The sequence below is a fragment of the Fibrella aquatica genome (assembly GCF_041321135.1).
Taxonomy (GTDB): domain Bacteria; phylum Bacteroidota; class Bacteroidia; order Cytophagales; family Spirosomataceae; genus Fibrella; species Fibrella aquatica.
Genome location: NZ_JBGGWF010000009.1, coordinates 57,672 through 115,342 on the forward strand (window position 1 = coordinate 57,672; position 57,671 = coordinate 115,342).

46 protein-coding genes (2 of these 46 cut by a window edge) are annotated in these 57,671 nt (G+C 51.8%); 21 read left to right on the plus strand and 25 right to left on the minus strand.

Annotation, left to right across the window (positions count from 1 at the left end; genetic code table 11):
- Window positions 1–867, plus strand: the end of a protein-coding gene (locus ACAW87_RS18795) for a hypothetical protein (protein ID WP_370725182.1). Its footprint begins 936 nt before the window's first position; only the last 867 of its 1,803 coding nucleotides appear in the window; its start codon lies off the left edge, out of view; the stop codon is at window positions 865–867.
- A 20-nt stretch (window positions 868–887) separates the two neighbouring features.
- Here ACAW87_RS18795 and ACAW87_RS18800 read toward each other — a convergent pair whose 3' ends face one another.
- A complete protein-coding gene (locus ACAW87_RS18800) occupies window positions 888–3,155 on the minus strand; it encodes a TonB-dependent receptor (RefSeq protein ID WP_370725183.1) in 2,268 nt (755 codons plus the stop codon).
- A gap of 230 nt (window positions 3,156–3,385) precedes the next feature.
- Between ACAW87_RS18800 and ACAW87_RS18805 the strand changes: the two genes are divergently transcribed.
- Window positions 3,386–5,956 carry a TonB-dependent receptor gene (locus ACAW87_RS18805; RefSeq protein ID WP_370725184.1) on the plus strand — a complete coding sequence of 857 codons (2,571 nt, stop codon included), beginning with the start codon at window positions 3,386–3,388 and terminating at the stop codon, window positions 5,954–5,956.
- A gap of 86 nt (window positions 5,957–6,042) precedes the next feature.
- Here ACAW87_RS18805 and ACAW87_RS18810 read toward each other — a convergent pair whose 3' ends face one another.
- Together ACAW87_RS18810 and ACAW87_RS18815 are read right to left on the minus strand one after the other, a co-directional pair.
- Complete coding sequence (locus tag ACAW87_RS18810) at window positions 6,043–6,504, minus strand: Lrp/AsnC family transcriptional regulator (RefSeq protein ID WP_370725185.1); 462 nt, start codon at window positions 6,502–6,504, stop codon at window positions 6,043–6,045.
- Window positions 6,505–6,681: 177 nt separating this feature from the next.
- Window positions 6,682–6,981, minus strand: coding sequence for a TIGR03643 family protein (locus ACAW87_RS18815; protein WP_370725186.1), 300 nt, complete (start codon window positions 6,979–6,981; stop codon window positions 6,682–6,684).
- 80 nt (window positions 6,982–7,061) lie between these two features.
- Between ACAW87_RS18815 and ACAW87_RS18820 the strand changes: the two genes are divergently transcribed.
- From ACAW87_RS18820 to ACAW87_RS18835, 4 genes are all read left to right on the plus strand, one after another.
- Window positions 7,062–7,901 (plus strand): enoyl-CoA hydratase-related protein, encoded by an 840-nt coding sequence (locus tag ACAW87_RS18820; RefSeq protein ID WP_370725187.1) that lies wholly within the window; start codon window positions 7,062–7,064, stop codon window positions 7,899–7,901.
- Between the two features lie 42 nt (window positions 7,902–7,943).
- Window positions 7,944–10,058, plus strand: coding sequence for a DNA mismatch repair endonuclease MutL (gene mutL / locus ACAW87_RS18825; RefSeq protein ID WP_370725188.1), 2,115 nt, complete (start codon window positions 7,944–7,946; stop codon window positions 10,056–10,058).
- Window positions 10,059–10,082: 24 nt separating this feature from the next.
- Window positions 10,083–10,871: a rhomboid family intramembrane serine protease gene (locus ACAW87_RS18830; RefSeq protein ID WP_370725189.1), complete on the plus strand. Its 789-nt coding sequence runs from the start codon at window positions 10,083–10,085 to the stop codon at window positions 10,869–10,871.
- Between the two features lie 89 nt (window positions 10,872–10,960).
- Window positions 10,961–11,881: a rhomboid family intramembrane serine protease gene (locus tag ACAW87_RS18835; protein ID WP_370725190.1), complete on the plus strand. Its 921-nt coding sequence runs from the start codon at window positions 10,961–10,963 to the stop codon at window positions 11,879–11,881.
- 106 nt (window positions 11,882–11,987) lie between these two features.
- Here the strand turns inward: ACAW87_RS18835 and arfB are convergent, their stop codons facing one another.
- From arfB to ACAW87_RS18850, 3 genes are all read right to left on the minus strand, one after another.
- The gene (gene arfB / locus ACAW87_RS18840) at window positions 11,988–12,389 is read right to left on the minus strand and encodes an alternative ribosome rescue aminoacyl-tRNA hydrolase ArfB (protein ID WP_370725191.1); all 402 of its coding nucleotides are present in this window, start codon (window positions 12,387–12,389) and stop codon (window positions 11,988–11,990) included.
- 8 nt (window positions 12,390–12,397) lie between these two features.
- Complete coding sequence (locus ACAW87_RS18845; protein WP_370725192.1) at window positions 12,398–13,462, minus strand: App1 family protein phosphatidate phosphatase; 1,065 nt, start codon at window positions 13,460–13,462, stop codon at window positions 12,398–12,400.
- A 387-nt stretch (window positions 13,463–13,849) separates the two neighbouring features.
- Entirely contained in the window at window positions 13,850–15,331 is a 1,482-nt protein-coding gene (locus ACAW87_RS18850) for a M28 family peptidase (RefSeq protein WP_370725193.1), read from the minus strand.
- A 217-nt stretch (window positions 15,332–15,548) separates the two neighbouring features.
- Between ACAW87_RS18850 and ACAW87_RS18855 the strand changes: the two genes are divergently transcribed.
- Entirely contained in the window at window positions 15,549–16,781 is a 1,233-nt protein-coding gene (locus tag ACAW87_RS18855; protein WP_370725194.1) for a 4-hydroxy-3-methylbut-2-enyl diphosphate reductase, read from the plus strand.
- Window positions 16,782–16,889: 108 nt separating this feature from the next.
- Here the strand turns inward: ACAW87_RS18855 and ACAW87_RS18860 are convergent, their stop codons facing one another.
- Window positions 16,890–18,587 carry a glycoside hydrolase family 10-like protein gene (locus ACAW87_RS18860; RefSeq protein ID WP_370725195.1) on the minus strand — a complete coding sequence of 566 codons (1,698 nt, stop codon included), beginning with the start codon at window positions 18,585–18,587 and terminating at the stop codon, window positions 16,890–16,892.
- Window positions 18,588–18,806: 219 nt separating this feature from the next.
- Here ACAW87_RS18860 and ACAW87_RS18865 point away from each other — a divergent pair, with 219 nt between their 5' ends.
- Window positions 18,807–21,677: a TonB-dependent receptor gene (locus tag ACAW87_RS18865; RefSeq protein WP_370725196.1), complete on the plus strand. Its 2,871-nt coding sequence runs from the start codon at window positions 18,807–18,809 to the stop codon at window positions 21,675–21,677.
- 59 nt (window positions 21,678–21,736) lie between these two features.
- Complete coding sequence (locus ACAW87_RS18870; RefSeq protein WP_370725197.1) at window positions 21,737–23,443, plus strand: IPT/TIG domain-containing protein; 1,707 nt, start codon at window positions 21,737–21,739, stop codon at window positions 23,441–23,443.
- Window positions 23,444–23,586: 143 nt separating this feature from the next.
- Here ACAW87_RS18870 and ACAW87_RS18875 read toward each other — a convergent pair whose 3' ends face one another.
- On the minus strand, window positions 23,587–23,748 hold the full coding sequence (locus tag ACAW87_RS18875; RefSeq protein WP_441656230.1) for a DUF2256 domain-containing protein: 162 nt from the start codon (window positions 23,746–23,748) through the stop codon (window positions 23,587–23,589).
- 81 nt (window positions 23,749–23,829) lie between these two features.
- On the opposite strand from ACAW87_RS18875, the gene mog reads away from it, so the two are divergent.
- Window positions 23,830–24,369, plus strand: a complete 540-nt coding sequence (mog, locus tag ACAW87_RS18880; RefSeq protein ID WP_370725198.1) for a molybdopterin adenylyltransferase — start codon at window positions 23,830–23,832, stop codon at window positions 24,367–24,369.
- A gap of 308 nt (window positions 24,370–24,677) precedes the next feature.
- Here the strand turns inward: mog and ACAW87_RS18885 are convergent, their stop codons facing one another.
- The 3 genes from ACAW87_RS18885 to ACAW87_RS18895 form a co-directional block, all read right to left on the minus strand.
- Entirely contained in the window at window positions 24,678–25,211 is a 534-nt protein-coding gene (locus ACAW87_RS18885) for a hypothetical protein (protein ID WP_370725199.1), read from the minus strand.
- Window positions 25,212–25,364: 153 nt separating this feature from the next.
- Window positions 25,365–28,403, minus strand: a complete 3,039-nt coding sequence (locus ACAW87_RS18890; protein ID WP_370725200.1) for an FAD-binding and (Fe-S)-binding domain-containing protein — start codon at window positions 28,401–28,403, stop codon at window positions 25,365–25,367.
- A gap of 172 nt (window positions 28,404–28,575) precedes the next feature.
- A complete protein-coding gene (locus ACAW87_RS18895) occupies window positions 28,576–29,019 on the minus strand; it encodes a YybH family protein (protein ID WP_370725201.1) in 444 nt (147 codons plus the stop codon).
- Between the two features lie 138 nt (window positions 29,020–29,157).
- On the opposite strand from ACAW87_RS18895, the gene ACAW87_RS18900 reads away from it, so the two are divergent.
- Both ACAW87_RS18900 and ACAW87_RS18905 read left to right on the plus strand, forming a co-directional pair.
- Entirely contained in the window at window positions 29,158–30,036 is an 879-nt protein-coding gene (locus ACAW87_RS18900; protein WP_370725202.1) for a diacylglycerol/lipid kinase family protein, read from the plus strand.
- A gap of 61 nt (window positions 30,037–30,097) precedes the next feature.
- Window positions 30,098–30,433 carry a translation initiation factor gene (locus ACAW87_RS18905; protein ID WP_370725203.1) on the plus strand — a complete coding sequence of 112 codons (336 nt, stop codon included), beginning with the start codon at window positions 30,098–30,100 and terminating at the stop codon, window positions 30,431–30,433.
- Window positions 30,434–30,494: 61 nt separating this feature from the next.
- Here ACAW87_RS18905 and ACAW87_RS18910 read toward each other — a convergent pair whose 3' ends face one another.
- The 4 genes from ACAW87_RS18910 to ACAW87_RS18925 form a co-directional block, all read right to left on the minus strand.
- A complete protein-coding gene (locus tag ACAW87_RS18910) occupies window positions 30,495–31,328 on the minus strand; it encodes a transglutaminase family protein (RefSeq protein WP_370725204.1) in 834 nt (277 codons plus the stop codon).
- A 75-nt stretch (window positions 31,329–31,403) separates the two neighbouring features.
- Window positions 31,404–32,150 carry a proteasome-type protease gene (locus ACAW87_RS18915; protein ID WP_370725205.1) on the minus strand — a complete coding sequence of 249 codons (747 nt, stop codon included), beginning with the start codon at window positions 32,148–32,150 and terminating at the stop codon, window positions 31,404–31,406.
- A gap of 108 nt (window positions 32,151–32,258) precedes the next feature.
- Window positions 32,259–34,832: a DUF11 domain-containing protein gene (locus ACAW87_RS18920; protein ID WP_370725206.1), complete on the minus strand. Its 2,574-nt coding sequence runs from the start codon at window positions 34,830–34,832 to the stop codon at window positions 32,259–32,261.
- A gap of 198 nt (window positions 34,833–35,030) precedes the next feature.
- On the minus strand, window positions 35,031–35,492 hold the full coding sequence (locus ACAW87_RS18925; RefSeq protein ID WP_370725207.1) for a DUF2721 domain-containing protein: 462 nt from the start codon (window positions 35,490–35,492) through the stop codon (window positions 35,031–35,033).
- Window positions 35,493–35,576: 84 nt separating this feature from the next.
- Here ACAW87_RS18925 and ACAW87_RS18930 point away from each other — a divergent pair, with 84 nt between their 5' ends.
- On the plus strand, window positions 35,577–36,827 hold the full coding sequence (locus ACAW87_RS18930) for a TCR/Tet family MFS transporter (protein WP_370725208.1): 1,251 nt from the start codon (window positions 35,577–35,579) through the stop codon (window positions 36,825–36,827).
- Between the two features lie 40 nt (window positions 36,828–36,867).
- Here ACAW87_RS18930 and ACAW87_RS18935 read toward each other — a convergent pair whose 3' ends face one another.
- From ACAW87_RS18935 to fmt, 3 genes are all read right to left on the minus strand, one after another.
- On the minus strand, window positions 36,868–37,743 hold the full coding sequence (locus ACAW87_RS18935; protein WP_370725209.1) for an SDR family NAD(P)-dependent oxidoreductase: 876 nt from the start codon (window positions 37,741–37,743) through the stop codon (window positions 36,868–36,870).
- Complete coding sequence (locus ACAW87_RS18940) at window positions 37,727–38,719, minus strand: NAD-dependent epimerase/dehydratase family protein (RefSeq protein ID WP_370725210.1); 993 nt, start codon at window positions 38,717–38,719, stop codon at window positions 37,727–37,729. The genes ACAW87_RS18935 and ACAW87_RS18940 overlap by 17 nt, the downstream gene beginning before the upstream one ends.
- 174 nt (window positions 38,720–38,893) lie before the next feature.
- Window positions 38,894–39,847, minus strand: a complete 954-nt coding sequence (fmt, locus tag ACAW87_RS18945) for a methionyl-tRNA formyltransferase (RefSeq protein ID WP_370725211.1) — start codon at window positions 39,845–39,847, stop codon at window positions 38,894–38,896.
- A gap of 360 nt (window positions 39,848–40,207) precedes the next feature.
- Here fmt and greA point away from each other — a divergent pair, with 360 nt between their 5' ends.
- The gene (gene greA, locus ACAW87_RS18950; protein ID WP_370725212.1) at window positions 40,208–40,681 is read left to right on the plus strand and encodes a transcription elongation factor GreA; all 474 of its coding nucleotides are present in this window, start codon (window positions 40,208–40,210) and stop codon (window positions 40,679–40,681) included.
- Window positions 40,682–40,772: 91 nt separating this feature from the next.
- Here the strand turns inward: greA and ACAW87_RS18955 are convergent, their stop codons facing one another.
- Window positions 40,773–41,291, minus strand: a complete 519-nt coding sequence (locus ACAW87_RS18955) for a dihydrofolate reductase (protein ID WP_370725213.1) — start codon at window positions 41,289–41,291, stop codon at window positions 40,773–40,775.
- Between the two features lie 239 nt (window positions 41,292–41,530).
- Between ACAW87_RS18955 and ACAW87_RS18960 the strand changes: the two genes are divergently transcribed.
- The 3 genes from ACAW87_RS18960 (at window position 41,531) to ACAW87_RS18970 (ending at window position 44,502) form a co-directional block, all read left to right on the plus strand.
- Window positions 41,531–42,166, plus strand: a complete 636-nt coding sequence (locus ACAW87_RS18960; RefSeq protein WP_370725214.1) for a gluconate 2-dehydrogenase subunit 3 family protein — start codon at window positions 41,531–41,533, stop codon at window positions 42,164–42,166.
- 120 nt (window positions 42,167–42,286) lie between these two features.
- Window positions 42,287–44,005 carry a GMC oxidoreductase gene (locus tag ACAW87_RS18965; protein WP_370725215.1) on the plus strand — a complete coding sequence of 573 codons (1,719 nt, stop codon included), beginning with the start codon at window positions 42,287–42,289 and terminating at the stop codon, window positions 44,003–44,005.
- Between the two features lie 314 nt (window positions 44,006–44,319).
- Window positions 44,320–44,502: a hypothetical protein gene (locus ACAW87_RS18970; RefSeq protein ID WP_370725216.1), complete on the plus strand. Its 183-nt coding sequence runs from the start codon at window positions 44,320–44,322 to the stop codon at window positions 44,500–44,502.
- A gap of 84 nt (window positions 44,503–44,586) precedes the next feature.
- Here the strand turns inward: ACAW87_RS18970 and ACAW87_RS18975 are convergent, their stop codons facing one another.
- The 5 genes from ACAW87_RS18975 to ACAW87_RS18995 form a co-directional block, all read right to left on the minus strand.
- The gene (locus ACAW87_RS18975; protein WP_370725217.1) at window positions 44,587–45,318 is read right to left on the minus strand and encodes an RluA family pseudouridine synthase; all 732 of its coding nucleotides are present in this window, start codon (window positions 45,316–45,318) and stop codon (window positions 44,587–44,589) included.
- 205 nt (window positions 45,319–45,523) lie between these two features.
- Complete coding sequence (gene panB / locus ACAW87_RS18980) at window positions 45,524–46,342, minus strand: 3-methyl-2-oxobutanoate hydroxymethyltransferase (RefSeq protein ID WP_370725218.1); 819 nt, start codon at window positions 46,340–46,342, stop codon at window positions 45,524–45,526.
- A gap of 98 nt (window positions 46,343–46,440) precedes the next feature.
- A complete protein-coding gene (locus ACAW87_RS18985; protein ID WP_370725219.1) occupies window positions 46,441–47,835 on the minus strand; it encodes a murein hydrolase activator EnvC family protein in 1,395 nt (464 codons plus the stop codon).
- Window positions 47,836–47,957: 122 nt separating this feature from the next.
- Window positions 47,958–48,854, minus strand: a complete 897-nt coding sequence (lolB1, locus tag ACAW87_RS18990; protein ID WP_370725220.1) for a lipoprotein insertase outer membrane protein LolB1 — start codon at window positions 48,852–48,854, stop codon at window positions 47,958–47,960.
- Entirely contained in the window at window positions 48,847–50,691 is a 1,845-nt protein-coding gene (locus ACAW87_RS18995; RefSeq protein ID WP_370725221.1) for a tetratricopeptide repeat protein, read from the minus strand. The genes lolB1 and ACAW87_RS18995 overlap by 8 nt, the downstream gene beginning before the upstream one ends.
- 211 nt (window positions 50,692–50,902) lie before the next feature.
- Between ACAW87_RS18995 and ACAW87_RS19000 the strand changes: the two genes are divergently transcribed.
- Window positions 50,903–52,528 carry a CotH kinase family protein gene (locus ACAW87_RS19000; protein ID WP_370725222.1) on the plus strand — a complete coding sequence of 542 codons (1,626 nt, stop codon included), beginning with the start codon at window positions 50,903–50,905 and terminating at the stop codon, window positions 52,526–52,528.
- Between the two features lie 27 nt (window positions 52,529–52,555).
- On the opposite strand, the gene ACAW87_RS19005 is transcribed toward ACAW87_RS19000, so the two are convergent.
- The gene (locus tag ACAW87_RS19005; RefSeq protein WP_370725223.1) at window positions 52,556–55,048 is read right to left on the minus strand and encodes an HRDC domain-containing protein; all 2,493 of its coding nucleotides are present in this window, start codon (window positions 55,046–55,048) and stop codon (window positions 52,556–52,558) included.
- A gap of 480 nt (window positions 55,049–55,528) precedes the next feature.
- Between ACAW87_RS19005 and ACAW87_RS19010 the strand changes: the two genes are divergently transcribed.
- The 3 genes in view from ACAW87_RS19010 to ACAW87_RS19020 are tightly spaced (at most 8 nt apart) and all read left to right on the plus strand, a layout consistent with a single transcriptional unit that may run on beyond the window.
- Window positions 55,529–55,972, plus strand: a complete 444-nt coding sequence (locus tag ACAW87_RS19010; RefSeq protein ID WP_370725224.1) for a response regulator — start codon at window positions 55,529–55,531, stop codon at window positions 55,970–55,972.
- Window positions 55,969–56,721, plus strand: coding sequence for a polysaccharide biosynthesis/export family protein (locus ACAW87_RS19015; protein WP_370725225.1), 753 nt, complete (start codon window positions 55,969–55,971; stop codon window positions 56,719–56,721). The genes ACAW87_RS19010 and ACAW87_RS19015 overlap by 4 nt, the downstream gene beginning before the upstream one ends.
- Before the next feature lie 8 nt (window positions 56,722–56,729).
- Window positions 56,730–57,671: the 5' portion of a GNVR domain-containing protein gene (locus ACAW87_RS19020; protein ID WP_370725226.1), read on the plus strand. 1,254 nt of this gene lie beyond the right edge of the window; 942 of the gene's 2,196 nt are visible here — the first part of the coding sequence; the start codon lies at window positions 56,730–56,732; its stop codon lies beyond the right edge, outside the window.

Below are 57,671 nucleotides of genomic sequence, written 5' to 3' on the forward strand. Positions count from 1 at the left end.
GGTATTGGTACGCATACGGAAGACAATTTTTTGCGTCGCCATTATAACGCGGTAAGCACTGGTTGGGGAACGCCTTTTCTGCTGGTGCCGGAAGCCACCACCGTTGATGCCGATACGCTGGGCAAGTTGCAGAAAGCCGGTCAGCGTGATGTGGTGTTGAGCAAAGCCTCGCCGCTGGGCGTGCGGTTTTATTACCTGAAAGGCACCACGGCTGAAAGAGAAAAGCTGGACCGAATTACCAGAGGGGTAGCGGGTAGCCCGTGCACCGAAAAGCACCTGGTAACGAATACGGAATTTACCACCGAGCCCATCTGTACGGCCTCGCACCAATACCAGAAGCTAAAACTGGCGCAGCTTAAAGCCCTGAATTTGCCCGTTGCCGATTACACGAAGCAGGAATCGGAGGTGCTGGAAAAAGAGTGTTTATGCGTGGGCCTGAGCAACGCGGTATCGCTTGTATACGGGGTGCCGTTTCTGAAAAAACTGCACGCTGTCACCATCTGCCCCGGCCCCAACATCGCCTATTTCTCTCAAATCGCATCGTTGCAACAAATGATCGACCACATCTACGGGCGTACCGATTTGCTGAGTGGGCAGAAACGCCCGCATGTGTTTTTGAACGAACTGACGCAGTACCTGAATTACCTGACCGAACAACTCGCTGATCTGGATTTTACCGATCGGAAACGGGTGAATGCCATGACTACCTTCTGCCGAAATCTGGACGAAGGTATTTCTTATTACCGTGAGTTGGCACCTGAGTTGGGCGAGACATCAGCCGCCCAAAACGACTTTCTGACGGGTCTGTCTGAGGCCCACCAACAGTTACAGGAACTCGCGCAAGCCTTTGTTGCCGTGGCTGCCTGACAAGTTGTAAGTGCCGGTTGCTACCAGAAATAAGTCCAGCTCAGACGGGCGAAAAATGGGGTGCCTGGGGTAAAGTGAATTTCGTTGATCGGAGTTGCTTCGCCCTGTAGGCGGCTTTCGGTGGCAAACTGCGTTTCTTTCCAGCGAACATCGAACAGATTTTGCACCGATAGGCCCAGCGTGTAGTTCTTTTTGCCGTAGTTGAGTTGCAGGTCGTTGACAAAATAGCCCGCCGCTACAATAGAATTGTCTTCGTTGGCAGGTCGGTCGGCTATGTACCGGTAACGTAGCGAGCCGCTCAGCCCCGAATTGGTTTGTAGCGATAAGCCGCCGGTCGACGTGAATACGGGGGCTAGTGGCAGGTAGTTCTGGCCTGCTTCCAGACCAATAGCGCGGGGTTTGGCCGTGTTCAAATCCAGGTCGGCGTAGAGGTGCCGGGTAAGTTGATACCGCGCTGACAGGTCGATGCCCATCCGGCGCGAGCGGCCGCTGGGTTCAACCACACCTTCGTCGCCCACATAGACGAACTCCTGTTCCAGCCACAAATACCAGGCGGCGGCATTGATCAGCAATTTGGGAAATGGCTTCATAATGACGCCTAGATCAGAGCCGTAGGCGGCAGGTAAAATTTCGCCGGTACGCCGGAGCGGTCCCTGTTGGGCCACCACCACCCGCGCATCATTCGAGTGGAAACCCCGGCCCGTGTTCAGATAGATTTGCCAGGAAGGGTTCACCGTGTAATAGACGTTTAGTTTAGGTGAAAAAATACCCTGTGTGGCGTGACCTGTTGTTGCTGTCAGCAAGTCGGCGTACTGACTTCGGAAAAAATCGTAACGTACCCCGGCATTGACCGTGACCCGGTCCGACAGCTGAATCAGTTCATCGGCGTAGAGGGCGGCGTTCAGTTCATTGATATTCCCGTACTGAAGCCGATTGAGTGTTTCGACCCGGTTTCGGGTGCGCGACAGTTCGGTTTCCTTCGTCATATCCTGCCGGTACTGCGCACCCAGCGTAGTAGTCCACTGGCTTTTACCCACTGTTGTTTGCGTAGAATAACTGCCGTTGTAGCCAAACAGATTACGCCGCTCTTTCTGCCGAATCTGATCGCCGTTCACCGTGTCTTCCTTGAAAAATGTAAAGTTGGAATACAGTTCAAACTTGTAGTTGCTGTAGAACAACTGCTGTTTGATGACGTGATTGCGGGGCGTAACGGTCACCAGTTGCACATTGGCGTTAGTACGGCTTGTTTCGCCGCCTTCGGTAGGGTCAACGGATCCAAAGAAGCCGGTCAGCCCCGATTCAACAGCCCGATCAGGAATCTGGCCCGAGTGGTTCCATTTGCTCCAGAATGTTGACCCTGTTACGGTTAGCTCGGTATTGGGCGACAGATGGCCGTGGTATTTTCCCAGAACGTTGAGCCGGTTGAACCGTTGTGGATTATCGAAGTACGAATCTGAATACGAATATTCTGAACCGATGTAAGCCGATTGGTTTTTGGCTCTGGCTTGTTTGCCCAGCAGGTCAACGCCCGCCACGGCCCGGTAGGTGCCGTACTGCCCCACTTCGAGTTTAGCAAATGACCGGTCGAGAACGGTGCGCGTACGAAAGTCGACCCAGCCTGCTGTGGCCAGATTTCCTTTATCGGCCTGATAGGTGCCTTTTTTGAAATCAACACCCTCAACCAGTTCGGGAATTACGAAGTGGAGATCGGCGTAGCCTTGTCCATGGGCGTGCGACACCATGTTTACCGGCATACCATCTACCGTCAGGCGAATATCGGTGCCGTGATCGAGATCGAAACCGCGCAGAAAAATCTGTTCAGCTTTTCCTCCACCCGCATGTTGCCCAATGAAGAGGCCCGGTACGAGGCGCAAAATTTCCTGCGAGTTGGTAATGGGCCGAACCTTGATATCCAGGCTGCTGATCAACTGCTGATCGTGTGCCCGCGCTGCCGATACCGTTATTTCGCCAAGCTGAACAGTGGCGGGTTGCATCTTGATTTGTATGGCTGTAACGCGGTCGTGGTCAACAGTGGCCTTCACGCTAATAGGTGCATAGCCCAGGTACGTTAATTCGATCCGGTATGGCGCGGCGGGTAGATTGGTGAAGCGATACTGGCCCAATTCGTTGGTGACGGTTGCCCTGCCTATACCCCACAGTTGAACGTTTACGCCCCGGATAGGTAGTCCGGTAGCCTCATCAGTAACGGTCCCAACTAAACTTCCCTGATGAGCGAGTGCCAGGTGGACATCAACAAATAACCAGAATAAAAGAAAGAGGTAGCGCACAGTCTGTCTGATGAGTAATGGATGAGTTTGCAAAGAACGCTATCAGAACGCTTTGCCAAAATACGTACCTGCCTGTAAGAAAAACGTATTTGTCAGTTGTAGCTACATGACGTTGGAGGCAATACGACACCTGAGGTAGCGCATCCCGTTCCCTACTATTTCCAGATAAATGAAGCGTTATTTTCGTCTGGATAGAACGAGTCGTTATATTTGGTCAGAGATAACGCTTTATGAAACGACTTTTTATCCTCTTTTTGTTAACGCGGTCACTTGCATTGGCGCAAACGCCAACCAGCAAGACAACGTCATCTGGGGATACACTTCGCAACATTCAACTGAATAGCGTAGTAGTTTCTGCTTCCCGCTTGCCGGAAAGCCTGTTGAAATCGCCGGTGAGTATTGAATTGCTGGATGCCCGGCAGATTAGATTATCGACGCAACCGTCTTATTTTGAAGCGATTGAAAACCTGAAAGGTGTACAGTCGCTCACATCGAGCCTGGGTTTTAAGGTGTACAATACACGCGGGTTTGCCAATCCAACCAATGTTCGGTTTGTGCAACTGGTCGACGGAATGGATAATCAGGCACCGCACATTGGCGCACCCATTGCCAACGCCCTAGCTCCGTCTGATCTGGATATTCAGCGGGTCGAGGTAGTGCCGGGGGCATCGTCGGCCTTGTATGGGTTAAACGCGCTGAACGGACTGGTTCAACTGATCACAAAAGATCCGTTCACATCGCAGGGCCTGAGCTTTAGCCAGAAAACAGGCGTCAACCACGTTAGTCACGCGCAGGTCCCGGCAAAAGCGTACAGTGAAACGGCGCTGCGGTATGCGCATGTCTTCGGTACGCAGATTGCCGTGAAAGTGAACCTGACCTACCAGCGCGGCTACGACTGGATTGCCAGCGATAACAGTGATCTGAACGCCAACGCTAATCGTTCTCTGGGGCTAACCGGTACCGATAATCCCGGCCGTGATCTGGTGAACACGTACGGTGACGAATCGGCCAACCGGCGCACGCTGACGCTGGCGGGTAGACGCTATGTGGTGGCACGCACGGGGTACGAGGAAGCCGAAACAACCGATCTTTCGCTGAATAACTTGCGGGGCGATGCGGCGATTATCTGGCGACCGAAACCCAATCTTACCATGTCGTACAACTATAAAGCCGCCACCCTCGACAACGTTTACCAGCGCACCAACCGCTTCCGCCTCGACAATTACCGCCTCGATCAGCACGGTTTGTCGCTCAAATCGCCGTCGGTCAATATTCGCGCCTACCGAACCCACGAAAACACCGGCGATTCGTATAACATCCGGTCTATGGCCGAGAATATTGACCGGTCGTTTAAGTCAGATAACCAATGGTTCGCTGATTTCAGCAATCAATTTCTGACCAGTATACAAGCTGGTCAACCAACTGCCCCGGCATTGCAGGTAGCCCGTGCTGCCGCTGATCAGGGTCGACCGCAGCCCGGATCAGAAACGTTTGGTGATCAGATAGATAAACTGCGCGATATTAATAACTGGGATATAGGAGCGGCCCTTCGGGTGCAATCGTGGATGTATCATGCCGAGGGACAGATCGAACCCACGCAATCGTTCTGGTCGGGCTTTCGGCAGAAAACGGGTATCAATATCCTGGCTGGGCTCGATTACCGGCAATATGTCGTTTTTCCGGATGGTAACTACTTCATAAACCCCGACGGATCTGATCGCAACTTGATTTACGACAAAACCGGTGCCTTCGTGCAAGCTTCACGCTCGTTTATCGACGAGAAACTCAAACTGACCGGCTCACTTCGGGTCGACAAAAATCGGTATTTTGATGCTCGACTGAATCCACGCATTTCGGCGGTGTATTCGCCTGTTGATCAGCACAATTTCCGGGCATCATACCAGACCGGATACCGATTTCCGTCGTTGTTTGAGGCATTTTCCAACGTGAATTCGGGTGGGGTCAAGCGGGTGGGTGGATTGAGAGTGATGTCGCAGGGAATTTTCGAGAGTTCGTACCTGCGTACTTCGATCGATGCATTCCAGGCAGCTATTACCAATGACGTGAATATCAATAGGCTGACGACCAATCAGGCAATTGAGAAGAACAAAAGGTTGCTAAAACCTAACACGTATACGTACCTGAAGCCCGAGCAGGTGAATAGTATTGAGCTGGGTTATAAGGGGTTGCTCTTCGCTGATCGGCTCTTTATCGATGTTGATTTCTATTACAACGTCTATAAAAACTTCATGGCGCAGGTCGAAGCCAACGTACCCAGAAGCACCATCGCCGATTCGATTCCTTACTATCTCGCCGACCGTACTAAACAGGATCGTTACCGTCTCTGGACCAACTCGAAAACGCGGGTGTACAACTACGGATCCAGCATCGGCGCGCGTTATTCGGCGGGGCGTAACTGGGTGTTATCGGGTAACGCCTCGCTGGCCCGCCTCGACCGTACCGATCAGGGCGACGGGCTGGAAGAAGCCTTCAATACGCCTATGTGGATCACTAACGTGGGCATTGGCAACCCGGCGGTGTGGCGCAGTTTAGGGTTCTCGGTCAACTACAAGTACCAACGTACGTTTCTGTGGCAATCGGCACTGGCAACGGGTATGGTTCCGGCTATTAACACGTTTGATGCGCAGGTTAGCTACGTGCTGCCCAAACCGAGTCTGTCAGTCAAGCTTGGCGGCACCAACCTGTTGAATCGCCCCTATACCACATTCACGGCTGGCCCGTCGGTCGGTGGCTTTTACTACGCCACGGTGACTCTGTTGGAGTTAAGAGTTAAGAATTAAGAGTGAAGAATTAAGAATGGCTCTGCTGAGGCACCGGATGGTGATCAGGCAGAGCCATTCTTAATTCTTCACTCTTAATTCTTAACTCACGGAATCGGCATCACTTTGCTTTCCTTGAAGGTCGACAGGATGACCATGGATTGCGTACTGGCTACTTCTTCAATTTCGTTGATGATCTCGAGCATCAGTTTCTGGTACGAGGCAATGTCATGCGAAATCACTTTCAACAGAAAATCGCCCGAACCGGTGATGTGATGGCACTCGATGATCTCAGGAATTTCGTCTACCCGCGCCACAAACGAGTCGGTAACCATTTTTTTGTGCCCTACCAGGTTGACCATCACGAAGGTGGTAACCCCGAGGCCCACTTTCTCGCGGTCAAGCTGAGCATGGTAACTCTGAATGATACCTGAGGTTTCTAATTTTTTAACGCGTTCGAGCGTGGGTGCGGGGGAGAGACCAATCTCTTTGGAGAGTTGTGCGTTGGTGATCTTAGCGTTAGATTGAAGAATATCTAGAACCTTGCGGTCGATCTGGTCAAGTTTCATCTGCGACAGGGTTTGTCTTTAAAGAACGTTTCGTTTTTGGTCGTACAAAGCTACGTACCTAAACGTATTTATTCTAAAATCATGCCGCTTTTATGCGATATCATAAAATAAAAATTTGGTTAATGGCAAATTAACCGCATAATATTGGGAATAGATTCGTCTAATTTTTTCTCCGAATTATCGCTTCGAGATTTTGTTGTGTGTGATAATCCGCTGGCTTTTCGACCGGAAACGAGGATCTTCCCCTTCTTCGACTAGGGGTGACTTTGCCGTATGCTTGGTTTTACGACCCTGTACCCGCGCCCGCCACATTCTGAATGAAGAGGCTTTCATTTCTAGACGCATGACGTCTATTACCTGTTTTTCCGTCAGGCCAAACTGAGCCTCGATGGCATCAAAAGGGGTACGGTCTTCCCATGCCATTTCAACGACACGGTCGAGATCAGCTTGCGAAAGGGGTTGCTGCGTTGTGTTCATACCTGATAAACCAAGATTACCACCGTTGAGTTGTGAATAAACACCCTATCAAGACTCACGACTAAGTACTGACGACTTCTATGCACTACACTCGCGCCCAGACTGCCGATTTACTCACCCGCCCCTTGCGCTACCTGCTCGTTGACCAGACGGATCACGTATTGACGGTGACGCTGAATCGGCCTGAAAAGAAAAATGCCCTGCATCCGCCCTTACTGGCCGAACTGGCGTTTACGTTGGCGTATGCACAAGATACCCCGGCGGTGTGGGTTGTTGTGCTGGCAGCAGCTGGCAACGTGTTTTGCGCGGGTATGGATCTAAAAGCACTGACGGCGGGAGATACTGAAGCGCTGAACCCCGCCACGGTAGGGCAGGCTGTACCTGAACCTGATGGGCCAATCCGGGTGGGAGAGTTGATGGCGGCTCTGCACAAACCCTGTATCGTGCGTATTCAGGGGCCGGTATACGCGGGTGGGTTATTACTGGTCGGTGGGGCTACTTATGCCGTGGCGGCAGAAACCGCTACGTTTTCGTTGCCCGAAGTAAAACGCGGTTTGTTTCCGTTTCAGGTGCTGGCGGTACTAACGAACCTGATGCCGGCCCGCAAAGCGCTCGACCTGTGCCTGCGCGGACAAACATTAACTGCTAATGAGGCAATGAATATCGGGTTGGTGACACAGGTTGTTTCTCCGGACGATCTGGATAACGCTATAGCCACCCTGGTAACCGAGCTGAAACAAGGCTCGCCAACAGCGTTGCGGTTTGGCATGGAGGCTTACCAAGCCCTTAAAAGCATACCCGTCAGCGAGCAACAGGCCTTCCTGTATGAACAATTTACCCGGATTCAGCAGACCGACGATGCCCGGGAAGGTATGGCTGCTTTCCTGGAAAAACGGGCTCCTGTTTGGCAGAATCAATGAGTATTTAAGAGACTATTTTTGTGGTTTACCTGTTGTCTTTTTATGCAGAATATCATCCAGCTTTTGCCCGATTCGATCGCCAACCAGATTGCGGCCGGTGAGGTTGTGCAGCGACCCGCTTCGGTGGTGAAAGAGCTACTGGAGAACGCCGTTGATGCGGGTGCCAAGTCGGTACAACTCGTGGTGCGCGACGCCGGTCGAACACTCGTGCAGGTGATCGACGATGGAAAAGGCATGACCGAAACCGACGCCCGCATGAGCTTTGAACGCCACGCCACGTCGAAAATCCGTACGTCCGACGATCTGTTTAAGATCCGTACGATGGGCTTTCGGGGCGAGGCGCTGGCATCTATCGCGGCCGTGGCTCAGGTAGAGATGCGCACTCGCCGTGCCGATGATGAGCTGGGTACGTTGGTGCGTATCGAAGGGTCGGATATTAAGGCGCAGGAAGCGGTGTCGTGTTTGCCGGGTACAAATTTACTGGTGAAGAACCTGTTTTTTAACGTACCTGCCCGGCGTAATTTCCTGAAGTCTAACTCGGTAGAGATGCGCCACATTATCGACGAGTTTCAGCGGGTAGCGCTAGCTAACCCTGAAGTCGGCTTTTCGCTGTTTCACAATGACCAGGAAGTGTTTAATCTGGTGGCCGGAAAACTGAGCCGGCGAATTGTGGATATGTTCGGCAAAGGATACCGGGAACAACTGGCATCCTGCGATGAAGAAACGCCCTATGTGTCGGTACATGGGTACATCGGTAAGCCCGAATCGGCCAAAAAGACGCGGAACGAGCAATATTTTTTCGTTAACAACCGCTACATCAAGCACAGTTACCTGCACCATGCCGTGGTAGGGGCTTACGAAGGCACTATTCCCGACGGGCATCATCCATTCTACGTGCTGTTTATCGAGATTGATCCGTCGCACATCGATATCAATATTCACCCTACCAAAACCGAAATCAAGTTCGATGATGAGCGGTCGATTTATGCCATTGTGATGGCTGCCGTTCGCAAAGCCATTGGGGTGTATAACCTGTCGCCTTCGCTTGATTTTGAACTGGACGTTAATTTTTTGGCAGGGCGGGGCAGCAACGGCGGAAGTGATGCCATCGGCAAACATTTTGCCCCAGGTGCCCGCCCCGTCGGTGGGGGAGAGGCGGGCCTGAATGCGCCCAATGCCCGCCCCGTTACGCCTTCCTGGAACAAAACGCCTGCCGATGCTGGGGCCGATAACCGGCCACCAGTGCCTGCTCACCACGAGGCCCCTAAAAAAGTAACGCCTCAGAACTGGCAAGCCCTTTTCGAGGCCCGGAAAGCAGAGCAACCCGCCGATGCCAAACCGACTAGTGAGGGTAACTGGCTCGATAGTGCCCCCCGCCCGGAACCGCCCCGCCGATATGATGGCGTGGCTACAGATCCGCAGCCAGACCAAACTGCTCAGACAGACGTATCTGGCTCTGCATTTTCGTCGGGTACGTTGCCGATACAGCATGATGAATCTGCTTTTAGCCCGGTATTCTCCGATGCACCCGTTACCATGGGGAGCCGGGCCAATCAGATAGCGGGCACCACTGAACGCTTGACCGACGAAGTAGAAACGGCGGTTATTCAGGTGAAAAACCGGTATCTGCTTACCACCGTAAAATCAGGTTTATTGCTGATCGATCAGCGGGCGGCCTACGAACGTATTCTGTACGATCAGTTTCATTCGGCGCTGACCAAGCTAAACGGAGCCTCGCAACAGTTGTTGTTTCCCAAAACGGTAACCGTATCGGCGGTCGATTATCAACTCGCTCTGGACCTGCGGATGGAATTGGAAAGTGTTGGTTTTCAGTTCGACGAGTTAGGAGCGCACACGTTTGTAATTCGGGGGGTGCCAGCGCAAACGGCCGATGAGCGGGAAGAAGAATTATTTGCCAATCTGCTGGCGCAACTCCGCGAAGATACGGGCCGTATGAAGTTAGACCGGTCAGAAGCTCTGGCGCGATCGTTGGCGCGGCGGTCGGCAACGCGCCATCAGAAGCCACTGAGCCAAACCGAACGGCGCGCTCTGGTCGATCAGTTGTTTGCTTCGGCCAATCCAAGCTATACGCCCGGTGGTGAATCAATTACATCCTTGTTATCGCTCGATAAACTGTCTGGCCTACTTAAAGGTTAAGTTACCTAGACAACTCTAATTCTTATGTTTAATATTACGCCTACCGTTCGTCTGTTGCTCTTCGTCAATGTCGGTGTCTTTCTGTTGACATCGTCGCTGGGGGCATCAGTAGTTGACCGGTTTGCCCTTCATTCGGTACTTTCCGACCAGTTCAGCCCGATTCAGTTCATTACGCATCTATTCATGCATGCTGGATTTGGTCACTTATTCAGCAATATGCTGGGTCTGATCATTTTTGGTCCGTTGCTGGAGCAATTCTGGGGCCCGCGTCGTTTTTTCTCATTTTATCTGATGACTGGCCTGGGTGCAGCGGCTTTGTATCTGGGTGTGAACTACTACGAAACGGCTGCTTTGGTCGACGGCTTCAATACCTTCAAGGCCAATCCAACCAATGGGGAGTTTCTGGGGTTTATCAATGAGCACGCTCCCTCAATTTATGATCCGTTGGAGCCTTTTATCCAGAAATTTGACGCTGACAAGGCTAATCCGACGTATATTGAGCAAGGTATCCGTTTACTCAGCACGTACGTCAGTGAGCACATGGATACGCCAATGGTGGGGGCCTCAGGGGCAATTTTTGGTATCATTATGGCGTTTGGCCTATTATTCCCCAATACCGAATTATTCCTGCTGTTTATCCCTTTTCCTATCAAAGCGAAGTACTTAGTAGGTGCCTACGCAATCTGGGAAGTATACTCCGGAATCTATCGGGCGCAGTCTGACAACGTGGCGCACTTCGCTCATATTGGCGGAATGCTTTTTGCCTACATTATTATTAAAATTTGGGGGTCTCAACGAAAAACATTTTACTAAAAAAAGATGTAAGACAATAGACATAAGCTGATAAGCGGAAAGACCGCTGCGTTGCTTCCTTTGTCTTATATCGATTAATCCGGTGTACAATGAGCGGACTACTTGACGATTTTAAGTCCGAATTCAACAAGCCCAACAACACGTTGGTGCAGTTGATTTTGATCAATGTGGTCATCTTCGTGACTGTCATTGTTGTATTGGTGGGTTCTAAGATTTCCAGTCATCCGGAGGTCTACCAAACGGTGCTCGACCAGCTAATGATGCCCTGGGTGCCTATGGCGCTACTCCAGAAACCCTGGACGGTGCTTACCTATGCCTTTACCCACGCTGATCCGTTCCACATTCTCTGGAACATGATCTTCCTGTACTGGTTTGGTCGCCTTATCGAAGAATACCTCGGTAGCCGCCGGCTTATCGGGCTGTATATTTTGGGCGGTCTCGGCGGAGGGTTATGCTATTTTGCCAGTTATAACCTGGTTCCTTATTTCAGCACACAAGTCGGCGGGCAGGCGTTGTTGGGCGCATCGGGCGCGGCACTGTCGGTGGCGGTAGGTGCAGCCACGTTATTGCCGAACTATACCTTCCACCTGCTGTTTATCGGGCCGGTACGTATCAAATACATTGTGCTGTTTTTCGTAATTCTCTCGTTCTTCAACTCGGTAGGCAGCAATGCCGGTGGTAATCTGGCTCACCTGGGCGGGGCACTGGTTGGCTTTAGCTACGTAAAACTGTTACAGGCCGGTAGCGACATGGGCCGCCCTATCTACTGGTTAATGGACCGTTGGAACGGTTTATTCCGATCGAAGCCACCGGTAAAAGTATCGCAACGGCAACGAAGCACGCAGGCCACGGCCAGTGCTTATGCATCGGTCGGAAGCACTAATACTGCACCATCAATGCCCGATCAGGATGAAGTCGATGCTATTCTGGACAAAATTGGCCGTTCCGGCTACGAAAGCCTAACCCGCGAAGAAAAGCAAAAGCTGTTCCGGGCAAGTCAGAAAGGATAAATTAAAGTCCAAAGTTTAACGTCTAAGGTCCAAGGTTGCTTTGCTATGTCAATATATGACTGAGCAGCGAAGCAACCTTGGACCTTAGACGTTAAACTTTGGACATCTATTCCTCCACTCTTCGCCGCGCTGATTTAACATCGGCTCGGCGTTTTTTTTCGTCCAACCTTTGGGCAACGGCGGCTTTGCTGGGTTTGCTGGCCTTCCTGGGTTTGGGAACCTCAAACGCCTTCGCAATCAGCCGGTCAAACTTCTTAATGACCTTTTCTTTGTTGGCCAGTTGGGTACGTTCCGTCTGATGGGTAAGCACCAGTTCACCCTCATTAGTAAGTTTATTAGCCAGTTTTTCTGAAAGCCAGATACGTTGCTCGTCGGTCAGCAGAGGAGAGTCACGCACCGAAAAGCGCAGCTCTGCTTTGGTAGCTACCTTATTTACGTTTTGTCCACCCGCACCGCCACTACGGGCAAATTGAAAGGTAAGGTCAGGGTGAAGGGTGGTGGGATTCATGGTGGTGTTTATTTTTCTTCGTCAGCCTGTCGGTCAGCTCTGATTTCGGGTAGCGTATCGGGGTCAATGAGGCCAAGGCTGGCGGCGTGTTCGGCGGCGGCAACCGTGTCGGTCACCAGCATCATGGGTACGTTGAAGTTGGCCGCTGCCTGAATGAGTTTCCGAACATCTTCATCGCGCCTATCCTCGATGGTCACGTCGCGAATATACACTGCTTTGATACGTCCTGGATTGGCCTCGATCACGTCGGCGTAAATCTCCGGGTCCTGCTGACCGCTGTCTCCCAGCAGAACGAAAGGTAGATCCGGGTTCACAGCCAGAATTTTGTCGATCATATCGCGCTTGTGCGTATGGTGCCCTTTCGACGAAATAAAATCGGCGTTCAATTCAATGTTACGGAGAAGAAGCGGCCCCTTAGGAATACCCTGAATCCGGAAAAAGTCGATCAACAGGTCGTAGATATTCCACGGGCTGCTTGAGACAAAATAGATCGGATTGAAAAGCGTGGTAGTAGCGCCACTTTGCAGCGCCCGGTAAAATGCCGACACACCCGCGAACGGCATGCGCGAGAAGGCATTTTCCAGGAAGGTGAGCTTTAGCGTTTGCCAGATATTGGTGGCCCCCGTAACGAGCACGGTATCATCAATATCAGAAATGATGCCGAACTGACTATAGGCCGGGGCAATCATTAGCTGACCATCTTTAATCACCTCGCGTGTGCCCGACCCCGATGGGCCTTCGTACCCTTCGGGCTGTTCAACGCCTTCCAGCACGTACCTAACCGGAAACCACGCCCGACCGGCGGGTAACTCAATGTTAGGGTCGATGGTGGTATTGAAATAGCCGTCTTTGTCGGTTACAGTACGAAAAACCTGCCCAAACGTCTCGATGCGAACGGTGATGCCGCCCACTTCAGTGGTCAGAAATCGGCTAACTGTTGCCGATAAATTTTCCCAGAAGGGGGCCCGATCGGCGGGTGAGGCGAGTTCGTTCTGTCTGAGTACGCGGCCCGTAAGCCAAATAGCGTGTGGGGAGCCAAAGCCCCGGAAGTAGATAATCTGATATGGTTTCATGGACAGATATAACTCGATATAATTTGATGCTGTTCAGGTACCAGCTCAACGCTACATGGCTATAAACCAAAAATTCCCGCTGACTGAGCGGGAATTTTTAGTTTGTGCGACTATTACTGACCCGAATTGAGCGGATCGTTTAGGGCCACCCAAATTAAATATCGGATACTGTAAACCATTTGTTTGAAAGCCTGAATCATGTTCGTGTAGTTGATGGATGCAAAGGTAAGCCAGCATACTTACCATAATGTATATGAGTTAACAAGCGGTCATGAAAATCGTATAAACGGTCGATAAAATGCGCTATGTCACATTCAGTCTACTTAATACATCAACAACAATATTGTTGATCAGATGTTCATATAATCTGACTAAAGAAATGGCCGCTTATTCTTTCCAGCGCCATTCATTGGCAATTTGCAACGGGGTACGTAACCCCTGTGTAATCAGAAAGTCACGGGTTTTGGTATCATCGAGGCGGCGGGCAGGCAGCTCTTCAGTATCGGCAATGGCGTAAAGAACCATCGAGCTGTAGCGAACCGTGTTTTTTAAATGATCCTTATTCACCAGATTCATCCGGTCACAGTTGGCGTGGTAACAATCCAGCGTTTCACGGGGGAGGTTACCATTCATGCCCACGATGGGTACGCCTTCGATCATAAAGGGCTGATGGTCTGAGTGTAAACCGGCTCGATTTTCCTGCGTATTGGTGAAACCAGCATCTGTTTTCTGCATTACTTCACCAACTGATTTCAGCAAGGTTACCATATCATCGCGACCAAACGCATTAATACCGACCGGGTTGCTGGTCATATCGAGGTTCATCATGTAACGTACCTGATCGAGCTGCCCCGATTTTTTATAGGCTTCGGTCATGGCTCTCGAGCCAAGCAGACCCTGTTCTTCACCCATGAACAAAACAAATTCAATGGTACGGCGGGGTTTCAGTTTCAGGGTTTTAAACGTTCGGGCAATATCCATCACCGAAAACGAGCCAATGCCATTGTCAATCGCGCCCGTTGCCAGGTCCCACGAATCGAGGTGACCGCCGATGACGATTTTTTCGTTGGCAAGTTTTGAGCCGGGCAAGGTGGCTACAATGTTGCGAGCCTTGATCTTCTTGCTGAAGTTCGTCATGTCGATCATAGCGTGCAGGCGATCGTTTTGCTCTTCAGCCATCCACTTTCGCAGGGCTACGGCACTTTCGTAGGTAATACAAACCGACGGAATTGGAATCAGCTTACCCGTCACCGAGGCGGTGCCCGTAAGCAACACGTTGCCGGGTACCAGGTTCACCATGATTACTCCCGCTGCCCCATTTTGAACCGCCAACGCCGTTTTTTCGGACCGGTGCAGGTTGCGTGCGCCTTTGGTGGGTGATGATAAACCAATGTTGACCAGCACAATTTTGCCTTTGATCTGATCCTTCAGCGCCGAAAAATCGCCTTCCAGACCATTACCTACGTCGATGATTTCTCCGCGGACGTGCGCTTCAACGGGAGAATGAGCGAGTGAGACCACACTTATCTGCCGAAAATTGTCAGACTTGTTGGGTACGATGGCTAAGGTGCAGGTATCGCGCATCCACGATTCTACTTCAAAGCTTTCGTAACGAACATCTTTAAATCCGTATTGACGCAACAGGTTGAAAGCATATTCCTCGGCTTTGGCTCCGTTGGGGCTTCCCGTCAGCCGATGGCCGATTGTTTGACTGGCATCGGCGAGGGTTTCGTAGGCACGGCTGTTCTGAAGAACCTCCTGATTGATGCGACCGAACACCTTCTCGAGCGAAGGACGAAGTGGTTCGGTAAAGGCGGTAACAGTTAGTATACCAACTGTTACAAGAAAGAGAGTAAAGAGTTGTCTCATTAAGACAGGGACTAGCTAGTTATGAGTTAAATATACGAAAATCAGACGTTTATGTTGACGTAAAAACGGGCAGATAGTTTCACTGGTATTGCTTTACATTAGGCCAACGTACCTACGAACAAAGCGCTGAAGGGTATTGTTCTTGCTGTAGCAGGCCAGATTGTACCTTTGCGCCATTGGTGCCTGGTTCGTAAATCGGCTTGCCTCCCTGAAGAATATGAAATCGTTTGATATCCCCGCTTACTACCGCAGCACAATTATTACGCCATTAAAAGAGTTTCGGCGGCGGAAAGATAAGTTGAAGCGTGACTTTACGCCCACAATCCTGGATTTTGGACCAGTCCGTTTTTTGATTGCGCGACATTTTGGTTTCTGCTACGGGGTTGAAAACGCCATTGAAATTGCCTATCGGGCTATTGCCGAAAACCCGGATAAGCGTATTTTCCTGCTCAGCGAAATGATCCACAATCCCGATGTGAACGCCGATTTGCAGAGTCGGGGCGTACGTTTCCTGCTCGATACGCTCGGTAAGCCGTTGATTCCATTCAGCGAACTAACACCCGCCGATGTGGTGATCATCCCGGCTTTTGGTACCACGCTGGAAACGCAGCGTGAACTAACCGCTATTGGCCTCGACGTGGCTACCTATGATACCACCTGTCCGTTTGTGGAAAAGGTCTGGAATAAGGCGACTCAGATTGGGCAGAAAGCGTACACGGTGGTGGTGCACGGTAAACCGAGCCATGAAGAAACCCGTGCCACGTTTTCGCACAGTAAAGAAGGTGCCCCAACGGTGGTGATCAACGACATGAAGCAGGCGCAGCGGTTGGCCCTTTACATGACCGGTGAGCTACCGGCCGATCAGTTTTTCATTGAGTTTGCCAATCAGTATTCCGTAGGCTTTGATCCTGCCCGCGACCTTCGCCGCATTGGCGTGGTGAATCAGACCACCATGCTAGCCTCTGATACACAGGGTATTGCTGATTTTTTGAAGCAGACCATGATTCATCAATACGGTCTTGAAGAAGGGTCTGCGATGGTCGAAGAGCACTTCGCCAATACCCGTGATACGCTTTGCTACGCCACCAACGATAACCAGGAGGCAACCTACGCGTTGCTAACGTACCCGGCCGATTTTGCCGTGGTGGCGGGTGGTTACAACTCTTCGAATACGCAGCACATTGTCGAACTCTGCGAGGAAAAGCTGACGACGTATTTTATTGAATCAGACCGTAAAATCCTGTCCGACACGCTCATCAGTCATTACAATCTGCACACAAAGCAGGAACTGGTCACCGAAAATTACCTGCCCGCTACCCGCCCCGTCACCATCCTGCTCACCTGCGGTGCCTCCTGCCCCGACGCGGTAGTTGAAGGCGTATTGAACCGCCTGGTAGCCGCTTTCCCGGATGCAAAGCCAGTGAAAGAAGTGATGGGAGCTTTTAACTGAGAAGGTTCAAAAGTTCAATGTCTAAGGTTCAACGTTGCTCTGCTAAGCCATGTAACTGGCCATTAGCAGAGCAACGTTGAACCTTAGACATTGAACTTTTGAACCTTCTTAGTTAAATCCCTTATACACCAGCGTGCTGCCTTCGCTTTCGTTGTGTAGGCGGTCTACGGCGGTGATGACGTAGGTGTATTGTTTTTTGGGATCGGCTGTGCGGTCTACTAAACGGGTGCCTTCTTCAGGGCGGCAGATCGATAGGATACGGCGGGGGTCGCTGGTGCGCGGTAGTCGGGTGCCTTCGGTGCGGTAGATGACGTAGCAACGTACCCGGTCGAGTTCGGTAGCCTGAGCCGGTTCCTGCCAAAACAGTTCAACACCATCGGTGGCCGGAGCGGCTTTCAGGTTCTGCGGCTGACCAGGTGGTTTGGCGTCGATCCAAGGCATGGTCGGAATCAGTGCCGGAAACTGATAAAAGTTCGTTCGCAACGAGTCGCGGCTACTGGCCATGTTGGTCTGCAATGACCGGGCGCTGAAAAACACACTGCCCGTTACATCGGCGTACTGCCGGTTGTGACGCATCTGATCGGCGAGTTGGCTGGCTTCGCCCCAACCGGTATCTGTTTTGGTGTTTTTCCCCAACCGATACGCCCCCTGACCAATATACAGGTGGTGGTTGCCCCGGTTCTTCACCCACCAGTCGACCAGTGTTTTGTAATTGGCCCGGTCGAAACGGGTCGAGAAGTAAATCTGAGGTACCATATAGTCGACCCAGTCTTCTTTTGCCCACCGGCGAATATCGGCGTAGAGGTCGTAATACGCCTGCCCACCAAACGTAACCGATCCTTCGGGATCGCTCTTCTGATTCTTCCAGATACCGAACGGGCTGATGCCGAATTTCACCCATGGCTTCACCGACCGGATCGAGTCGCCGATTTGCCGGATGAGCTTGTCGATGTTCTGCCGCCGCCAGTCGTCACGTTTCAGACCATCGGCGTTGTATTGCTGAAAAGCAACATCGTCAGCAAATGACGACCCAACGGCACCAAACGGATAAAAATAGTCGTCGAAATGAATGCCATCGACGTCGTAATTCCTGACAATGTTGGCCACGGTACCCGCTACATAAGCGCGTACTTCGGGCAGGCCGAGGTTGAACAGCTTCCGGTTGCCATAGTCAACCATCCAGTTGGGGCGTTGATAGCTGATGTTGGTGGGTGCCACGCTGGCTGTTTTGCTAAACGTAGCCCGGTCGAGGTTGAGCCAGGCATGAAATTCGAGATTACGGGAACGAGCCTCCTGAATCATAAACTCCATCGGATCATAAAACGGATTGGGCGCTAATCCCTGCTGACCGGTCAACCATTCTGACCAGGGTTCGGCGCTTTTCGCATAAAACGCATCGGCGGCGGCACGTACTTGAACCACTACCGCGTTAAGTCCTGTCTGCTGACTCATGTTGAGTAACTCGATAAACTCGCGTTGCTGATCGGCTACGGGCAACGCCTTTTTGCTGGGCCAGTCAATATTGTCGACGGTGGCGATCCAGACAGCGCGGAACTCGCGTTTGGGCGGCGCTAACGTACCTGGCTCCAGCGGAGGCTCCAATAATAACGTATCGAAAACGGGTGCTGGACGGGGCTGAATTTTGGCAACGGCGATGGTAGTCGGGGTAGGGGTAGAGACCACTGTCGAAGCCGAAGGTGTGCTAAATACAACCCGTGCCGATTTGGCCGGTTTGTCGGCCCGGTGACAACGAAGTAAGCAAAAACCGAGGAGGAGCACCAGCCCGATACTATAAATGATACGCATAACGGAGAATCAACAGTCGATTATATGGCGAAGATACACGATGGCAAAAGGTTGTAGCGGGGAAAGTTAAAGATGGTTGATTATCAGTTATTTATGGCTTAGATGGGTTCGCAGGCATGTTGGTTTAATCATAACCTACCCGTAACCTTCACGTAACACTGAGGTAACACTACCCCGGTAGTTTTGCAGCGTCAAATCCGGTAAAGGATAAACGCCAATATGAAACACGTAATATTTATCTGCTCACTATTTCTCTTATCAGTGAGTGCCTTTTCCCAGACGGGTATCCTGCGCGGTACCATTCGTGACGGAAAAACCAACGAAGCCATCATCGGAGCCACTGTGCAGGTGATGGGATTAGCCACAACAATGGGTGGCAGCACTGACGTAAACGGTCAGTTCGAATTGAGTAAAGTACCGGCCGGTACGCACACCATTCAGATCAGCTACGTTTCCTACACCACCAAGTCGATTCCAAACGTAAGGGTCGAGTCGGGTAATGCCACGGTACTGGAAACGGATCTGGTTGAAGACAACAAAACCCTACAGGAAGTAGTGGTAAAAGCGGGCCGGACCACCAATACCGAAATTGCCGTAGTGACCGAGATCAAGCAGATCAAAGCAATGGCCGTGGGTGTATCGGCTCAACAAATTCAGAAATCGCAGGACCGTGACGCCGCCGCCGCCATTCGCCGTGTACCGGGCGTCAGCATCGTAGATAACCGCTTCGTGCTTATTCGTGGTATGGGTGCCCGGTATAATTCAGTGCTGATCAACGATGTTATCACGCCATCGAGTGAAGTAGACACACGCTCGTTCTCATTCGATCTGGTTCCTAGTAACATTATCGACCGTATGATCGTGTACAAAACCGGTCTGGCCGAACTGCCGGGCGATTTTGCCGGTGGAGCCATCAAGATTTACACCAAACGTCGTCCAGAGCAAAACTTCTTCGACGCGGGCGTTACGTTTGGCTATCGGGGTAACACAACCGGGCAACAGGTGCAATCGCACAGCCGGGGTGGTTTGAACTGGTTAGGCCTTTGGAGCGCCGATCAGCAGATTCCGAGTAGCTTTCCCGCCAGCTCAGGTGAGTTCAATAACCTGAACTCGTTGCAGCGTGCTGCTTATGCGCGGTTGTTGCCCAATACCTGGGCTATGCAGCCAATGACCGTGGCACCTGATGTTCGGGTAGCCCTGAATTTTGGTCGCCGTTTCGATGTGGGTAATGTACGGGTGAGCAACCTGACAAGCGTGAACTACGCCATGACCCATCAGGCCGCCGATGTTGAACTGAAACTATACGATGAAGCGGCTCAGGCCAACTCCGTTGCTCAGCAATACAACGATGCCACTTACTCACGGGGAACCCGTTTAGGTGTACTCCATAACTGGTCGGCCCGGATTTCGCCGCTGTTCAACCTGGAGTGGAAAACGCTATTCAATCAGTTGAGTACGACCGAAACTGTACAACGTGTTGGGCAGCAACTGGCCAACAACCTCGACGTGCGCTCGTTCTCGCAGCGTTTCGAGAACCGCAGCATTCTGACGTCGCAATTGGCGGGTGAACACACCATTAATGAACTGACGAAAGTAAACTGGATCGGTAGCTTCAGCTATACCGGCCGGTGGGAGCCCGACTGGAAACGCGCCCGTTACCTCCGTTCCATCGGAACGAGTGAAGCGTTTGCCATTGCTACGCCACAAGATCCAACGCCCAATGAGGTAGGCCGATTCAATTCGACTCTTCACGAATACGTCTATTCGGGGATAGCCAATATTGAACATGCGTTTGGTAACCCAACCGACCGTGAACCAAACCGGATCAAGGGCGGCGTTTACTACGAACAGAAAAATCGCGATTTTGCCGCCCGTTTCTATGGCTACAATTCAGTAGGAGATAACGCCCTGAACGTTCGGACGCAGGACATCGGCTCAGCCTTTTCTTTCGATAATATCAACGGTTCTAATGGCCTGACGCTCCGTGATGGCACCCGCGATCTGGATTCGTATCAGGGGTTGAATAGCTACTACGCCGGGTACGTTAGCGGCGACGTGTATCTGGGAACCCGCACGAACCTGACCCTTGGCTTCCGGGGTGAATACAACGATCAGAGCCTTCGATCAACCATCAGAGGGGTGGATACGCGACTGGTATCGAACAAGATCTTCAGCCCGCTGCCTTCGCTCAACCTGACCTACAAACTGAGCGAACGCGCCAACGTACGTCTCGCGTATTCGTCGACCATCAACCGTCCTGAATTCCGGGAGATTGCTCCGTTCAGCTATTTCGATTTCAACCTGCTGGCCGACATTCGCGGTAATACAACGCTGACTACGGCGACTATTCAGAACGTAGATGCCAAATGGGAATTCTACCCCACTTCGGGCGAATTGATCTCGGTAACCGGTTTTTATAAACACTTCAAAAATCCAGTTGAATCACTGTTGCTGAACCAGCCCAATACGCTGTCATACACGTTCATGAACGCGGAATCGGCACAGAACTACGGGGTAGAAATCGAAGTGCGGAAAGGCTTCACGGAGTCGCCGAGTCAATTCCTGAAAAATGTATCGGTGGTGGGTAACCTCTCGCTGATTCGGAGCAGTGTGAATGTTGGTGAGGTCGTGACAGCGCCGGATTTGGGCGGTCAGATTCAAGAGTACCGTGGCCTGACTGATTCAAAACGGCCACTTGCCGGTCAGTCTCCTTACCTGTTCAACGCTGGGGTGTACTACGCGGCTCCTAAGTCGGGCTGGCAGGGTAACATTCTTTACAACGTGTTTGGCCAGCGGATTTTCGCTGTGGGTAACGTAGCTAACCCAACCATTTACGAGATGCCCCGCCACGTGGTTGACCTGAACCTGACTAAGACCATTGCTAACCGGTTAGAGTTCCGGTTGGGCATCCAGGATATTTTGAATCAGTACGTTCAGTTCTCGCAGGACTTCAACCGCGACGGTAAAATTGGTAAAGACGTGACCTCACTGTCGGCCGATGCCGATCAGAATACGCGTCGGTTCCGCCGGGGCAGTTACTACACGTTGTCGGCTATCTACACCTTTGGTCGCCGGGTAATCGTGCCTTAGTGCCTGTGGTTGGGCTGCAAAAAAATTACCAATAAATCAATTCACTTAATTCACTTCCCATGCAAGTAGTAAGCAAACTGGCCTACACACTGCTCGTCCTCTTCGGATTAACAGTTGCGTTCACCGCCTGTAAAAATGATGATCAGCCAGCACCTGTGCTGGGTATCACCAGCGTCAGCCCAACCACGGCGCCCATAAACAGCACAGTAACCATTACCGGTACTCAGTTCAACGCTACTCCAGCCAGCAACACCGTAACATTTGGTGGTAACGCCATTGCTGAAATCGTCACTGCTTCAACTACACAACTGGTCGTTCGTGTACCTGCCAACGCACAGAATGGCGCTATTACAGTAGCGACTGGTGGACAATCGGTAGCCAGCACACAGGTTTTCTCGCTTGGGAGCCGTCCAATCATCGAAAAATCGGGTAATATCACAGCCAGTGAAACCTGGTCGGCAAGTAACGTATACCTGATCCGTGGCTTGACATATGTTAAGTCGGGAGCCGTTGTGACCATCGAGCCGGGTACGATCATCAAAGGTGGCGACGCGACTCTTGATCCAGCGAACCAACAAAAGGGTGGTACGCTGATTGTTGAAGCGGGCGCCAGGTTAGAGGCCAAAGGTACGGCGACGAACCCAATCGTATTTACATCGAACAAGCCTGCCGGTCAGCGGAATTATGGCGACTGGGGTGGCATTGTCTTGATTGGGAAATCACCACACAACCGCGCTGCCAACACCGGTTTTGAAGGCGGTATTTCAGGACAGCTTGGTTCATTCAACGAGCCTGCCGATAACTCAGGTACGTTGCAGTACGTGCGTATTGAGTTCCCCGGTATCGCCTTGACAGCCAATAACGAAATCAATGGTTTAACCATGTACGGTGTTGGTAGCGGTACAACCATCGATCACGTTCAGGTGTCGTATTGCGGCGATGATTCGTTCGAGTGGTTTGGTGGAACAGTAAACGCGAAGTACCTGATTGCTCACCGTGGTTTCGATGATGATTGGGATGCTGACTGGGGCTACAGCGGTAAAGTGCAGTATGGTGTGGCGCTTCGTGATCCAAACGTAGCTGACCAGTCGTTTTCTAATGGCTTTGAGTCAGATAATTTCTCAGGTACGGGTCAGGCGGCTGCTCCTGCGACTAATAACGGCTTGCCACTTACTTCGGCGGTATTTGCCAACATGAGCAACTTCGCCTTTAGCGGTACACCGTCTGCTGCCAACACTGCGGGTGGTAGTGGGGCCTATCAGTCGGGCATGCACATTCGCCGTAACACCAACATCAGCATTTTCAACACGCTGCTGTTCGGTTACCCAGAAGGATTACGTTTAGACAACGGTAACGCGGGTGGAACGGGTACACGCGCTAATATGACTGCAGGTACGTTACAACTGCGCGGTATTGTGCTGGCCAACACTGGCACTGCGTCAACAACGGCAGTTCGGGGCGATAACCTAGGTACAACGGGTATTACCAACGCTGAGGCGCAGACATTCTTCAATACGACCGCTTTTGCGAACACAGTCATTCCATCAACGGCCGTGGCCACGTTGTTGCTCAATGCCAACAACTTCAGCCTAACGGCTCCTAACTTCCTGCCTGGTACGGGTTCACCCCTACTGACAGGCGCTATCTGGGACGGCAAAGGCGCAGATTCTTTCTTCGATAAGGTAACATTCCGCGGTGCTTTCGGAACCACCAACTGGACACAGGGCTGGGCCAACTGGGATCCGCAGAATACAAATTATAACTAGAGTCAGAGAGGGGCCGGGTGTGCTTAGTAACGCTCTGCATTCTATACACTCAACGTTCTTTTAGTTCAATTCATATTGGTGTCGCAACAAAGGCCGGGAGCATTGCTTCCGGCCTTTTTTCACCTCACCCCCAACCCCTCTCCTTATTTCAAGGAGAGGGGTTGGGGGTGAGGTGAATTCCGGCATCGGTCGCTACAATAAATGACGTTATCCCAATCGCGTTCCCACTTTTTGCGCCAGGCAAAAGGGCGGTTGCAGACAGGGCAGACCTTAGTTGGCAACTCCGATTTTTTGCGCATTTTCATACGTACTTAACCCAGAGCAGTACCGGTTGGTTTATACATTAAACACGGCCCAAAGCTGGGTACGTATGCTATTTTTACACGATGGAAAACGAATCAGTAACGGCCCGGATCGGGATCATTAACGTATCGGATCGGGCGAGTGCGGGGGTTTACGAAGATATTCCCGGCAAAGCGGTGGTCGCGTTGCTCAACGAATGGCTAACCTCACCCTGGGAACCCGTCTACCGCGTGATTCCCGATGAACAGGATCAGCTTGAAACAGCCATGATCGAGATGGCTGACAGAGAAAAGTGTTGCCTGATTGTAACTACCGGCGGAACTGGTCCGGCTTTGCGTGACGTAACCCCCGAAGCAACGGAGGCTGTTTGTCAGAAAATGATGCCGGGTTTTGGCGAGTTAATGCGCCAGGAAAGCCTGAAATATGTACCCACGGCCATTCTGTCGCGCCAAACAGCGGGTATTCGCAACCAGACCCTGATCCTGAACTTACCGGGAAAGCCTAAAGCTATAGGTCAATGTCTGGGCGTTGTGTTTCCGGCTATCCCGTACTGCGTCGATTTAATTGGCGGTCCATTTTTAACGACTACGGAAGCCATGCCGGTTTTTCGGCCTAAGGTATAGCTTTCTATTAACGCCTGCGAACAGAGTCGACCCTGATCATGCCACCCCGACGCAGCGAATCGGGCCTAAGTCTTGGCTGTTTACGTTTGCCAACTGTATCCGCCTGAGGGGATAAGGTGCGGCTACGTGGTTGGGTAGTGCGCATTGCCGGGGCAGGCTGTTGCTGCTGTACAGGCAAGTCTGCAAGGGGTGATAGTGAGAAGCCCAAGAAAAGAAGGAGCGTATTCATAAGCTAGTATTCATAAATCAGAAAAGGGTTTTTCGACACCACCAGATGTTGAAAAACCCTTTTCTAATTCAATAGTTGATTAGTTCGTCGTCGAGTTGGGACGAGTTGTGTTGCTCCGTGTACCGGTTGTAGTCGTGCTTCGTGTGCCGGTGTTAGTGCCACGTGTTCCCCGGTTGGTGTCCATCTGATCCATAGTTGTACGGTCAGTTGAACGTGTCCGGTTTGAGTTCTGGGTTTGTCCACTACGCATAGTACCGTTCGATTGCGTTGGATACGAACCAGTAGTGGTGGTTCCCTGCGTAGTACCGCTCTGCGACGTACCTGTAGGCATCTGCCCCTGAGTTGTACCTTGTGGGTAACCCGTTGTTGTGCCGTTGGTAGTGGTAGGTTGCGTCTGGTACGTACCCGTAGTGGTTGGGTTCGTTGAATTGTTATACGTCCCGTTTGTGTTGGGGGTGGTCGTTGTATTACCCGTCTGTGGCATACCCGCTGGTGTCGAAGGCATCGGCGTTGTGGTTGGCGTAGCCGGGCTTGTAGGCGTTGTCGTTTGCGCGTTGGCGTTGAGGGTTAGGCCAGCTATCAGCAGCGCACCCAGGATCGTTATCTTCTTCATGACGTTAAGTTGTTTAATTCTATCGATTTAGTCGATTGACAGGCTATTAACTCGACTACTGCATAAGTTGTTAGGTCATTCTCAAGAAATTGACATTAAAATGTAAAAATTAATATGCTTACATATTTAATGGTTTTTGTGGCTGAGCCGAAGTTATCTCTTTAAGGCATCGAACAGAATTTCGGCTGGGTGTTGGGCCACTCGACCGGTACCATCTTTAATCTGATGACGGCACGACGTACCTGGGGCGGCAATAAGTACATCGGTAGCGGCATCGCGAACAGCGGGGAACAACACCAGTTCGCCAATCTGCATCGACAGGTCATAATGCTCGGTTTCATAACCAAACGAACCCGCCATACCGCAGCAACCCGACGGAATGACCTCAACCGTATAATTAGCGGGAATCGACAATGCATCGACCGCCCGGCTGAGCAGCGACAGCGCTTTCTGGTGACAGTGTCCGTGCAGCTTGATGGTGCGCGCCTCGCTGGTAAACTGATCGGGTCGAATGTGTCCGGCGTCGGCTTCGCGGGCCACCCATTCTTCGAGCAGGTGCGTATGTGCGGCAATCTGGCGGGCATCGGCTTTCAATTCGTCGGGCACCAGATCGGGATATTCGTCGCGGAAGGTCAGGATAGCCGATGGTTCCAGACCAACGAGCGGGTTTTCGGCCGAAACCAAATCACGCAGCGCCAGCACATTGCGGATAGCTAACGCTTTGGCTTCACGCACCAATCCTTTTGACAGGTACGTTCGCCCGCTCTCCGCCGCCTTCGGTATTGATACGGTATAGCCCAGCACCTGCATCAACTGCACCGCTTTCTCTCCCACCGATCCATCATTGAACCGGGTGAATTCATCAAGAAACAGGTTTAGGGTTTTGAGTTTTGGGTTTAAGGTTACGCTGCTAATTGGCGAAGCAACAGAAGACGGTAAACTGTCAACTGAAAACTCTTTCAGATGTGGCATGGTCCGTTCGGAGTGGAAGCCTACGAGTCGGTTGGCGATGCGGCGGAGGGCAGGTGTGTTGTAGATACCGTTGTATGCCCAGGGTACGTAGCTGGCAAGCTTCATCAGGCGAGTGAAGTTGCCCACCAGTCGGGCGCGTAGGGGAATGCCTTTCTCATCGTACAGTTGCTGGGTGAACTCGGCTTTCATCCGGGTCATGTCCACACTGCTGGGGCATTCAGCTTTGCAGGCTTTACACGACAGGCACAGATCAAGCACATCCTTCACTTCAGTAGCGGCTACTTCCCGGCCGCTATAAAAGTGCCGAAGCATATTGGCGCGCGCTCGTGTTGTGTCGTGTTCGCGGCGGGTGGCCATGTAACTGGGGCACATGGTACCGCCCGAAAAATGCGTTTTACGGCAATCGCCCGAACCCGAGCATTTCTCAGTGGCTTCGAGCAAACCACCCGCATCGCTAAAATCGAAGATGGTTTTAGGTTGTGGAATAACTACGTCGGCCTCGTAGCGGAGGTGCTCGTTCATGGGCGGGCTATCCACCACCTTGCCGGGGTTGAACAGATTATGCGGGTCCCACAGTGCTTTCACGTCTTTGCAAAGCTGGTAGTTCTCCGGGCCAAGCATGTAGGCAATGAACTCGCCGCGTAGTCGTCCGTCGCCATGTTCGCCGGAAAGGGAACCGCCGTATTTTTTCACCAGCTGGGCCGTGTCGCGCAGGAGGGCGCGGAAAGTCTCGCGGCCGGGTGTTGTTTTAAGGTTAATCAGCGGCAATACGTGGAGTTCTCCCGCACCAGCATGGGCCGAAAATTCCAGGTCGAGGCCGTGGTTTTCCTTCGCCATCACCGTTAACTCATCAATATAGTCGGGAAGGTCGGCGGGAGCAACGGCGCAGTCTTCGATCACGTTGGCGGGCTTCTCGTCGCCAGGTACGTTATACATAATGCTCAACCCCGCCTTGCGCAGTGCCCACGGCTTTTTGGTGTCGTCGCCAAACAGCACCGGGTAAGCGTACCCAAGACCTTTTGCCCGTAGTGCGTCGACAAACTGACTGGTCTGATTGATTACGTCCTGCTCGGCATCGGCAAAAAACTCGACCATCAGCACCGCCGTCGGATCGCCCTCTACAAACGCCCGGTTTTTGGCCTGCTCGATATTCGTTTTGGTCAGTTGCAGAATATAATCGTCAACCAACTCCGATGCGTAACAGTTATGCTCAAGCGCCACCAGGTTAGCCTCCAGTGACTGCCGTAGTGTCTCGAAATGGGCACAAACCAGTCCAACATACCTGGGTGGCAGCGGCAGCAGGCTCAGTTTGGCTTCGGTGATAAAGCAAAGCGTCCCTTCTGAGCCAGCAATGAGGTGGGCGAGGTTGATAAGGGTGAGGGGCGAGGAGTGAGGGGCGATGGGCTTGATAGTGCTCACCTCGCTCTTCACCCCTCGCCCCTCACCCTTCGCCCCTTTCTCAATCAGCGCATCCAGCGCGTAGCCGGTGTTGCGGCGGCTGACGGCGGGGTTGGGGTAGCCATCGCGGATTTGCTGGCAGATGACGGGGTCGTTGAGCCAGGTATGAAACTGCTGGTAAATCTGCTGTTCGAGTGGGCTGACGACGTTTTCGCCCCGGCATTTCGCCTCAAATTCAGCTTCGGTCAACTGGCCAAACGTTACCTCGGCACCATCGGAGAGTACGGCGCGCACTTCGAGCAGGTGATCGCGGGTGGTGCCCCATATAATCGAGTGTAGTCCGCATGAATTATTACCGATCATGCCACCAATCATAGCCCTGCTGGCGGTCGATGTTTCGGGGCCAAACATCAGTCCATGTGGTTTTAAAGCTACATTCAGGTCGTCGCGAATAACGCCGGGCTGTACACGTACCCAGCGATCGGCGGCGTTGATTTCCAGAACTTTATCGAAATACGTGCCGATGTCAGCCACAATGCCGCTACCCACTACCTGTCCGGCCAGCGATGTACCGGCCGCCCTGGGAATCAAACCCAGTGGTGCGTTGGGGCGGGTATTGGCTTTAGTAAACCGGATAAGCCGTTTTATGTCGTCGACGGTACGCGGAATGGCCACCGCCACGGGCATTTCCTGATACACGGAAGCATCGGTAGCATACACGCTTAACTGCGCCTGATGCTCGGGCGATTCATTGAAGTACAACTCACCGTCAAATGATTGATTCAACGAGGCAAACGGCAATTTGGGCAGAAACTTGAACATACTTCGGTAACGAATTTCGGGCTACAAAGGTACGGCAAATCGGGCTGGGGGTTGAGTTTTACCGCTACCGTCCGCTAAAGCAGACGGCAACGAAAGACAAGTCCCGTTGGGACTAACGAACCAGTCCCGCAGGGACTTTTTACCGGTTGCCGTCTGCTTTAGCGGACGGAAGTTATGAAGAGTGATCGCTGACGATGAGCCAACGGCCTTTTTTCTTTTCCCAAAGTAGCGTAAAATGGCCACCGGCATCACCAACCTTAGGTCTGGTCAGGTGCCATTTACCAATGACATAGGCCACGTTTTTACCCGGAAACTCGACCTTCAGAATGGTAAACGCCAGCGTACCCATGCTTTCCCGATCCGGGTAGCGTTTTTTGTAATTGGCCAGGGTGGCGTCGTATCCGTAGGTGATTCCGCCTTTGCCAACGAACGTGAGCGAGTCGGACTGCCAGTAACCATTCATAAACGCCTCGACCCGCCCGGCGTTCCAATCGTCGGTTTGGCGTTTTAACGTACCCAGAATAGTCTGGCGGTCAGAAGCGGTTTGGGCGTGAGTGAAGGAGGAGCTGACGAAGGCAATCACAGACAGGACGAGGAGAAAACGGATGTGTCTCATTTTTTTGGCGAACTTTGCAGTATGAACTGGCTACGTAATTTTTACCGGGAATATAAGCCTTACATATTCTCCGATGGGTGGTATTACGTGTTTATCCTCGTATTCATTGCCCTCATGTTTCTCTTTTTCGCCTGATTGATGCCCAAAACTGATCTGCTCGTTATTATCAATCCGTTGTCGGGTACGTTGCCGCTTACGCAACGGGAAAACCTGCGAGCATTTATTGCTGCCGAAGCAGACCGACAAGCTTACCAGGCCGAGATTGTCACTACAGCCTATGCAGGTCATGCGACCGAACTGGCCATCGAAGCTGTCAAGCAGGGTATTCGCCGGGTAATGGTCGTGGGTGGCGACGGAACCATCAACGAAACGGCTCGTGCCCTGCGCCATACAGCCACAGCACTGGGTATTGTGCCCATGGGCTCAGGCAACGGGTTAGCGCGGCACCTGGGCTTACCCATGAGCCCACAAAAAGCCGTGCAGCGTGCCCTGGCTGGCAAACCCGTTCTGATCGATAGCGGTGAGTTGAATGATCATCCGTTCTTCTGTACATCCGGGCTAGGGTTCGAAGCCTACGTAGCGCATGAGTTCGCTAAACAACCCACCCGTGGCTTACAGACATACATAAAAACGGCTTATCAGGCGTACTGGAATTACCAACCGGCGGAGTATAGCATCGACGCCAACGAAACCGGACCTCTTTTCTCGCTGACCGCCGCCAACGCCGGTCAGTTTGGCAACAACGCCTGGATTGCACCTACTGCCAATATTTCGGACGGAAAGCTGGAGCTTTGTTGTGTAAAACCGTTTCCGGCGCACATGGCCAGTATATTGGGTTGGCAGCTGTTTCGCAAATCGCTTAGTGGGTCAGCCTACTGGTCTGGTCGCCCCGTATTGAAAGCTACCATTCAAAGCAACGCACCGCTACTAGCCCATGCCGACGGAGAGCCACTTCTTTTACCAGGAAACAGCTGCACCGTTCGGGTGTTGCCAGCCAGTTTATTAGTATTGATGTAAAGCCCTCACCCCCAGCCCCTCTCCCACAATGGGAGAGGGGTCGGGGGTGAGGGTAGCTACTATGAGCAAGAAAAACTATACAGGGATTGTTTATTCAACAAATCCCGACCACGAATACGAAACGAATGATGGGCCTGTGGCCGAAACGCTGCCGCCTCAGCAACAACAGCTTAAAGTCTGGCTGGATCGGCGGAGCGGAGGAAAAGTGGTAACGGCCGTACGTGGATTCGTCGGTACAGACGCCGACCTGGCCGATCTGGGCAAGCAGCTCAAAAACGCCTGTGGCACGGGCGGTACCGTCAAAGACGGCGAAATCCAGATCCAGGGCGACCACCGCGACAAGATCCTGACGTACCTGACCGGAAAGAAGTACGCCGCCAAGAAAGCGGGAGGGTAGAAGAGTTAAGAGTTGCTTCGCTAAAAGACGTAACGTACCTAAGCGAAGCAACTCTTAATTCTTAACTCTTAATTCTAACATCTGCTTCCAGCACGGAGTTGGCTTTGCCGGTGAAGGTGCCGCTGACAGGGGCGGTAAGTTCGGCGCGTGCTGAAGAGGCCAGAAAAACGTGATTATTGACTACAACGGTGTTTTCGGTGGGGTCGAAACCGCGCCAACCGGCACCGGGTAGATACACTTCGGCCCAGGCGTGTAGTTGGTGTTCCTGCTGCGCTGAGCCGAACAGGTATCCACTCACGAACCGGGCGGCTATGCCCAGGCTACGGCAGGCCGCCATGAACAGCGTGGTATAGTCGCGGCATGAACCGCGTTGTTCCAGCAATGTTTGTTCGGGAGGGTAGGGAGCGCCTTCTTCGCGAATGGCGTAGGTGAACTGCCGGATGGCGTTGTTCAGCGCAATTAGAAAGGGAACCGTTTGCCAGCCAACATTTGCCGCCAATTGCCGGGCCCACGCTTCAATGACAGGCGTTACCCCCTCGCGGGTCAAGTATGTCTCCAGCAGTGGACGTACCTGATGGGGGTATTTCAGGGGAACCCGTTGGGCTTCGAACGGGAAAAGAACAAAGTCGAGCGAATTGAAGGGCTCCGAATCGACCTCAATTTCGGCCGTAACGTGCAGGTGCGTTGTTGGGCCGCTGAAATAAACCAGTTGCTGTACGTTACCCTCTACATCCACGTTTCGCACCACTTTCGATGGCACCGGGTGAATGGTTAGTTCGTAACGCTGTAGCCGCTGATAGGGATACGTGCGCGGATACAGATAGAGCATATGTGGCTGCAACACAACTGGTTGGTCGTATTCATAGCGCAGTTGATGCCGAACAGAAAGGCGCATACAAGGAACAATTATCAGTTAACAATGAACCGCAGTTTATGGCAAGGATTGCCACGCAGAAGACTTGTCAATTGATCATTGATCATTGATAATCGGGTTAACTACTTTGTCAAAAATGGGGTCCATCCAATAGGTAGGTAATCGGCGAACGGAATTGTTGAGCAAGGCACTCCACTGATGCGAAATCTCGTCCATGTCGTCTTTTTCCAGTCGGTGTTCCGTCATATGAAAGCTGTCTTTCGTGTACACCACCACATCGAGCGGATAGTCTACATCATTGGCGCTGACCCGTGTGGCGTCGAAGGCCAGAAACCCAATTTTCAGGGCTTCCTGAAGCGTAGCTTCGTAATTCAGGTTTCGGAACAGGAGCGGTTTGCCGTAGCCTGAATTGCCGATGATCTTGAAGAGCGATCCCGAGTCAACTTCCACCCAGTTACCTTCCGGGTACAACAGAAACAATTTGTGCTCGTCGTCGTCCTGCAACTGACCGCCCACGATAGCATTCAGGTTGAAGTTCATACCCGCCGCCTGAATGGATTCTTTGTCTTCGGCAGCCACCCGTTTTACCTGCTCGCCAAAGGCATTCACGGCTTTGTATAGCTTGTTGAATGTCTGATCCTGTTCGGCCAACACTTCGCGGAAGTAGGTGATGGCTTTATCACGCACCGAACGAAGGCCCGAGGTCATGATAAACAACGAATGATTTTTTACTTCGTGGACCGTGATTTTCCGGTTTGTGGAAACTTCAGTCCCCGACGTCAGGCGCGTGTCGGCGATGGCTACCAGACCTGATTTTACTTTAATTCCTAAGCAATACGTCATTAGAGCCGCTCGGTGGATGTGTAATGGGCAAATATAAACCGTTTTGCCGTTAAGCGTGCCCGTAACGATGGGTTTATCTGTAGGCCCTACGCAACCAACTGCCTCTATTTACTGAATTGCGCTGACCCGAATCTCAACAGAAGCTTCATCATCTTCGCCTTTTTTTAGCGCACTATTCCCCGGTGTACTATCGGGATCAGGTTGGTTAGACTGGTAGATTTCGGCGTTAACAACCAGGAGTTGGTCAATACTCGCGGAGGGTCCAACAGAAGCGATAAACGTAATCGTTACCGTCCCTCCAGACTGTATTACGGTACCGGTTCCCTGCACAATGCCCTGACTAACGGATAACCCTGACGCTGACGAAACGAAGGTCATACCCGTTGGTAGCGTGGCCCGAACGCCCACGTTGGTAGCCGCTAAACCACCTGCGTTACGGATGGTGAGGCTAAATGTAACGGGTTGACCTGTACGTGTTACTCGTTTGTCGGCCTGTAAGCTTAGACTAAGATCAGCCTTAAGGGCTTCGGGGATAGGCTGGCTACTCTGTACGGCGGGTAAAGGGGTTTGGTTCGGATTGGCCGACGTAAATAATGACGCCGATGCGCTGCCAACACCGGTCGATAAGGTGCGGAAGTCGAGTTGTGCCATATCATCCTGCCCGTCGCCGGTGCCCGAATTGGGCTGGCTATCGGGGTCGGGCACCGGCGAACTCGTTACCTGAACCGCATTGACATACGTACCTGGTGCATTCACCCGAACAACATACGATTTACTGATCGAGCCGGCATTGGCCAACAACGGCAAGGACCCACTGACCAGCGTACCTGAATTGATAAGCCCGGTTTCGGCCGAGACGAGACTCATGTTGGCGGGTAAACTATTTTGAAACTGTACGCCCGCTACGTCGCAGGGGCCATTGTTGTGTACATTGACAGTGAGACGAACAGTGTCGCCAACCGTAGCTAATCGCCGGCTTACCTGGCTCGAGAGGCTTAGATCGGCGGTGCCGGTAGATAGCGTAACGGCCCCCGATAACGCTGATTCGCACCCATAGACCGGGTTTTTTGCCTTAACGGAATAGCTGCCGCCCGACGATGTGCTTATTGATTGGGTTGTGGCTCCTGTGTTCCAAATGGCCGGACCGTTGTGGCTCGATGCCAGGGTGAGTGAATTACCGCAGGCTATCAGGCTGGAAGCAGAAATGGTTGGCGTGCTCGGAATTTTCTGATCGTTGGTCACCGCAATGGCGGGCGGGAAGTAAAACCGCATGGCATCGCGCGAGGCTGGTGTACTCATGGTACTACGCTGCAATCGGGCCGAATACGAGCCTGTACCAACCTGATATTGCTGGTTGGTATTGCCCGTGTTCCAGTTATAGGCGTCAAAACCGGCTGGTTGTGAAAGCAGCAACTGATTGGGGCTGGCGGCCACACATTGTATCGACGCCAGTGGTTGTTGCTCGGCCGGGTAAGGTGTTGAGTTTCTGAAAAAGGCGTTGTTATCGGCCGTGAGATTATCAACCCATAGTTGAGCGTACTTTAACTGACCAGCCGTAGAATAGTGAATGCCATCGGGCCGGTCGGGTGTTGAATGCATAGACCCAACCGGCGGGTCCATGTCTGGCCCCTGAAACACCTTCGCCTGCGACGGATCATTGTTGATGTCAGCCACCGCCTGCATCTGCGCGTTTCTGACGTTATCGAACCGTTCGCCTACATACGACGAAATAGCAATAACCCAGGCCAGGTTTTGTTTTCCGAATTTAGTGCGGCACTGCTTCATCACCTCCCGGTTGTGCGTTCGAATGGCTTCCTGCGAACTGTATCGGTCGTTTTCGCCGTGAATGACCAGAATACCCCGTACGCCCGTAGAGGGAACATATAGGTTCATGACGTTGCGCACATTAGCATAGGGCATCTGCAACTCCCACTTGCAGAAACCATGTTCAAACGGCTGATTGTTCATGGCCAGATACATATGTTCCATATTGGTTCCCCCAAAACCGGCTCCGTAGAACAACACAGGTACGTTGAGTTGCTGAACCAGCTTTTCGCCCATTTTCGCCCAAAGCCAGGCATTACTGTTGAAAGGGGCTGCGCCGCTGTAGGTTGTCCATTGCGAGAATGTGAGCTTGGGCAGGTACGTTGGGTCAACGGTGCGCAGGTATTGGCCATAAGCCGGGTTTTGTACCAGATCAACATTAATAGGAACACTGACAACCCGCTCGTCGGTTGACCCTCCCGGCGACAGGCATTCTTCGGTATCGTTGCAGGTAGTTCCCTGGGCGTTGGAATGGCCAAAAATGATCAGTACCTCGCCGATTCCGAAATGGGCAAGCTGATCGGTGCCAACTACCTGACCGCCATTCTTTGCCCGAACTTCAATGCGATACCAGCCGCCCTGTGCGGTCAACGTACCTGAAAACTGACCGTTAGTCGGATTGTCCTGTACCGTTTCCCAGTTGGTGGTTTGCCCGCCCTGAAGGCTTACAAACCGTGCTTCTACCCGGTCAATGGATACCGAGTAGCTTCCGGCAAGTTGCACCGTCGCCCGGTTATTGTTGTCGCGTTGAATGACTTGACGGTCAAGTGGATATGTTAGCCGAACCTGTGCAGAGAGCGATGTCGAAAGAAGCAGGAAAAGGCTAATAATTGGATAAAGCGTAGTTGTCCAATGCATTCGTTACACAGATAAACGGTTATAAATAGCTGGATGTCAGACAAAAATATACCGATTATATTGTGTTTATTTATTTACTGTACGGTCAGCAAAGTAACTACTATTACTTGTTACCACTAATTTATTTGTAAGTAATTGGTTCTAAGTAGCTTGCCTTTTTGGCAGTGAAGGATTAAAAATTTGGGCCTATCGATAATTTTAATGTGACCTATCGGGATTGGTAGCGTTGCGCGATCGGAGCGTGAATAAATCAAACCGGCGGTGGCCCAGTTCTTTCTCCATATCGCTCAATTCAATTTGTAAGGCGTTGATCGAAATAGAGATTTCCAGCACAGAAATGACCAGTGCCGAAATCTGAAGAACCAGCGCCAGACCGAAGAGATAACTGGCCGCAACGGGTTCGTTCCAAAAAATAAGCGCCATGCATACAGCGCTGACCAGCAGACTCATCACGGCCAGAATCTGAATATTACGAATAAGCTTTAAACGGCGATGCAGGTTCTTGATCTGATCCACATAAACCGTTTCGGGGTTGGTTCTGAATTTGTCATGCAGATCACGAATAAGGCTGGCAATGGCCAGAAACCGATTGGTAAAGGCGATCATCAACAGCGAAACAGTAGAAAAAAGTAGCGCCGGAGTACTGATAGAGAGTTCCATAGAGGGCAGCCGGTGGGTAATGTCCGCCAACTACCTATCGAAACATCGTAACTTGCAGCCTTTGTTCAACATGCAATTGTCAATATGGCTGATAAACGAAGTCCGGCGTTAATTTTCATTTTCATTACGGTTCTTATCGATTGCATCGGCATTGGCCTGATTGTTCCGGTAGTTCCCACACTGATTGAAGAACTTACGGGACAGGGCCTCAGCGTTGCGTCGCAATATGGCGGTTGGCTCAGTTTCGCCTATGCAGCCATGCAGTTTGTTTGTGCGCCCATTTTGGGTGGCCTCAGCGACCAGTACGGTCGTCGGCCGGTATTACTGATTTCTCTGTTCGGCCTCGGGCTCGACTTTCTGGTCTCGGCTTATTCGCCTACAATTGGCTGGCTGTTTTTTGCGCGTATCGTGGCTGGTATTTGTGGGGCTAGTTTCACCACGGCCAGTGCCTACATTGCCGATGTGAGTACGCCCGAAAAAAGAGCGCAGAACTTCGGCCTCATCGGTGCCGCATTCGGATTAGGCTTTATTATTGGTCCCACGCTTGGGGCTTTGTTTAGCAGCTACGGTATCCGGGCACCATTCTACGCGGCAGCCTGTCTGTCACTGCTCAACTGGTTATACGGTTATTTTGTGTTACCCGAATCACTGTCGATGGCTAATCGTCGCGCCTTTAGCTGGCGGCGGGCTAATCCGGTGGGGTCGTTTAAAGCCCTGCGCCGGTACCGGTCGTTATTAGGCTTGATTATCGCGCTGGCTTTTCTGTATATCGCAGGTCAGGTAATGCAGTCGGTATGGGGCTATTTCACCATGTTACGCTTCAATTGGGATACGAAAATGGTTGGCATTTCGCTGGCGTTAGTTGGATTGGCGGTAGCGGTTGTGCAGGGTGGACTAATCCGCCTGATCATTCCGAAACTGGGGCAGAAACGATCCGTTTTTTTGGGAATGATTGTTTACGTGATCAGCTTTCTGGGCTTCGCTTTTGCCAATGAGAGTTGGATGGCTTTTGTCCTAATCATTCCGTATGCATTTGCGGGCATTACCGGCCCCGCCATTCAGGGCATTATTTCCGGTCAGGTTCCACCCAACGAGCAGGGTGAGCTACAGGGAGCATTGGCCAGTCTGATGAGCCTGACGGCTATTATTAGCCCGGTGCTGATGACCAACCTATTTGCCTATTTCACCAAACCCGGTGCACCTGTCTTTTTCCCGGGAGCGCCCTACATGGCGGGGGCTATATGTACCGTTGCCGCCATTACCTTCACCGTTGGTGCGTTAAAAAACTACGTGCAACCTATAGCCCCGGTGCCAGCCACGGTAGAAGAAGTATAGTATGATTCATGCTCAACTGATTGCTGGAACTGCGCGAGAGTCACTCATATAATTCGGGCCGGAGCTTCATGCTCAACAGCACAATCCTGTCGACCAGACCGGGGAAAAACCGGCTTAGCGCGGAATTAAGTTTACCCATGCCCGTCAACACGGTTTTGGCGCGGCGGCGGTGAATATGCCGTACTATGGCTTTTGCCACCTCCTGCTGAGACATCTGCCAGCGTGGCGGACGGTGCGCCAGTGGGACCGGTTCGCCGTGGGACGCTAATACGCGTTTATCAGGATCATTGGCTGTGAATCCGAGATGAATAACGCCCACATGCAGTCCGGTTCCATGCCATTCGAGCCGGAGGGTATGGGCCAGATTACTCACGGCGGCTTTACCGGCGCAATACGCTGACCCGCTGGGAATACCGTTTAGTGACGAAATGGAGGAAATAAACGTAACACAGCCTTTAGAAGCCAGCAGGTGAGCCTGAGCTGCTTTGAGCGGATAAACAGTGCCGTAGATGTTACTGTCGCAAACGGCCCGAAAAACCGCGACATCCAGCTCACCAAAGTAGGCTCGCATGGAAATGCTGGCGTTGGCCACTAGAATATCGAGCCGCCCAAAGGCAGTTATTGTCTGGTCAATCAACCGTTGACAGGCAGCAAAATCAGTCACATCGGCCACGTACGCTTCGGCAACGTACCCATCCTCAATGAAACCACGGAGCGTTTCGGTCAATTGATCCGGCCGGAGACCATTCAACATCACATAGGCACCCTGACGCGCCAGCTCACGAGCTGTTTCGCGCCCAATACCTGATTCTGAACCGGTAACTAAGGCCACTTTGCCGGTAAACAGTCCGGTGCGTGTCGTCTGTCGATGGGGTGGGGTAGCCTGGAATATTGGTTTTTCAGTAGACGTGTCCATTCGCCGTAAACCAGTCGTAAGCATCCTGAATGGCTTCTCGAATGGATGTTTGAGGTAAGTTGAGTTCGTCGATCGCTTTCTGAGACGAAAAATAGTGGCCATCATTGGCAATCATAGCCATCGGAAACGTTACCTGAGCCAGTTTTCCCGTTACTGCGGAAAGGGCGTCGTTGAAACGGCCATATAACCGGGTAAGGCTCGGCGAAATGGCAAAACGTGGTGCCCGTACGCCCGCAATACCGGCCATTAGTTCAAACGCTTCCTGATAACTAAGGTTTTCATTTCCTAAAATATACGATTCGCCCACACGCCCCATGGTCAGGGCATTCACGGTGGCAACCGCCGCATCGCGAACGTGAATAAAGTTTTTTCCGCCTGCCGTGTATCCCGGCACTTGCCGACGGGCAATAGCCAGTAACATGGCTCCTGAGGTGGGCTTACTATCCATGGGACCTACCAAAAACGACGGATGCACCAGCACCGCAGGTACGTTGCCGGTAAGGGCAGCCTGCGTCACGGCTATGGTGGCGGCCACTTTGCTATCCATATAGTCTACGCCGTAGTGTTTCCCTGAATAGGGCCGCGTTTCGTTGCCGGGGTTTTCTTTTGTGCCGAAGCCAAACACATTGGCGGTTCCCACGTACACGAGTCTGCGTATGCCGTGCTGTTGAGCAGCTTGCAACACGTTTTCTGTACCCACTTTATTCACCTGCCAGACTGACTCATTACGGGCCGGATTCACCTGCGCCAGAGCCGCCGCATGAATCACGCCGGTGCAGCCTTCGGTAGCAGCCAGCAGATCGGTCGGGTTGCTAATATCCCCTTCAATGAACTCGATAGGCAAACCAGACAAGGTAGCCCGGAAACTGAAAGGCCTCACCAACGCCCTCACAACGTACCCGCGCGTCACTAATTCGTGCGCAATATGGCTTCCCAGAAACCCATTCGCCCCCGTCACTAGAATCGTATCGGCCATACATCAAGAGTTTAAATGTGGAGGGGTGAGGGGTGAAGGGTGAAGGGTGAATTGGTGAGGAGTGAAGGGCGAGGGGTGAATTAGTGAAGGACGCTCTATTTAGGCCCGGTCTCTACACGTAGCAAAGCACCCTTCACTCCTCACCCTTCACCCCTCGCCCTTCACCACTCACCCCTAAATCGTATTGCCGCGTAGGAAATCGCCGACCAGCATACGGCGTTTGCCTTCGGCCTGTAGCTCATTCACGGTTACCCAGGCATCGGCAGCACGTACGTGCAGCTTCGTTTTGTGATCGGTATATACTTCACCCGGTTCAGCCTCGAACTGCTCTACGGTCACAACACTTCCGTCGGGCAGCGTTTCGTTGGCGACAGATACCGCGTAGATTTTGTAGAATTTACCGTTCAGTATGGTCCAGGCGGCGGGATAGGGCGAGAGGCCCCGTACGAAATCACGAATGGCGGCGGCGGGCTGGTTCCAGTTGATCTGCGTGGTTTCCCGGTGAAGTTTGGGAGCCGGTTTCAGGTTATCCGACGTCGGTTGCGGGGTTTTGGGGTACGTTCCTGTTTCAATGGCTTCTACCGTGCGTAAGACCAGATCGGCCCCATGTTCCATCAGACGATCGTGCAACGTACCTGCGGTGTCATCCGGGTAAATTGGCTCTGTTTCCTGAAAAATCATTTGACCGGTGTCGATCTCTTTTTCAATGAAAAAGGTAGTGGCCCCTGTCTCTGTTTCTCCGTTGATGATGGCCCAATTGATAGGCGCTGCTCCCCGGTATTGGGGTAGTTTAGATGCATGAAGATTGAACGTCCCTATCCGGGGCATGGCCCACACCACCTCTGGTAACATTCTGAACGCCACCACTACCTGAAGGTCGGCATTGTAACCGGCCAATTCGGACAGGAAAGCAGGGTCACGTAGTTTTTCGGGTTGTAATACAGGTATTCCGGCTTGTAGGGCTGCTTTCTTCACGGGTGAAGGCATGAGTTGTAAACCCCTTCCCGACGGTCGGTCGGGGGCCGTAATAACGGCAACAACCTGGCAACCGCCGTCGATGAGGCGCTGAAGCGTGGCCACCGCAAAATCGGGGGTGCCCATAAACACAATGCGTAATCTGTTGTTCATATGATTCGTTCGTAGGTACGTTGATGTCGTCTTGTCATTTTCCCGTTTTCCTGTTTTTCAGAAACCAGTCGGGGTGGGTTGACAAAGGCGGGTCTGAAGTCGTACATTTGTCTAAACGCCATCACAACCCGATGCGAGAACAACGCCCACAAATCATTAAAGGTTGGTTCTTCTGACGAGCTGCAAAACAAACAAACTTGTTGCAGAACGGTCGGTGGGCCGTTCTTTTTTTTGTTACCAACAACTGCTAATGATAGTTGGCGAGTCCGATTATCCACAACGAATGTTACCAATAGTTGCTTCTACCCGTTATCTGAACTCGTTTGGGGCAATTGTCTAAGCAAAAGACACCAGCATATTATGTCTAAGATTAATTATTATACCGAAGAAGGTCTAAACCGCCTCAAAACTGAACTGAATGACCTGAAAACAAAAGGTCGTACAGCCATTGCCCACCAAATTGCCGAAGCCCGCGATAAAGGTGACCTAAGCGAAAATGCCGAATATGATGCGGCCAAAGACGCACAGGGCCTGCACGAGCTCAAAATCTCGAAACTCGAAGAAGTGGTGGCTAATGCCCGCCTGCTCGACGAGTCATCGATCGATACGTCGATTGTGTCGGTGCTGTCGCACGTAAAGATCAAAAACAAGAAGACGGGCGCCGAGGTCACCTACACGCTCGTTTCGGAAGAAGAAGCAGATCTGAAGCAATTCCGGATCTCGGTTGGTTCGCCCATCGGTAAAGGTCTCCTCGGTAAGAAAGTAGGCGAATCTGCCGAAATCACGGTTCCCGCCGGTAAAATCGAATTTGAAGTATTGGAGATTAGTCGATAAAGTAGAGACGCAAGATGTTGCGTCTCCTCTTGCGTCAGCAAATTGTTAATCGTAATTGCTGACGCACGCGGAGACGCAAGATGTTGCGTCTCTACGATCTTTCATACACCACAAAATCGAACGCGGCTTCGTGGCGATCGTCGGCGGGGTGAGGTTGGCGACTGACTTCGTGCCATACCGTCATATCAAATTCGGGGAACGAGGCGTTGCCTTCGTAGGTACGTTGCACTTCGGTGAGGTAAATCCGGTCGGCCACTGGTAAGGCGAGCGCGTATATTTCGGCTCCGCCAATAATGAAAATTTCCGGATTCTCTCGTTTCGCTTCGGCCTGTCGGGCTGCTTCCAGCGCCGTATCCAGATCATTAACAATCTGCACCCCGTCGAATTGAAAATTGGGGTTTCGAGTGATAACAATATTGGTCCGTTTGGGCAGGGGTTTCCCCAATGCATCCAGCGATTTACGCCCCATAATAATGGCGTGACCGCTGGTTTTTTGTTTGAAGTAAGCAAAATCGTCGGGTAGGTGCCATGGCAGGTCGGGTCGGCCGTCGGGGCGGTCTTGGCCAATGATCCGGTTTTGTGCCATAGCGGCAATCAGGCTGATTGTCATAGGTTGTTGTTGTGATTGGCGTAAAAGTACGGGCTGTTGCGTAGATGTTGCTTCACGAAGGTCACCGAGTGTGACTTTATGACGGTACATGCTTAATAATCAGACGCTTCGGATGGAGAAGAAATTGCCCGAAAAAACGTGTTCTGAAACTTGATCGCACTGTCCAATTCCGTCTTGTAATTATATACATTTGTGTTCCTTTTGAACGTTTTTATACTGTATTCTAACTTATTACTCCTATGAACAGACGCGACGCCCTGTTGCGGGTGGCCACAATGGTTGGTGCGACAATGACGCTGCCTGCCCTGGGCTCATCTGCGTTGGCCGATACGCTTGAGGCTTCGGCAGCCCAACGAATGGCAACGGGCAAACCCTTGCTATTTACGGCTGAGCAGGATGCCTTAGTGGCCGATTTGGCCGATGTAATTATTCCAACAACCAGCACACCCGGTGCCAAGGCGGCTAAAGTCAATGAGATCATAGACGTTGTGCTGAAAGATTGCTATAAACCCGCTGATCAAAAACAGTTTATCGATGGCTTGACCATGACCCAGAAAATGAGTCAGGACAGCTATGGTAAATCGTTTTCTCAACTCGATAACACTCAGAAGATCGAATTGATGAAGAAGCTGGAAGCCGATGCTAAACAGCAGAAATCAGCAGCAGCCCGCGCTGTAGCCGGTCAGCAGGATGTACAGATTGCGGCCGAAAAACGGAACGTAACGCCATTCTTCGCCATGTTGAAGGATCTTACGCTGATGGGTTATTTCACGTCCGAAATCGGTGCTACGCAAGCGCTGGAGTATGTAGCGATTCCTGGCCGTTACGACGGTTGCGTTCCTCTGAAACCCGGTCAGAAAGCTTGGGCCATCTAAAACAAAAGTTCCAAGTCTGTCAGTCATAAGTCTGGAAAGTCGTTCAGTTTGTTACTGATCCCTTTTTATACTAAGCGACTTTCCAGACTTATGACTCATAGACTTAATTACTACTTTCCTATGAATCTCAATATAGACGCCCAGAAAGACATGACTTACGATGCAATCGTAGTTGGGTCGGGCATATCAGGTGGCTGGGCTGCCAAAGAATTAACCGAGAAAGGCCTGCGCGTATTGATGCTGGAACGGGGCCGCGACATTAAACACGTTGAAGGGTACACCACCGCTACCAATAACCCCTGGGATTTTCCGCATCGGGGCCGTATTACAGTGCAGGCAGCCGAAGAATATTGGGCCAACATGCGCACAGGGTATACTGCCAATGAAGAATGGCGGCATCATTTCGAGAACGATTCACTGAACCCATACATCGAAAAACGTCCGATGGACTGGATTCGGGGTTACCACGTAGGTGGTCGCTCGCTGATGTGGGGTCGGCAGAGTTACCGGCTCAATGAGGAGGATTTTATGGCCAATCTCAAAGACGGCATTGCTGTTGACTGGCCAATCCGGTACAAAGATCTGGCTCCATGGTATTCATATGTAGAAGGCTTTGCCGGTATCAGTGGCTCGAAAGATGGCCTTAGCGTACTGCCCGACGGTAATTTTCTACCTGCTATGCAGATGAACTGCGTGGAGAAAGAGGTGAAAGCCCGGGTTGAGAAAGCGTTTGGTAAGCGCCACATTACCATTGGCCGTGCTGCTCACTTAACAGATCCCAAGGCGGTACACTCAAACCTGGGTCGGGCTGCTTGTCAGTACCGCAATCAGTGTATGCGTGGTTGCCCGTTTGGTGCCTATTTCAGCACGCAGTCGGCTACGTTGCCTGCCGCAGCTGCCACCGGTCGTTTAACACTCCGTCCCGACTCTATTGTGGCCGAAGTATTGTATGACGATAAAAAAGGTCGGGCCAAAGGTGTTCGGGTGATTGACCAGAACACGAAAGAAGAGCGCGAGTATTTCGCCAAGATCATCTTCATGAACGCTTCGGCGTTTGGTAGTACGTCTATCCTGATGAACTCGAAGTCGAGCCGGTTCCCGAACGGAATGGGTAATGACTCTGATCAACTGGGTCGCAACATCATGGACCACCACCTGGGTGTAGGTGCATCGGGTGATTTTGATGGTATGGAAGATCAGTACTATTATGGTCGTCGTGCCAATGGCGTTTACATTCCTCGTTACCGGAACTGGGATGGCGATAAGCGCGATTACATCCGGGGCTTCGGCTATCAGGGTGGTGCCAGTCGTTCGGGCTGGAACCGGGGCGTGGGTACAGAAGGTTTCGGCGCTGATTTCAAGGAAGACCTGACTAAGCCGGGCCCATGGAATTTTGGTATTGGTGGCTTTGGTGAAGTAATTCCTGATCCCAACAACCGCATGACGCTCTCGCCAGACAAGAAAGACCGTTGGGGCTTGCCACAAATCGTGTTTGATGCGGCTTACGGCGAGAACGAGAAGAAGATGCGCAAAGACATGATGAACGACGCTGTAGAGATGCTGGAAGCTGCAGGGCTGAAAAACGTACGTGGCTACAATGACGAGTCGAAACACTTGGGCATTGGTATCCACGAAATGGGAACTGCCCGTATGGGACGTGACCCCAAGACGTCGGTGCTGAATGCCAATAATCAGTTGCATGCCGTTAAAAACGTGTTTGTAACAGATGGTGCCGCTATGACGTCTGCCTCATGCGTCAATCCATCGCTGACTTACATGGCGTTAACTGCCCGTGCCGCTGATTTCGCGGTGAAGGAACTGAAGAAGCAGAACCTGTAGAAAGTTTTCAGCAAGTAGGTGTTGTCCCCAAACTATTTTATATAGTTTGGGGATTATTTTTTCATGGTTAACTAACTTATTATCAAACGGTTAATTCTATGGACTAGTAAACCTACAGACTTATAATGTTCACATTTGATTTTATTAATTAATTTAATAGACGAATTCATGGTTCATCTATTGTTTTAGTATTATATCAAGATTAACTTTGAATCAACAAATTTTTACCTCCGTAACAAAAGTTGGCATAAGTTTTGATTTGAAACAGGTATTCACTTCTAGCTAAGTGACCAACCCATAATACTTGAAAAGAGATGAGAACGATTCGATTGTACATGATTTTGCAATGGGTATTGTTTTTGCCCATTTTGTTGCCGCTTTGCATGGTCTTCGGTGCCCTTCGTGGTGCTGTTCTAATGGCTGAGCGCGTCATCGACCAAATGAGTACTGATATTAGTTACAAGCCAACAAGCACCTCGGTACAACCCGAAGCTTAGTAAGGTTTACGTAGACGTCCATAAAAAAGGCGCTGACACTACAGTACGTAGTATCAGCGCCTTTTTTCGTGCTATTCCCGGCGACTAAAAGATAAAATCCAGGTTCTTATCCTTGAATTCTTCGTTATCCAGTTCAAGGAATTCTTCCCAAAAGGGATCAACGGGAAGTCCGGCGCGGAGAATGAGGGGCTCTTTCTTCACGGGATGAATAAAATAGAGCCGGCGGGCGTGCAGATAAATCTTTTTATCAGCCACTTCACGGTCGTAGCCATATTTGGCATCGCCTCGAATTGGGCAACCCATAGCCGCCAGTTGAACACGTATTTGGTGTGGACGGCCTGTCAGTGGCTCAACTTCCAGCAGGTAATGCTCGTTAATTTTGCCCAATAGCCGATACGATAATTCGGCCCGTTGCGAACCCGGCACCTCATTGTCGTAAGCTGTTACCTGATTTTTGGCTTCATCCTTAATCAGGTAATGAACCAGCTTGCCTTTCTTCTCAGCAGGGTGCTGACGCACAACCGCCCAGTACGTTTTCTGGATTTGCCGCTTACGGAATATCTCCGTCATGCGTTCTACCGCCTTCGAGGTACGTCCGAACACAACCAACCCACTCACGGGCCGGTCGAGGCGATGAACGGGGTTGAGGAACACGTCACCGGGTTTGTTGTACTGTTCCTTGATATACTCTTTCAGGAGTTCGGTCAGCGAGAGGTCGCCAGTGCGATCGCTCTGCACAAGAACACCCGGTTCTTTGTTGACGATCAGGAGGTGGTTATCTTCATAAACCACCGAATAAGGTACGCGCTTCTTCATAGAAATGAAGAATTAAGAGACGAGAGGCAAGAGACGAGAGGCAAGAGATGAGAGGCAAGAGTTGAAAGTTGAGAGGCATAAGTAAGCGCTGCTAATTGGCAGGGCTCGCTCTTGATTCTTAACTCTTGACGCTCACTTCTTGACTCTTGACTCTCATTTCTCAACTCTTAATTCTTAATTCTTAATTATTCATTCATTTTTTAACTCAGTACGCTTCTGATTCGTTCGGGAAGTCGTTGGCTTTCACGTCGTCGACGTAATGCGTGATGGCTTCGAGCATAGCCGTGTGGAGATCGGCATAGCGGCGCAAAAAACGGGGCTTGAACTCTGTATTGATGCCCAGCATGTCGTGAATAACCAGAATCTGCCCGTCGGCGTCGGGGCCGGCACCGATACCAATGGTTGGAATCGCCAGCTTCTGGGATACCTGTTTGGTGAGCGCCGCCGGAATTTTCTCCAGTACGGTGGCAAAGCAACCAATATCCTGAAGCATGAGGGCATCTTCCATCAGTTTCTGCGCTTCGGTATCTTCCTTAGCCCGAACGGCATAGGTGCCGAATTTGTAAATCGACTGTGGGGTGAGGCCCAGGTGCCCCATTACAGGTACGCCCGCACTTAGAATACGTGTGATTGACTCACGAATTTCGCTGCCACCTTCCATCTTCACGGCATGGGCACCCGATTCTTTCATGATCCGAATAGCCGACCGCAACGCCTCCGACGAATTGCCCTGATAAGAGCCAAAGGGTAGATCAACTACGACCAACGCACGCTTTACAGCCCGTACCACTGATCCAGCATGATATATCATCTGGTCGAGTGTGATGGGGAGGGTTGTTTCGTGCCCGGCCATTACGTTGGAGGCCGAGTCGCCAACCAAAATAACCTCTACCCCGGCGGCGTCAACAACGCGGGCCATAGAGAAGTCATAGGCCGTGAGGGCCGAGATTTTTTGCCCCCGGCTTTTCAGTTCCTGCAGGGTATGCGTAGTAACGCGCTTAATATCGGGGTTGTGAACAGACATTTTTTCAGTAAGCAGTTAGCAGTAAACAGTTATCAGATTTTCAGGTACGTTATGCGCATTTGCAACGCTGATAACTGGTTACTGATAACTGTTTATTGTCATCTTGGTGCCAGCCAGGATTCGGGGTTCATTTTGGCAAATTCTTTCCAGATCTGGAATTGCAATTCAGCGTTTCCCCGACTATCGACGCCTACGCTGCCAATGGTTTCGCGGGCTTTTACCCGGTCACCCATCTTTACAGTCACGTTCTTTAGCTTAGCGTAGATCGTGTAATAGTCGCCGTGCTGAATGGCCACTACGTTCTGACTACCCATCACGTATTCAACGTTCATGACAATGCCATCGTAAATTGCCCGGACGGGTTCGCCGGCATTGGTTTGAATATCAATACCCGGATTAGACACTTTCAGTCCTTTCAGCACGGGGTGGGGGTGAACGCCAAACCGTTCGGAAACGAACCCGCGTTGTACTGGCCACGGTAGCCGGGCACGCGAGGCAGCAAAGGACGAGCCCAGCGCCAACTCTTCGCGATTCAGATTGCTGGGCGTACGGGTATTGTCTGACTTAGCCACCCCAAACTCAGGGTCGGGAACCACTATCACGGGTGTGGCCACTGGGGGTGGGGCTGGTTTCCCTTCTTCTTTGGCTTTGGCTACGGCTTCGGCCTGTTTACGTTCGGCTTCGCGGCGGGCGGCGGCTAGCCGGGTGGCTTCTGCTTTGGCCAGACGTTCGCGTTCGGCCCGTTCCCGACGAGCGCGTTCGGCGCGTTCGCGGGCTTCCCGGGCAATGATCGAGGTGATCATGTTCTCGAGTCGACTGATGCTCTTTTTGCTTTCGGCCAGTTCGGTGCGCAAAATGCCTTCTTTCTGACTTAGTTGCTCAACAACCTTGTTCTTATCCTGTTTCAGGTCTTCAAGTTTTTCCGATTCGCGCACCTTGGTGGTTAGCACAACCGTTTGCTGTCGGCGTTTTTGTTCGGTGGCTGTTCGTTTGCCCGATATTTCTGTCTGCACCGTTTCCATCTCCCGTTTCTGGGTTTGGCGGGCTTTGGCATATTGCTTCAAATAACGGAACCGGGCCACCAACTGATTAAAGTTTTCGGACGAAAACAGAAAACCCAGCGGATTTAACTGTTGTCGGCGCTTATCGGCGGCGTAGATCATTTGGGCATACTCGGCCCTCAGCTTGTCGAGATCACGATTCAGGGCCTGACTGGCTTTTCGAAGGTCCGAAATCTCAGACTCGCTCAGTTTTATCTCGTCAGAGAGTAGGTTAATCTGCTTCGATTGGGCGTCAATCTCGGCAGTTAGGGCTTTCAACTGGCCAATCGAGACCTGCTTTTGCGATGACGTTTTTTTTAGTACCGCCCGAAGTTGATTCAACTGCTCGATGTTTTTCCGCTTTTCGCGCTCCAACGCCTGCCGATCCCGCTTTTGAGCCAGCAGTGGCAGGGACGTGAGTAAGGTGAATAGAAGAAAGAGGAATAAACGCATGGGCAAAAATAGGCGTGAATAGTCTTGAAAGTCGTCTTTTGTAGTGCATAGTCTTGAAAGTCGTTATTCAGTAGCTGTGCGACTTTCAAGACTATGCACTACAAAAGACGACTTTCAAGACTTCAATTACGTTGATACTTGGGTGGAATGGTGAACGGAAACCCGGGGTCTTTATCAACCAATTCAACCTTACTGTGCTTGATCTGAATGAGTGTCTGGTAAAACTGCCCGTCGACTTGCGATTGGTAGTCGAGCGTGACCAGGCTGGAGTACGGGAACAGAAAATTGTTGAGTAGATCGAAATCGTCGTAGTCGAGACGGAGAGCGTTCTTAGTGGGTTGCTCGGTGACCATGAGGCGTTTCAGCTTCCGGTCGTTTTCGCCGATGTAGTTTTCAACCAGCACCTTGCCCGCGCTTTGGCGTAGCAGCAGGTAATCGCGCTCTTTTTTGATCTTCTGAGCAGGGCGTTTCGGCAGTGGCAAATTACCCACGATTAACGCCTGTAACAGATCAAAATTCATGTCGAAGTTGAACTGTTTGCTCAGCGTTGGGAAATCGTAAATGGCGTAGCGGCGTTCCAGTTTGTCCATGATAGCTACCGAGTCTCGGGTGATCAGGGCTCGAACAGCTTCTATGCCTACTTTGGAAATACTAATCCAGATAACGCTGTCTTTCCGAACGCGCAGATTCAGATTGGCATTACTGATATCCTGGGTTTTGCTCTTGAACGATAACTTCGATTTGGCCGTGAGATAGCTAAAATCAATCTCGGCTACATTGGTCCGGGCCTCGTCGATACCGGGCCGGGTCAGGGCTGTGTTGGCTGTCGGAGCCGTAACCGTAACGGGGGGGACGGCCTGGGGGGGCGACAGCACCGTTGCTGACTGCGGCTGACTCATAGCTACCGTATCGGCGGTGATGGTTGTAGCGATGGACCTGGGTTTATTGCGCTGACGATGGCAACTCGCCTGACTAATCAGTACGCTTACCAGCAAAACATACAAGGGAACTCTATTCATATAATTTTCCACCCGCAATTTTCTGGTCCAGCTTATCGCTGGCTCCGCCTTTTTGCCTGGCTAATTTCCACTGTTCAATGGCTTTGGCTTTATCACCCAACTGAAACAGGGCATCACCGTAATGTTCCAGAATGGTGCCACTGACATTGGCAGGATCTGATTGAATGGCTTTTTCGAGAAACTTCCGGGCGGCGGCATAGTCCTTCATGACGTACAACACCCAGGCATGGGTATCCAGGTACGTTGCATTGGCAGGATGTAATTCAGCCAGTTTAGTCGACATGGCTTTTGCTCGGGCCAGATTTTCTTTCCGGAGCGACAGGAAGTAGCTGTAGTTATTCAGCACCCGGTCGTTGGCTGGATCAATTTTCAGAGCAGCTTCGTAGGCTTCGTTCGACTTGGGGTATTCACGAAGGCCATTGTACGCATCGCCAAGCTGCCCGTTTATTTCGGGTAGAATTTTTTCGTTGGATGAAAGCAGCTTACGGCTCTCTTCCAGCGCGTCAACAGCCTCCTGGTAGCGGCGTTTGTACAGATTCGCAGCCCCATTTGAATACCAGAGCAATCCCTGATTGGGGAATACCTCCAGCGCTTGAGTCGTGTGCACCAGAATACTGTCGATCTGCGACAGTTCGCCGTCGAGTTGTACAATGGCTCCCCACACTTCATAAATCGATGGGTCGAGGCGGGCGGCCCGTGCGTAGGCGTCGCGGGCTTCGGCTTTCTGCCCCTGCTGCATCAGCAGATCGGCCATCATCACCTGCGATTTGGCATCATTAGGATTCTGACGGCTCAACTCCTGCGCCATTTTTAGAGCATCCTGTTTAGCCGTGGGCGTGTCGGCCGATGCACCAACGTAGCTTGACAGAATCCGGGCTTTTAGGCCTGCTTCAAGATTGGGGTTGGCAAACAGTTTCTGAATGGCCTGATTTGACTTATCGACATCGCCCTGCCGCCGGTAAATGTCGGCCAGCATCATGTTGGCCTCCGGGCTGTCGGGACTCAGTTTTAGGGCGCGTTCGAGCCAGGTGATGGCCAGGGGTACGCGGTCGTTGGCTACCAGCAGTTCGGCTCCTTCTACCAGAAATTCAGGATCGGCGGGTTCAGAAGCAATTAGCTTTTCGGCTTCTTCAATGGCTTTATCGACCTTATTCTGTTTTAAATAAATGCGTTGTTTCTGACGGGTGATTTCTTCGTTCAGGCCCATTGCTTTCTCTACCCGATCGTAGGTAGCCAGGGCTTTGTCGGGTTTATCGTCGAAAAGGTAAATAGCGGCCAGTTCAACGCCGTACTCGATGGTTTCGGAGCCTTTCGCCAGTAAACTTTCATACAGCTCTTCGGCTTCGGTGTAGCGTTTCTGCTTCACATACAATTCGGCTACCTGCAACAGGTAATACGCGTTGTTCTTGTCGAGCTGATAAGCTTTCTGAGCGTAGGGCAGGGCCTCTTTACTTTTTTCGGCCTTAATCATGGCCGCCGCGAGGGCATACTGAGCCGCCGCATTGGCCGGGTTTTTGGCCACCATTTTTTCCAGAGCCGTAATGGCCTTCGTTGGCTCATCGACCAGCAAAAAGCGGTAGGCGTCGGTAAATTCTGTTTCTTCAGCTACTTCCTTATCCGACTTTACCGCTGGCTGGGCAATGGCACCGTTATCAATGGCGGTAACGGCTACCGGTGGAGTAACAGGGGCAACAGGAGCGGGGGCGGGCGATTTTCGCTGGGCCAACGTAGCCACAGGCAAGCCGAGGCATAGGCCAAGCAACAGGCGAGGCCATAGGGTCCGAACCCCCGGAAAAGCGGGAGTTAATAGGCGGCAGAATGTGAAAATCAATGGCATAACGAGTAAATACACTATCAACGCCCCGGTCTGGTCTGGTATTGCCAAAAATACGGTCTGGGTAAGGTAAACAAATGTACAGCCAAACAGCCAAACAACCTTTGCCCTCTATGGTTCTGTGAGCAAACGCCGTACCAGTACAACAAGTAAGTGAGCGGGGTGTTGGCACTTTCGGTTGAAGGTGTTGACCTCTACTGGTTTAGCCAATGCTATGCGTCTTTATCGCTTTTCCGCCTGGATTCTGTTGCTGCTACCACTGATAGGAGCGGGCCAGTCGTTTACCGATTCTAATCTGCCCATTGTTGTCATCAGTTCGCGCGGGGCAACCATCGTGGATGAGCCCAAAATTGTGGCTGATATGCAGATCATCGACAACGGCGCGGGTAAGCGTAACTACCTGACCGATAAGGCTTCGTTTCGGAGTGTCATTGGCATTGAATTACGGGGCGCCAGTTCGCAGAGCTTTCCCAAGAAACCATACGGTATCGAACTTCGCGATTCAACGGGCATCAACTCAGTAGCCCAATCGATACTTGGTATGCCTGCCGAGAGCGATTGGGTGCTCAACGCATCTTACAATGACAAAACCCTGCTGCGCGAAACGCTGACGTACGACTTTTTTCATAAAATGAGCAAGTACTATGCGTCGCGGTTCCGGTATTGTGAGTTGGTATTGAACGGCGAATACCGCGGCATTTACATTGTAATGGAACGGCTAAAACGGGACAAAAACCGGGTGAATATCAGCAACATTAAAAAGACCGATATTGCAGGCGATGCCCTTACAGGAGGCTATATTCTGAAACTGGACAAAACAGAAGGCTCAACATCTCGCACCTGGACATCGCCCTATACGGGTGGGCCAAACCGGTTACCTATACGCATTCAGATCGATCGACCGAAGCCCGAAGATCTGGCCGATGAGCAGTTTCAGTATATCAGGCAATACGTAACTGAATTTGAAGGGGCTCTAAATGGCACCGATTTTACGGATCCCGAAAAGGGCTTTCGGAAGTTTGCCGATGAAGAGTCGTTCATCGATTATTTGTTGCTGACCGAGATTTGCAAGAATATCGATGGCTACCGGATCAGTGCTTTTTTTTCCAAAGACCGCGATTCGAAAAATCATAGGTTGGTGATGGGCCCTATCTGGGATTATAACCTCGCCTATGGTAACGCCGATTACTGCGATGGCAACAATTTCCGGGGCTGGGCTTTTGATTATAATACCCTGTGCCCCGGAGATATTTATCCGGTTCCTTTCTGGTGGAGTCGGTTGCTTCAGGATCTGGAATTTGGCAAAAAAGTGAAAGCGAAGTACAAAGTCCTGCGCCAAACTGTGCTGACATCACAGCGCTTTGGTTCGTTTATTGATTCAACCGCCACCGTGCTAACCGAATCACGTTTCCGGAATTTCAACAAATGGCCGGTTATTGGGGTGTACGTGTGGCCTAACGGGTACGTGGGACCAACCTATCAGGGAGAGGTTGATTACCTGAAAGACTGGATCACGAAGCGCCTGAACTGGATGGACACCGCTATTGAGCCATTTGGTACGGCTATACTGGCCACGGAACCCAACGCGCTCGTGCTTGGCCCGAATCCGTCGGTTGGCGATGTATTGGTATCGCTTCCTTTGTCCGCCACTTCCGACGTGGCCTTAACGCTGACCGATATGCAAGGGCGTTTGTTGCATCAGGTACGTTGGCCCAATCAGCCCACCGGTACGTTCGAGCGAACGTTGTCTGCTGATCGGTTTACTCGCGGGCCAGGTACGTACCTGCTAACCTTGACTACGCAAAACGGACCCGTGTCGAAGGTAATTGTTAGGTACTGATGCGTTTTGTTGCGTGCTGCTTCTCACTCAACTATCGGCATAGGCGAGTCGCAACTCGCGTTGCGTGACCTTACCGTCGAGCGTTTTTACGGCTTCAGTCAGGCTTAGCGGGCGTGAGGTGCCGAAGGTGCTGTATATCAACGACAGCTTATCAGCCGACACAACAACCTCGACGGGCAAAAGACCTTCGCGAATGCAAACCGACAGGTGATTCTCTACCGTTTGCGGCGAAATACCCCGCACCGTGGCAATGTCGGCAATGGATTTCCCGGTCAGAAAAAGGGTGAGCGTTGCTTCATGAGCTGCGGTGCTGGGTACGTTGGCCTGGGTACGTTGCCCCTGAGCAATACTTGATCCCGGACGGGCCGAGCGGCCGTAGCCTGCACTACCGTAATCGGGGTTGTTGCGAACGATGGTCAGCAGTTCCTCGCCGATGCGTTTGGCTTTGGCTTTGCCGAGGCCCTTTATTTTAGCCAGTTGATCCAGTGTTTCGGGACGTACCCGGGCAATTTCGGTCAGGGTCTGCTGCGCCATGATCTGGTACGCCGTGGCATTATGTTCAGTAGCCATGTTGTTGCGCCATTTCATCAATTCGAAATACAGCGCACTTGGTTTCGAGTCATCGCGGTTACCCCGGCCGGTGGTACTTCTGGCGCGTAGACCGGCCGTTGGTGCGGCTACCTGTTTGCGGGCGGGTACAAAATCCAGCTCGGCGCGGTTGCGGGCTTCGCCACAAAGCAGGGCATCGAATCCGTCGCGGCATTTGGCAAACGTGGCCAGATTAACGACGAAGGCTTTTTCGGCGTCGTCGAGATATTCGAGCAGGGCGGCACGTACCTGCTTATTGTCTGATTCGGTAGGCAGGGCACGCAACTTCGGCAACAGCTCGTCGACCAGCAGGGTGTGAAAATACACGCTGGCATTGCGGATACGTACCTGAAGCGGCTCATTGGCTTCAGGCATGGATTCCTGCGCAAAATAGTCGGGTAGCTGTTTTTGGAAGCGGTGGGCCATTAGGCGGGCTTTGTCGTTCAGAAGGGCTACCAGTTCGCCCAGCTCGGGCACCAGGTGCATAGGCAGGCTCCGGGCCGACTCAGCTACCACTTTCCGGGTACGTTCCAGCCAGTAAGCGGCCTGCTCGAACGAAAACAGGTCGTAGAGCCTCTGTTCCTGATTCACCCGCTTGGCGCTCTGGAAATGCTGCTCGGTGGGGGTACGTTCCTGCACGTCGGCGTGGAAACGCTCCAGGTTGTACTCGGTTTTGATGCTACTGGCCGGAATGGGTGTCTGGAGTACTAGTCCCTCCAGGGTTTTGCAGCGACTCAGGGCTACATACACCTGTCCGTGGGCAAACGCTTTGCCGGCGTCGATAATGGCCCGCTCGAAGGTCAGTCCCTGACTTTTATGCACGGTAATGGCCCAGGCCAGCCGCAGCGGAAACTGGATAAACGACCCGATAATTTCGCTTTTAATGGCCTTTGTTGCCGGGTCGAGTGTGTAGCGGATGTTTTGCCATTCAACGGGGCCGGTTACGATGCCCATGACCTCACCGGGACATTGTACCTCGATGTAATCTTCCCCGAAAGCGGTAATTCGGCCAATCTTGCCGTTGTAGAACAGTTTTTCCCGCGACACGTCATTTTTGATGAACATCACCTGCGCCCCAATTTTCAAGCTGAGTTTATGCTCGGTTGGGTACATGTGTTCGGGAAAATCATCGAGCACAGTGGCGGTAAACGAGCGAAGGGGCGACGACAGCTCGGCCAGCTTTCGGTTGTTGATCTGCTGGGCGGTGTTGTTGTGCGTCGATAGCGTAATGTAGCCCGCGTCATCGTCGGGGGCAAAATCGGGAATGTAGCGTTGATTGAGGTCGGCAAGCCCGGCGGCGGTGATCGTTTTCTCACGGATGCCGTTCAGTAGGTCAATAAAGCGCTGGTCAGACTGCCGGTAGATGTGCGTAAGTTCAATGGATACGTACTCGGTCTGTTGCAGCGCCTGACTGCTGAAAAAGTAGCCGGTCTGGTAGTGCGGCTGCAACAGCGCCCAATCCTCATCGCGAATGACGGGCGGAAGCTGCTGCATGTCACCGATGAGCAACAACTGAACGCCTCCAAACGGCCGGTCGCCACCCCGATATCGCCGTAGCACGGCGTCGATACCATCAAGCACATCGGCCCTGACCATACTGATTTCGTCGATGACCAGTAAATCGAGGGTACGGAGTAGCTTGATTTTTTCACTGTTGAATTTGCGGCTCATGTGCTCCTGATCGCCCGGAATAATGGGGCCAAACGGGAGCTGAAAGAGCGAGTGAATGGTAACGCCGCCCGCATTGATCGCCGCTACGCCCGTGGGTGCCACCACCACCAGTCGTTTGGCCGAGAGTTGCTTGATCTGGTGTAGAAATGTGGTTTTACCCGTACCGGCTTTCCCCGTCAGAAACACATTCTGACTCGTGTGCAAGACGTAGTTATGCGCCAGATCGAGGCGTTCGTTGGTGGGGTTTGCTCTGGTCGTCAAGTGGGTACGCAAATTATGGGTACGCGGATTAAAAGGATTTAAAAGGATTCGCGCGGATTGTATAGGGTACGCGGATTTGAGGGGATTCAAACCGATTGGCGCGGATTTTTGGATTCAAATGGATTTGCGCTGCTCAAATATATAATCACTTTTAATCAAAAATCTGTGTCAATCGGTTTAAATCCCTTGAATCTGCGTACCCCCTAAATCACTTTTGATCGAAAAATCCGCGCAAACTCCTTTAAATCCTTCGAATCCGCGTACCCATCTTAAATCCGCTTAAATCCAAAATCCGCGTAAATCGTTTTAAATCCCCTCAAATCCGCGTACCATCTACCGCGTAATCATCATTTCCACATTCTGGAATGCCTTTCCAATCTGTAGACGAATGTTGTTAGATTGTAAAGATAACTAACTGATAGTCAGTGAGTAGTTCTGCTGGCACGCTATTCGTATTCTTAGTTTCCAAATAATCAAACCATGGAAACCAAGAATCCCTTGTCTATCTTCCTTATCGACGATGATCCCTTCTGCGGGCAACTCTACGAACAGCACATCCGTAACCTCGGCCACACTAACGTTACCCTGTTCAGCGACGGGCAGGAGTGCCTGAATCACCTCACCGACCAGCCCGATGTTATTTTCCTCGACTACCGTATGGAGCCAATGGACGGGCTGGAGGTGCTTCGGAAAGTGAAGCGCTTCAATCCTGACATTTATATGGTGGTGGTTTCGGGGCAAGACGATATGAAAGTGGCGGTAAACGCGCTTAAATACGGTGCCTTCGACTACATCATCAAAGACGATAACGACCTGGAGAAAATTGAGACGGTGCTGAAAAAAATCCAGACCGTGATGGATCTGCTGAAGCAACGGCCACAGGGGAAAGTACAGAAACTGCTTAGCTTCCTGGGCGTTATATGAAGCTGGTTAGAAGTCAGCTACTGGCTGTATTGCTGGCGCTGAGTACCCTGTGGCTGTCGGGCTGTGCGTCGCAGAATCTCTTTCAGCAAACTGCTACTAATCAGGTCGATTCGGTTTTTCTGGGACAGGCTCCCAGTCAGTACACTATCCGAAAAGACGATAAAATCAGCATCAGTATCTGGAACCACGACGACCTGAGCGTGGGGTCGCTCTACAGCATCTACAGCGCCAACGAAGTGTATGGTAAATGGGTGATGGTAGACCCCAACGGCGACGTACCTATCCCAAAAATTGGCAAGGTGAAACTGGCGGGCCTGACTCAATTGCAAGCCCGCGAGAAACTGCTGGTTGAGTTCAGGAAGTGGATTGTCGACCCGATTATCGATGTGAAGGTGCTGAACAAAGAGGTGACGGTGCTGGGCGAACTGAAAAACCCGGGCAAGTTTCTGCTCGAAAAGGAAGCTAACACACTTGTTGAGTTGCTGGGCCGCGCGGGTGACTTCGACCTCTATGCCGACCGGCAGGCTGTGCAGGTCATTCGCACGATCGATAACCAGCCCCACACCATGCAGATCGACCTGACGCGCATGGATCAGTTCGCCACGCGGAATATCCAGATTCAGTCGGGCGATGTCATCTACGTACCTGCCAAAAAAAGCAAGCTGTGGGACAAGCGGGCCGGGCCAAGTGTGTTGCCCGTGGCCAGTGCCATCACCACGTTGCTGGTGCTATTCAAGTTTTTTATCTAATCAACGGTATGTCTGAGTTATCGAAAACGCTGGGAATTTTAGGACCATTCGTCCGCGGTTTACCGCTGACAGTGGTCATCATGAGCGTGGCCTTATTTCTGGCGGGTCGCTACCTGCGCTACGCCACGCCCATGTACGACAGCATGGCCAAGATAAAGCTGGCCGACGCCAACGAAGGGGCTCCCAGCGCCAATCTGTACAAGGATTTCGACGTGTTTGCTAACTCAAACAAGATTCTGGCTGAGGTTGAACTATTGAAATCCAATGTGTTATTGACCAAGGCGTTCGCTAGCCTCGACCTGGGCGTGACGATCTTCCGGGTGGGAAGCCTTCGCAAAACAGACCTGTATGGTCAGTCGCCCATTCGCATTACGGCGGCTTTTACCGAGCCAAAGTGGTATAGCCAAACCTTCACCATGGCCATTCGCCGCGACTCGCTGCTGACCATTACCATTCCCGGCGGCAAAACGATCAACGGGCAGTTAAATCAGATTCTAAACTTCGACGGAGGGAGTTTTTTCATCACCCGCAACGAAGCCCTGCTGAAAGAACGGCATCACCTGGCCATCAACGATAAATATGAATTCGTGGTCCGCACCACAGAGAGCGTGGTTGAATCGATTGTCGGTGACCTTGATGTGATGGCTGTCGATAAAGATATTCCGGTGCTGCGCATCAGTTACCGCAGTTCAGTACCTCAAAAAGCGGCCGACGTGGTGAACGGTGTGGCGGCCGCCTACATTGCCGACGGCGTAGAAGACCGATTCCGCACGGCCGACACTACGGTTGATTTTCTGAACAAACAACTAGTTGACATTCAGGGACGACTGACCGCCAGTGAGCAGGCCATTGAGGGATACCGCAACAGCAAAAACATCATCAACATTCGGCAGGAAACGGAGACCGATCTTCGTCAGATTGCCGATTTGCAAAAACAACTGTCGAGCGTA

Bases quoted from the DNA above. Each gene is read 5' to 3' on its own strand.
- ACAW87_RS18875 (WP_441656230.1), bottom strand. From the start codon at position 23,748: ATGAAAATGCGCAAAAAATCGGAGTTGCCAACTAAGGTCTGCCCTGTC.
- ACAW87_RS18905 (WP_370725203.1), top strand. From the start codon at position 30,098: ATGAGCAAGAAAAACTATACAGGGATTGTTTATTCAACAAATCCCGAC.
- ACAW87_RS18870 (WP_370725197.1), top strand. From the start codon at position 21,737: ATGCAAGTAGTAAGCAAACTGGCCTACACACTGCTCGTCCTCTTCGGA.
- ACAW87_RS18835 (WP_370725190.1), top strand. From the start codon at position 10,961: ATGAGCGGACTACTTGACGATTTTAAGTCCGAATTCAACAAGCCCAAC.
- ACAW87_RS18830 (WP_370725189.1), top strand. From the start codon at position 10,083: ATGTTTAATATTACGCCTACCGTTCGTCTGTTGCTCTTCGTCAATGTC.
- ACAW87_RS18915 (WP_370725205.1), bottom strand. From the start codon at position 32,150: ATGACGTATTGCTTAGGAATTAAAGTAAAATCAGGTCTGGTAGCCATC.
- ACAW87_RS18850 (WP_370725193.1), bottom strand. From the start codon at position 15,331: ATGAGACAACTCTTTACTCTCTTTCTTGTAACAGTTGGTATACTAACT.
- ACAW87_RS18855 (WP_370725194.1), top strand. From the start codon at position 15,549: ATGAAATCGTTTGATATCCCCGCTTACTACCGCAGCACAATTATTACG.
- mog (WP_370725198.1), top strand. From the start codon at position 23,830: ATGGAAAACGAATCAGTAACGGCCCGGATCGGGATCATTAACGTATCG.
- ACAW87_RS18895 (WP_370725201.1), bottom strand. From the start codon at position 29,019: ATGAGACACATCCGTTTTCTCCTCGTCCTGTCTGTGATTGCCTTCGTC.
- ACAW87_RS18955 (WP_370725213.1), bottom strand. From the start codon at position 41,291: ATGACAATCAGCCTGATTGCCGCTATGGCACAAAACCGGATCATTGGC.
- ACAW87_RS19000 (WP_370725222.1), top strand. From the start codon at position 50,903: ATGCGTCTTTATCGCTTTTCCGCCTGGATTCTGTTGCTGCTACCACTG.
- ACAW87_RS18810 (WP_370725185.1), bottom strand. From the start codon at position 6,504: ATGAAACTTGACCAGATCGACCGCAAGGTTCTAGATATTCTTCAATCT.
- ACAW87_RS18995 (WP_370725221.1), bottom strand. From the start codon at position 50,691: ATGCCATTGATTTTCACATTCTGCCGCCTATTAACTCCCGCTTTTCCG.
- ACAW87_RS18935 (WP_370725209.1), bottom strand. From the start codon at position 37,743: ATGGACACGTCTACTGAAAAACCAATATTCCAGGCTACCCCACCCCAT.
- arfB (WP_370725191.1), bottom strand. From the start codon at position 12,389: ATGAATCCCACCACCCTTCACCCTGACCTTACCTTTCAATTTGCCCGT.
- ACAW87_RS18965 (WP_370725215.1), top strand. From the start codon at position 42,287: ATGAATCTCAATATAGACGCCCAGAAAGACATGACTTACGATGCAATC.
- ACAW87_RS18815 (WP_370725186.1), bottom strand. From the start codon at position 6,981: ATGAACACAACGCAGCAACCCCTTTCGCAAGCTGATCTCGACCGTGTC.
- ACAW87_RS18900 (WP_370725202.1), top strand. From the start codon at position 29,158: ATGCCCAAAACTGATCTGCTCGTTATTATCAATCCGTTGTCGGGTACG.
- ACAW87_RS18885 (WP_370725199.1), bottom strand. From the start codon at position 25,211: ATGAAGAAGATAACGATCCTGGGTGCGCTGCTGATAGCTGGCCTAACC.
- ACAW87_RS18930 (WP_370725208.1), top strand. From the start codon at position 35,577: ATGGCTGATAAACGAAGTCCGGCGTTAATTTTCATTTTCATTACGGTT.
- ACAW87_RS18970 (WP_370725216.1), top strand. From the start codon at position 44,320: ATGAGAACGATTCGATTGTACATGATTTTGCAATGGGTATTGTTTTTG.
- panB (WP_370725218.1), bottom strand. From the start codon at position 46,342: ATGTCTGTTCACAACCCCGATATTAAGCGCGTTACTACGCATACCCTG.
- ACAW87_RS18820 (WP_370725187.1), top strand. From the start codon at position 7,062: ATGCACTACACTCGCGCCCAGACTGCCGATTTACTCACCCGCCCCTTG.
- greA (WP_370725212.1), top strand. From the start codon at position 40,208: ATGTCTAAGATTAATTATTATACCGAAGAAGGTCTAAACCGCCTCAAA.
- ACAW87_RS18960 (WP_370725214.1), top strand. From the start codon at position 41,531: ATGAACAGACGCGACGCCCTGTTGCGGGTGGCCACAATGGTTGGTGCG.
- lolB1 (WP_370725220.1), bottom strand. From the start codon at position 48,854: ATGAATAGAGTTCCCTTGTATGTTTTGCTGGTAAGCGTACTGATTAGT.
- ACAW87_RS18920 (WP_370725206.1), bottom strand. From the start codon at position 34,832: ATGCATTGGACAACTACGCTTTATCCAATTATTAGCCTTTTCCTGCTT.
- ACAW87_RS19015 (WP_370725225.1), top strand. From the start codon at position 55,969: ATGAAGCTGGTTAGAAGTCAGCTACTGGCTGTATTGCTGGCGCTGAGT.
- ACAW87_RS18925 (WP_370725207.1), bottom strand. From the start codon at position 35,492: ATGGAACTCTCTATCAGTACTCCGGCGCTACTTTTTTCTACTGTTTCG.
- ACAW87_RS18940 (WP_370725210.1), bottom strand. From the start codon at position 38,719: ATGGCCGATACGATTCTAGTGACGGGGGCGAATGGGTTTCTGGGAAGC.
- fmt (WP_370725211.1), bottom strand. From the start codon at position 39,847: ATGAACAACAGATTACGCATTGTGTTTATGGGCACCCCCGATTTTGCG.
- ACAW87_RS18860 (WP_370725195.1), bottom strand. From the start codon at position 18,587: ATGCGTATCATTTATAGTATCGGGCTGGTGCTCCTCCTCGGTTTTTGC.
- ACAW87_RS18805 (WP_370725184.1), top strand. From the start codon at position 3,386: ATGAAACGACTTTTTATCCTCTTTTTGTTAACGCGGTCACTTGCATTG.
- mutL (WP_370725188.1), top strand. From the start codon at position 7,944: ATGCAGAATATCATCCAGCTTTTGCCCGATTCGATCGCCAACCAGATT.
- ACAW87_RS19010 (WP_370725224.1), top strand. From the start codon at position 55,529: ATGGAAACCAAGAATCCCTTGTCTATCTTCCTTATCGACGATGATCCC.
- ACAW87_RS18985 (WP_370725219.1), bottom strand. From the start codon at position 47,835: ATGCGTTTATTCCTCTTTCTTCTATTCACCTTACTCACGTCCCTGCCA.
- ACAW87_RS18890 (WP_370725200.1), bottom strand. From the start codon at position 28,403: ATGTTCAAGTTTCTGCCCAAATTGCCGTTTGCCTCGTTGAATCAATCA.
- ACAW87_RS18865 (WP_370725196.1), top strand. From the start codon at position 18,807: ATGAAACACGTAATATTTATCTGCTCACTATTTCTCTTATCAGTGAGT.
- ACAW87_RS18910 (WP_370725204.1), bottom strand. From the start codon at position 31,328: ATGCGCCTTTCTGTTCGGCATCAACTGCGCTATGAATACGACCAACCA.
- ACAW87_RS18845 (WP_370725192.1), bottom strand. From the start codon at position 13,462: ATGAAACCATATCAGATTATCTACTTCCGGGGCTTTGGCTCCCCACAC.
- ACAW87_RS18975 (WP_370725217.1), bottom strand. From the start codon at position 45,318: ATGAAGAAGCGCGTACCTTATTCGGTGGTTTATGAAGATAACCACCTC.